The sequence below is a fragment of the Massilia sp. genome, assembly GCF_046293535.1.
Classification (GTDB): domain Bacteria; phylum Pseudomonadota; class Gammaproteobacteria; order Burkholderiales; family Burkholderiaceae_D; genus Telluria.
In genome coordinates this window covers 1-56,152 of record NZ_JBKBOV010000016.1, presented here as the reverse complement: position 1 = coordinate 56,152, position 56,152 = coordinate 1, and the positions used below count along the sequence as shown (strand labels likewise).

Genomic DNA, 56,152 nt, shown 5'->3' with positions numbered 1-56,152 from the left:
GGTCGCCTGCATCCTGGTCGACGAAGCCCAGTTCCTCACCACCGCGCAGGTGCAGCAGCTGCACCAGGTGGCGCAGGTGCGCGGCATCCCGGTGATCTGCTACGGCCTGCGCAGCGACTTTCGCGGCGAGCCTTTCCCCGGTTCGGCCTACCTGCTGGCGCTGGCCGACGACATCGAGGAAATCAAGAACATCTGCAGCTGCGGCAAGAAGGCGACCATGAACATCCGCGTCGACGCCGAAGGCCGCCGCATCCGCGAGGGCGAGCAGGTTTCAATCGGCGGCAACGAAAGCTACCGCCAGGCCTGCGGCCGCTGCTTCTACTCCGGCGCGCACTGAGATGAGCCTGGCGGGTTGCTTCGACCTGCTGCTCTACCTGCTACCTTCGGCCGCGCTGGCGCTGCTGTTGTGGATCGGCTCGGGCGCGCATCCCATCTTCTTCGTGTTCACCGCCGCCGGCACCCTGTGCCACGAACTGGCCCATTTCTCGGTCGGGCTGCTCACCAATGCCGAGCCGATCGGGATGAGCGTGATCCCGAAACGCATCAAGAAGCCGCGCGGTGGGCAAAATTCAGGTCATCACTGGGAACTCGGTTCCGTCACCTTCGCCAACCTGCGCTGGTACAACGCGGCGCCCAGCGCCCTGGCGCCGCTCCTGGTGCTGGCGCTGCCCTTCGCCGTGGCCTGGTGGCGCACCCGGCACGGCCTGGTGTTCGAACCGATCGACCTCGCGCTGGCCTTCCTGCTGGCGCCGCAATTCCTGTCCTTCTGGCCTTCGCCCGTGGACTGGCGGCTGGCGGCGCGCTCCTGGCCCTGGATTCCCATCCTGCTCCTTGCCGGATTGGCCACGCTGTACGGAACCGAGTTGCTCCAGCTTGTCAAAGCATGAATGCCTGGCTTATGCCAGCCTTAATTGTCGGGCGCAAATCAGAAGATGCTGGCTCTGCCTTCTCCCGGCTTCCTGTAGAATGGCCCACAAAGGGCGTATTGACCGGCCTGCCTGTTGCCAACCATCGCCGGTCGCGCCAAGGCATGTAATTTCGTTTCGGAGAGACGACGAATGAAGAAGCACCACCTGTTCATGGCCGCGATGGCCTTTGCGATGTCCGCCCACGTGGTGACTGCCCAGCCGGAAAAGGAAAAGGAAAAGCTCGCGGTCGCGGCTGCCGTTCCGGCCAAGGCTGCAGGCGCCGGCGCCGGGTCGGCCGCTGCCACGCTGCAAATGAAGCCGCTGGCCGAGCAAACCCAGGCGGCGCTGTGGGCCTCGCGCGTGCTCGGCCGCTACCACTACAAGGCGGTGCCGCTCGACGACGCGATGTCGGTCAAGATCTTCGACAACTACTTCGACGGGCTCGACAGCGAGAAGCTGTATTTCATCCAGTCCGACATCGACGGCTTCGCGCCGATGCGCACCAAGCTCGACGACGCCATCAACAACGAGGACCTCAGCGCCCCGTTCGCCATCTACAACCTGTACCAGAAGCGCTTTACCGAGCGCATGACCTACGCGCGCGAACTGCTCAAGACCCGTCCCGACTTCACGCTCGACGAATCGATCGAGCTCGACCGTGAAAAATCGCCCTGGGCCAAGAGCGAGGAGGAAGTGCGCGAACTGTGGCGCAAGCGCGTCAAGAACGACTGGCTGCGCCTGAAGCTGGCTGGCAAGGAAGAAAAAGCCATCCGCGAGACGCTCGACAAACGCTACGAGAACTACATCACCCGCATCCGCAAGCTGAACAACGAGGACGTGTTCCAGATGTTCATGAACGCGTATGCCACCGCGATCGAGCCGCACACCAATTACCTGGGCCCGCGCTCGGCCGACAACTTCGACATCGCCATGCGCCTGTCGCTCGAAGGCATCGGCGCCGTGCTGCAGACGCGCGACGAATACACCATCATCCGCGAGATCGTGCCGGGCAGCCCGGCCGCGCTCTCGGGCAAGCTGAAGGTGGGCGACCGCATCGTCGGCGTGGCCCAGGGCGACAAACCGTTCACCGACGTGCTCGGCTGGCGGATCGACGACGTCGTGCAACTGGTGCGCGGCGAGAAGGGCACCACGGTGCGCCTCGACGTGCTGCCCGGCGACGCCGGCCCGGACGCCAAGCACGTGACCGTGTCGATGGTGCGCAAGAAGATCAGCATGGAAGAGCAGGCCGCCAAGAAATCGATCATCGAGGTCAAGGACGGCGCCTTCAAGCGCCGCATCGGCGTGATCTCGCTGCCGACCTTCTACCTCGACTTCGAGGCGCGCCGCCGCGGCGACAAGGATTACCGCAGCGCCACCCGCGACGTGGCCCGCATCCTGGGCGAACTCAAGAAGGAGAAGGTCGACAACGTCCTGATCGACCTGCGCAACAACGGCGGCGGCTCGCTGACCGAGGCCATCGAACTGACCGGCCTGTTCATCGACAAGGGCCCGGTGGTCCAGCAGCGCGACGCGCAGGGCCGTGTCGAGGTCGAATCCGACCTGCAGCCGGGCCTGGCCTGGGACGGCCCGATGGGCGTCCTGATCAACCGCGGCTCGGCTTCCGCGTCCGAGATCTTCGCCGCCGCGGTGCAGGACTACGGCCGCGGCCTGGTGATCGGCGAACCGAGTTTCGGCAAGGGCACCGTGCAGACCCTGATCGACCTGGACCGTTTCTCGCCGGCCGAGAAGGTGCGGTACGGCGAGCTGAAGATGACGATCGCGCAATTCTTCCGCATCAACGGAGGCACCACCCAGCTGCGCGGCGTGACTCCGGACATCAAGCTGCCGGTGCTGGCCGACCTGGACAGCTTCGGCGAGTCGTCCTATCCGAACGCCTTGCCCTGGGTGGCCATCAAGCCGGCCAACTACACGGCGGCGGGCGACCTCAAGGAGCTGATCGGTCCGCTGCAGAAGCGCCATGAGGCCCGCATCGCGAAGGACAAGGAATTCCAGTTCCTGCAGGAAGATATCGCCGAGGTGCTCAAGATCCGCAAGGAGAATTCGATCTCGCTGAACGAGGCGGTGCGCCGCAAGGAACGCGACGCCCAGGAAGCCCGCGCCAAGCTGCGCGAAGCACGCCTGGCGGGCGCCAGCGGCACCAATACCGACGAGCCGGCAGCTGGCCCGGCGGGCAAGGAGGCACGCGGCAAGGTGCCGGCCCCGACCAAGCCGGCCAAGGCGGTGACGGCCGTGCGCGGCGCGCCGCGCCAGGACGACGGCCTGCAGTACGACGAGCGTGACCTGCAGGCGGAGCTGGCGGCGGAAAAGGCGGCCAAGGACGCCAAGGACATCCTGCTGCAGGAGGCCGCCAACATCCTGGCTGACGAAGTCGGCATGTTGCGTACCGATACGCGCCTGGCGACGCGCGCGATGCCTTACATGACGACGTCGCGCAACGGTAACTGACCGGCGCGGCGCGTCTCCGCAACCGGTGCGATGGCCGGACCTTGCTTGCAGGGTCCGGCCATTTTCTTTGCCCCTCAATCGCTCCGCAATATTGCTGACTAGTCAACGAAAAGCTCGCTCGAACTTGTTTCTAGAGAAACATGAGTGGTGAGTGCATGAACCACGGCTGGTATCGTCAGTAGGATCAATCCTACTTAATTCCGGGTATTTGTCTTGAGTACATACCCTGCGCACTGTTGAGTTGCGCCTAAAGTTGCCTTTTTTTTAGCTGTGGTAGCATAACTCTACGGTTGTAAGAACAACAATTGCATATCAACTAAGGAGTGATCGCTATGTTAATTCGCCGCCTTGTCATCGCAAGTCTCATCGCCGGGGCAGCTTCAGCCCAGGCCGGCACCATTACCACCTCGGCTGCCCAGCCGTCGAATGTCGTCGCCGGCTGGACCGCGGGCAACGGTACCGACGTGCTCAGCTCCGGTGTGCTGCAGAACAACGTGAACCTGGTTGCGGGCGTGGCCCATAACGCCGACGCCAGCCTGTCCGACATCCTGTACGGCAAGGTCGCCGGCAGCGCGCAGCAAATCGGCAACCAGACCCAACTGTTCTTCCAGCGTGGCATCGAGGCGAACTACCTGCTGGCCTCTGGCCACGGCATCCTGGCTGCACTCGCTGGAACGGGCAAGTCGGTGGTCGGTTCCGCAACCGGCGCGACCATTATGGACGCCGTGAAGAAGGCGCCGGGCCTGAGCGGTGGCGGCGCCTCGGGCGGCGGTGCCTCGGGCGGCGGCTCCTCGGGTGGCGGTTCGTCGGGCGGTGGCGCCTCGGGTGGCGGTTCCTCGGGCGGCGACTTCACGAGCATCATCCCGGGCGCGGACCAGGGCAACGGTATCGGCAACGGCGCCCTCAACGGCAACGGCAACGGCATCGGCACCGGCAACGGCGGCGGCCTGGGTAATGTCGCCAACCAGGAAGCCCAGGCGGCCGAAGTCCCCGAACCCTCGAGCATCGCCCTGATGCTGCTGGGCATGATGGGCGCGGGCGCGATCGCGCGCCGCCGCAAGCACTGATCCCTACCATGCAGGGCGGCTGCCCGCCCTGCATGAACCGCATTTTCTTCACTGGGCAGCAAAACTGTCGGGTACAATTCTTGTGAACGACCGTGCTTTTTCGGGCGGCGACAACAAGGAGACGACATGGACCTGCACTACACCGACGAGGACCTGGCCTTTCGCGACCAGGTTCGCGCCTTCCTCGATTCCCACTTGCCCAAGGACCTGCAGGCCAAGGTGCTCAAGCACCTGCGGCTGAGCAAGGACGACTTCGTCCGCTGGCACCGGATCCTGGCCGCACAGGGCTGGGTCGCGCCCGGTTGGCCCGTCGAATTCGGTGGACCCGGCTGGACACCCGTGCAGCGCCATATCTTCGAGGAAGAGTGCGCGCGCGCCGGCACCCCACGCGTGATGCCCTTCGGAATCGACATGGTGGCTCCCGTCATCATGGCCTTCGGCTCCCAGGAGCAGAAGGACTATTTCCTTCCGCGCATCCTGTCCTGCGAGGACTGGTGGTGCCAGGGCTATTCCGAGCCCGGCGCCGGTTCCGACCTGGCCTCGCTCAAGACCACGGCCGTGCGCGGCGTGGATGCGCAGGGCGAGCACTACATCGTCAACGGCCAGAAGACCTGGACCACGCTGGCCCAGCACGCCGACATGATCTTCTGCCTGGTCCGCACCGACCCCGCGGTGCGCAAGCAGGAGGGCATTTCCTTCCTGCTGATCGACATGCATGCGCCGGGCGTCACGGTGCGCCCGATCATCATGCTCGACGAGGACCATGAGGTCAACGAGGTCTTCTTCGACAACGTACGGGTGCCCGCCGCCAACCTGGTGGGCGAGGAAAACCGCGGCTGGACCTACGCCAAGTACCTGCTGGGCCACGAGCGCACCGGCATCGCGGCGGTCGGGCGCAGCAAGCGCGAGCTGGCCTTCCTCAAGCGCCTGGCGCGGCGCGAGCAGAAGAACGGCCGCCCGCTGCTCGAGGACCCGTTGTTCGGAGCCAAGGTCGCGGACCTCGAGATCGAACTGATGGCGCTGGAAATGACCGTGCTGCGCGTGTTGGCCAAGTCCAGCAAGGCGCCGGGACCCGAAGCCTCGGTGCTGAAGGTGCGCGGCACCGACATCCAGCAGGCGCTCACGGAACTGATGCTGGAAGCGGCCGGCCCGCTGGCGCTGCCCTTCGACCCGGCCTACCTGGAGGGGGACACCGAACACAGCGTCGCCGGCGACGACGACGCCGCGCCGCTCGCGTCCTACTACTTCAACTACCGCAAGACCTCCATCTACGGGGGCTCGAACGAAATCCAGCGTAACATCATCTCCCAGATGATCCTGGGGCTGTAAGGAGAAGCACCATGCATTTCGACTTCAAGGAAGAGCAGCTCCAGTTCGCCGATGCGCTCAAGCGCTGGATCGGCCGCGACTACGGCTTCGAGCAGCGCCGCGCCATCGTCGCCTCGCACCAGGGGACATCGGATGCGGCCTGGGCCACGCTGGCCGAACTGGGCATGACGGCGCTGCCGGTGCCGGAGCTGCAGGGCGGCTTCGACGGCACCGCGGTCGACCTGTTCGTGGTGATGCGCGAACTGGGCCGCGGCCTGGTGGTGGAACCGTATTTCGCCACCGTGCTGGGAACCCGTTTCCTGGCGCTGGGCGGCGCCCATGGCGCGCTGCTGGAGCAGGTGGCGCAAGGAAGCCTGAAGCTGGCCTGCGCCCTGGGCGAACGGCAGGCCCGCCACGAACTGTGCGACATCGCCACCCGGGCGCAGCGCGTGGACGGCGGCTGGCGCCTGGATGGCGAGAAGACCGCGGTCGTGCATGGTCCTGGCGCCGGCGTGCTGGTGGTGCCGGCGCGTAGCGGCGGCGGCCAGCGCGACCAGGCCGGCATCACCCTGTTCGCGGTGCCGGCCGATGCGCCGGGCCTGCGACTGGACGGCTACCGCACCCTCGACGGCCAGCGCGCCGCGACCCTGCGCCTGGACGGCGTGCAACTGGGGAGCGAGGCCGTGATCGGCACGCCGGACGCCGGCTGGGACATCCTGGAGGCGGGAGCCGATCATGGCGCCGGCCTCCTGTGCGCGGAGGCGCTGGGCGCGATGGAGGCGCTGTTCGAGGCCACGCTCGATTACCTCAAGACGCGCCAGCAGTTCGGCGTCCCGATCGGCAAGTTCCAGGCGCTGCAGCACCGCATGGCGGATATGGTCATTCACCTGGAGCAGGCGCGCTCGATGGCGCTGCTGGCCGCGGTCACCCTGGACGGCGCCGACCCCGAGGAACGGCGCCGCGTGGTGTCGGCGGCCAAGTACCGGGTCGGCCAGGCCGCCCGCTTCATCGGCCAGCAGGCGGTGCAGCTGCACGGCGGCATGGGCGTGACCGACGAACTGGCGGCCGCGCACTACTTCAAGCGCCTGTCGATGATCGAGCTATGCCTGGGCGACCGCGACCACCACCTGGCGCGCTTCATGGCGCAGCCGGGCTTCCAGCACGCCGCGTAAGGGAGGGCACATGACGCGTCAATGGTATTTCGAGGATTTCTACCCCGGCCAGGAGATCGAGCTCGGCGAGCGCAGCGTCAGCGAGGAGGAGATCGTCGCCTTCGCGCGCGAGTTCGATCCGCAGCCCTTCCACGTCGACCGCGACGCGGCCCAGGCCTCGATCTATGGCGGCGTGATCGCGAGCGGCTGGCACACCTGCAGCCTGATGATGCGCATGGTCGTCGACGGCCTGATGTGTTCGGCCTCGAGCATGGGCTCGCCCGGCCTGGACGGGGTGCGCTGGCTGCGCCCCTTGCACGCGGGCGACACGATCAGGGTGCGCTACCTCACGACCCAGGTGAAGGCGTCGAACTCGAAGCCGGACCGCGGCGTGGTGTGGTCGAAGTGGACCGCGACCAACCAGCACGGCGAGGAGATCTGCACCATCGAGGGCATGGGCATGTTCGGGCGCCGTCCCGGGGGTGGGGCCGATGCCTAGAACGATTGCTTTCGCAGGTCTGCCGCAGCTGGTGGGAAGCGAGGTCGCCGTCTCGAACTGGTTCGAGGTCGGCCAGGAGCGCATCAAGGTCTTTGCCGAGGCCACCGAAGACCGCCAATGGATCCACGTCGATCCCGGGCGCTGCGCCCGCGAGTCGCCCTTCGGCGCGCCGGTGGCGCACGGCTTCCTGACGCTGTCGCTGCTGCCGGCCATGCTGGAAAGCGCGCTGTCGATCGACGGCATGCGCATGGGCCTGAACTACGGGCTCAACCGGGTGCGCTTTCCGGCGCCGCTGCCGAGCGGGAGCCGGGTGCGCGGCCGGTGGCTGCTGGCGGCCTGCGATCCGATCGAGGGTGGGGTGCAGCTGACGTGGAACGTGACGGTCGAACCGGAGGGGGAGGGTGCGAAGCCGGTGTGTGTCGCCGAGTTCCTGGTGCGGGCGTATGCGTGAAACGAGTTGGCGTTTCGGAGTTTCGCTCGCTGGACAGTCGTCACCGTGCAAGCGAACTTGGGTCCCGGCCTGCGCCGGGACGACTTGCTGATTATGTCGCCGGTCCCGCATACTTCGCCAGCTCCAGCTTGGCGATCGCATTGCGGTGCACCTCGTCCGGCCCATCCGCCAGCCGCAGGCTTCGGTTCGCCGCCCACTGGTAGGCCAGCGGGAATTCGTCCGAGACGCCGGCCGCGCCATGGGCCTGGATCGCCCAGTCGAGCACGTCCTGGGCGACGTTCGGCGCCAGCACCTTGATCATCGCGATCTCGGCCTGGGCCACCTTGTTGCCCACCGTGTCCATCATGTAGGCGGCCTTCAGGGTCAGGAGGCGCGCGGTGTCGATGCGGATGCGGCTTTCCGCGATGCGCTCGCGCCAGACCCCCTGGTCGGCGAGCTTGCGCCCGAAGGCCACGCGGGTGTCCAGGCGTTTGCACATCAGTTCGAGCGCGCGCTCGGCCACGCCGATGGCGCGCATGCAATGGTGGATGCGGCCCGGCCCCAGGCGGCCCTGGGCGATCTCGAAGCCGCGCCCTTCGCCCAGCAGCATGTTCGATGCCGGGACGCGCACCTTGTCGAACCGGATCTCGCAGTGGCCGTGCGGCGCGTCGTCGTAGCCGAACACCGGCAGTGGGCGCACGATGGTGATGCCCGGGGTATCGGCCGGCACCAGGATCATCGACTGCTGCCGGTGGCGGCTTGCCTCCGGGTCGGTCTTGCCCATCACGATGAAGACCTTGCAGCGTGGGTCGCCGGCGCCCGAGATCCACCATTTGTGGCCATCGATGAGGTAATCGTCGCCAACGCGTTCGATCCGGGTGGCGATGTTGGTGGCGTCCGACGAGGCCACGCCCGGCTCGGTCATGGCGAAGGCCGAGCGGATCTCGCCGCGCAGCAGCGGCTCCAGCCATTGTTCCTTGATGTGTTCCGGCGCGTAGCGCTCCAGGGTTTCCATGTTGCCGGTGTCGGGCGCCGAGCAGTTGAACACTTCCGGCGCCCAGGGCACCCGGCCCATGATCTCGCACAGCGGCGCGTAATCGAGGTTCGACAGGCCCTCGGGGACGCGCGCCGAGCGCGGCAGGAACAGGTTCCACAGTCCGGCCTCGCGCGCCAGCGGCTTGAGGCGCTCGATCAGCGCCAGCGGTAGCCAGCGCGTGCCGCGTTCGCGTGCATTGGCCGCGATCTCCTCGTTGAAGGCCTGTTCGTTCGGATAGATGTGCTGCTCCATGAAGGCGAGCAGGCGCGCCTGCAGTTCCCTGCAGCGTTCGGAATAGGCGAAGTCCATGGATGTGTCCTTGTAGGGTGGATCAGCGGCTGCGGCTGGCGAACTGCCACGCCATCTCGGCCATCGGGCGGGCGGCCTTGCCGTTCTCGAGGGCCTGCGCGCTGGACGCCGTGCCGTCCACGTAGCGCTTCATGATTCCCTGCATGATGCCGGCCAGGCGGAACATGTTGTAGGCCAGGTAGAAGTCGAAGTCCTCGGCACGCACAGTCTTCTTGGTGCGTTCGCAGTAGCGCGCCACGTAGTCGGACAGCAGGGGAATGCCGAGCGATTCCAGGTCCAGGCCGGCGATGCCGCGAAAGCGCCCCGGCGGAATGTGCCAGCTCATGCAGTGATAGGAAAAATCGGCCAGCGGGTGGCCGAGGGTGGACAGTTCCCAGTCCAGCACCGCCAGGATGCGCGGCTCGGTGGGATGGAAGACCATGTTGTCCAGGCGGTAGTCGCCATGCACGATGCTGGTGTCCTCACCCGGCGGGATGTGCTCCGGCAGCCATTCGATCAGGCGCTCCATGGCCTCGATCGGCTCGGTCGCGGACGCCTGGTACTGCTTGGTCCAGCGCTCGATCTGGCGCGCGAAGTAATTCCCCGGCTTGCCGTAGTCGGCCAGGCCGATGGCGGCGTAGTCGATCGTGTGCAACTGCGCGATCACGCGGTTCTGCTCGTCGTAGATGGCGGCGCGCTCCTGCGGCGACATGCCGGGCAGCGACTGGTCCCACAGCACGCGGCCCTCGACGCATTCCATCACGTAGAAGGCGCGTCCGATGATGCCCTCGTCCAGGCACAGCGCGTACTGGCGCGGTACCGGGAAGCCGGCGCCGTGCAGCGCCCCCATGACGCGGAACTCACGGTCGACCGCATGGGCCGAAGGCAGCAGCTTGGCGGCCGGGCCGGGCTTGGTGCGCAGCACGTAGCGCGCGCAGTTGGCACCGCGCCCCGCGGCGAGCCGGAAGGTGGGATTCGACTGGCCCCCCTTGAACTGTTCGACCTCGGGGGCGCCGCCCGGGTAGCCGTCCACATTCGCCTCGAGCCAGGCGCCGAGGGCCGCGGCGTCGAAGCGCTGGCGTTCGGACACGGGCTTGGTGCCCATCATTTCCTCGTACATCGCGTCTCCGTTGTTGTGTTTTATGGTCCATTCTAGCCGTGAAAGGCACGGGCGTGCTATTTCTTTGCGTGGCAATCGCTTCAGCGGCCCTTGCGGTACTGCTCGAACAGCTGCTCCATGGTGGTGGCGCGCGCGTCCGGGTGCAGCGGCCCAGGGGGCAGGTAGTTGACGAAGCGGACCACCCAGTCGCGCGGTTCGGCGCCCACGTCGAGCGCATTGATGCAGCCGGCCGCCTGCGACAATCCACCCAGGAACAGGCGCTGCCCGGTCAGGGCCAGCGACAGGATGGCGCAATTCACGCCCCCGTGCAGGACCAGCAGCACGGTGTCCCAATCGTCCTGGGCGCGCAGGCGCGCGATGGCCGGGTGGACCCGGTCCATCATGGCGCCGACCGATTCGCCGCCGAGGAAGCGCTGATCTTCGTCCACCAGGCCCTCGAAGGCGCCGGTGAAGGCGCGCCGCAGTTCGCCCGCGGGAATCGCGGCCAGGCGCCCGCCGCGGATTTCAATCAGGTCCGGCCAGGTTTCGGGTGCGATCTGCTGGCCGCTCGCCGCCAGTACCCGGCGCGCGGTCTCCACGGTGCGCGGCAGGCCTGAGGTGATGACGCGGTCGAAGCGCACGCCGGCGTCGCGAAAGGCGATGCCGGCGGCGTCGGCCTGGGCCTGGCCGGCCGGATTCAGGGCCACGGTCTCGGGGAGGAAGGGCTTGCCGGTCTCGTCGAAGTAGGTGACGCTGCCATGCCGCATCAGGTAGACGCGACGGCGCCGGGTGCGTGGGTCTTCCATGGGGCTCCTTGTCGTTTTCCCGGCCATCTTACACGCGATGTCATTTCATTATGGCGAAACGGCGACACTTTGCCCCGTATTGGCCAATTCCGTAGGTCAACTCCTACACGTTCTGGCATAAAATGTTCATTGCAAGCAATAACTAAAAGGGATGTTCATGGCAAGGCCGGAAAAAATTCGCCTCGGCGAGGTGCTGATCCAGCAGAAGCTGCTGTCGGAAGAGCAGCTCAACCAGGCGCTCGCGGACCAGAAACGCACCGGGCGCAAGCTCGGTCGCGTGTTCGTCGAGAGCGGCTTCGTCACCGAAGACCAGATTTCGGGCGCGCTGGCGCGCCAGCTGAACATCCCCTACATCAACCTCAAGTTCTACAACATCAACGCCGAACTGGTGCGGCTGTTGCCGGAAACGGCCGCGCGGCGCTTTCGCGCGCTGGTGCTGGAAGACCGCCGCGAGACCCTGCTGGTGGGCGTCTCCGACCCCACCGACCTGTTCGCCTACGACGAGATCGCGCGCCTGCTGAAGAAGACCGTCGAGCTGGCGGTCGTCAACGAGACCGAGGTGCTGGGCGCGATCGACCGCATCTATCGCCGCACCGAGCAGATCACCGACTTCGCGCGCGAGGTCGAGCAGGACCTGGGCGACACCTCGATCGACTTCGGTGCGCTGGCCGCCAACCCGGGGCTGGAAGAAGCGCCGATCGTCAAGCTGCTGCAGTCGGTGTTCGACGACGCGGCCCAGGTGCGCGCTTCCGACATCCACATCGAGCCGCAGGACGGCCGCCTGCAGATCCGCTTCCGCATCGACGGCGTGCTGCACCTGCAGACCGAGGCCGACATCAAGGTGGCCACCCCGCTGGCCCTGCGCCTCAAGCTCATGGCCGACCTCGACATCTCGGAAAAGCGCCTGCCGCAGGACGGCCGCTTCGCGGTCAAGGTGCGCAACCAGCGCATCGACGTGCGTATCTCGACCATGCCGACCCAGTACGGCGAGTCGGTCGTCATGCGTCTGTTGAACCAGGGCGGCACCACGCTGCGCCTGGATGCGATCGGCATGCCGACGCGCATCGTCGAGCGCTTCCGCGCGCTGGTGCAGCGCCCCAACGGCCTGGTCCTGGTGACCGGCCCCACCGGCAGTGGCAAGACCACCACCCTGTACAGCGCCTTGTCCGAGCTGAACTCGGTGGAGAAGAAGCTCATCACGGTCGAGGACCCGGTCGAATACCGCCTCAAGGGCGTGAACCAGGTGCAGGTCAACGACAAGATCGAACTCTCCTTCGCGCGCGTGCTGCGCTCGGCGCTGCGCCAGGACCCGGACATCGTGCTGGTCGGCGAGATGCGCGACCAGGAGACCGCCCAGATCGGCCTGCGCGCCGCCATGACCGGCCACCTGGTGCTCTCGACCCTGCACACCAACGACGCCGCCTCGACCCCGCTGCGCCTGATGGACATGGGCGTGCCGCGCTACATGGTGGGCGGCTCCCTGCAGGCGGTGCTGGCCCAGCGCCTGGTGCGCGTGATCTGCGAGAGCTGCTCCACCTCCTACCAGCCGACGCCGGGCGAGGTGAACTGGCTGCGCGCGGAACTGGGCGAGCGCGCCGGGACAACGCCCTTCTTCCACGGCAAGGGCTGCTCGCACTGCAACGGCACGGGTTTCCGCGGCCGTACCGGGGTCTATGAGCTGCTCGAGATGACCCGCGCCGTCACCGAGGCGGCCAACCATCCGGACCCCTCGCATTTCCTGAAGGTGGCGCATGCCGAGATGGGAGGCGAGACCCTGCGCCGGCATGGCGTGAGCCTGGCGGTGCAGGGCAGGACCACCATCGCCGAAGCGATGCGCATCAGTAACCAGTACGACGACTGATGCCCTATTTTTCCTACAAGGCGCGCAACGCCGCCGGCGAACTGCTGCAGGGCGTCCTCGAGGGCGCCGACAGCGGCGCCGTGGCCGACCAGCTGTTCGGCAGCGGCGCCACGCCCATCGAGATCAGCCCCAGCCGCAAGGGACCGGCGTCGAAGGACGGCGGCGAAGGCCTGCTGGCGCGCCTGTCCGAGAAAAAGATCACCTCGATGGACGTGCAGCTGTTCAGCCGCCAGCTCTACACGCTGCTGAAATCTGGCGTGCCGATCATGCGCGGCCTGGCCGGACTGCAGGAATCGGCCATCAACAAGTCCTTCGGCCGGGTCATCAAGGACCTGCGCGAGTCGCTCGACGCGGGGCGCGAACTGTCGGCCGCGATGACGCGCCACCCGAAGGTCTTCAATACTTTCTACCTGTCGATGGTGAGGGTGGGCGAGATGACCGGCCGCCTGGAAGAAGTCTTCCTGCGCCTGTTCGACCACCTGGAGTTCGACCGCGACATGCGCGAGCGGGTCAAGACCGCGATGCGCTACCCGACGTTCGTCGTGATCGCCATGGCGATCGCGATGGTGATCGTCAACGTGTTCGTCATTCCGCAGTTCGCCGCGGTGTTCAAGTCCTTCAACGCCGAGCTGCCCTTGATGACGCGGATCCTGCTGTCGACCTCGAATTTCACGGTGGCCTATTGGCCCGCGATGGCGGCGATGGCGGCCGGCGCGGTGTTCGGCTTTCGCGCCTGGGTCGGCACCGCCAAGGGCAGGCTGGCCTGGGACAAGCACAAGCTGCGCCTGCCGATCGCGGGCAAGATCATCCACAAGGCGACCATGGCGCGCTTCGCCCGCAGTTTCGCGCTGTCGACCCGCAGCGGGGTGCCGATCGTGCAGGCCCTGACGGTGGTGGCCCAGACCGCCGACAACGCCTACCTGAGCGCGCGCATCGAGGGCATGCGCGACGGCGTCGAACGCGGCGAGAGCATCCTGCGCACCTCGATCGCGGCGGGCGTGTTCACCCCGATCGTGCTGCAGATGATCGCGGTGGGCGAGGAGTCCGGCTCGCTCGACGACCTGATGGACGAGATCGCCCAGATGTACGAGCGCGAGGTGGACTACGAACTGAAGACCCTGTCGAGCCAGATCGAGCCGATCCTGATCACCTTCCTGGGCGCGATGGTGCTGGTGCTGGCGCTCGGCATCTTCCTGCCGATCTGGGACCTCGGCAAGGCGGCGCTACACGGAGGCAAGTGATGCTACCCGCCCGCCAGCGCGGGGCGACCCGCTTCGAGTTCGTGGTGTGCGTCATCGTCATGGGCTTGCTGGCGGGGATGCTGCTGGGGCGCCTGCTCGAGTGGCGTGCGCAATCGGAGCGTACCGCCGTCTACCACGTGGTGGGTGCGCTGCGCACCGCGCTGGCAGCGCGTGAAACGCAACTGGTCGCGGCCGCGGGCCGGAATGCTGCATTTTCATTATTGCAAGAAAATCCGATGGGCTGGCTCCTCAGGCAGCCTGCGAACTACCTCGGTGAGTACTACGCGCCCGACCCGGACATGCTACGGCGGGGTGCCTGGTTTTTCGATCGCACTGATCGTACTGTCAACTATGTGCTAAGTAGCGACACTTTTTCTTTTCAGACATCTAAATTGCTTAAATTCAAGGTAGAATTGTCTAGTTCGTACCATCAGGCCGGGAGCGGCCACGGGACACTGGTCATCGACGAGGTCGGGACCGGATCCAGATAATTTCAAGACCGCGGGCTCACCCGCAAACTTCAACGGAGAGAATTACATGAACAAGTTTTCCAGCAAGAGCGCACAGGGTGGTTTCACCCTGATCGAACTGATCGTCGTGATCGTGATCCTGGGCATTCTGGCCGCCACCGCGCTGCCGAAGTTTGCCAGCCTGGGCGGCGACGCGCGCGCCGCTTCGCTGAGAGCGGCCCAGGGCTCGATCAATTCGTCGGCATCCATCTTCCACGCCAAGTGGCTGATGGATGCGAGCGCGACCACCCTCAACGTCGAAGGCACCAATGTCGGCATCGTCAACGGCTATCCGGCCGCGTCGACCGCATTTGCCAACGCAGCCGGCCTGACCAGCGCCGACTACACCATCACCGCAGCCAACGGCGTGCTGACGATTTCGCCAGCCAAGATCTCGGCCGCTACCCGCACCACCTGCCAGCTGACCTACACCCAGGCAACCACCGCTACCGCTACTGGCGGCGGGACCAGGAATGTCGCTCCGGTTGTCGCGCTGAACGTGGCCGATTGCGAATAAGTTCGCCTGGCGACCTTGTGACCGGCATGGCCTTCGTTGATGGCCATGCCTTTTTCACGTGGACGGAGCCCGCTTGATCGCCCCCAGCAACTGGAACGGTTCCCGTGCCGCGCGCCGGGAGCAGGGTTTCACGATGGTCGAACTGATCATCGTGATGGTCCTCATCGGCATCCTGGGCGCGATCGCCGCCGGCCGCTTCTTCGAGCGCAGCGGCTTCGATGCCGAGGCTTTCGCCGACCAGGCCCGGGCGCTGCTGCGCTACGCCCAGAAGACCGCGATCGCCCGCAATACTCCCGTTTTCGTGCAGCTCGACGACAAGCGCATCGCCCTGTGCGCCGACGCACCGAAGGGCAATTGTGCGCCGGCCGACCGGATCGCCGCCCCGGCGTCCGGTGTCGGCGGGGAAGCCTCCACGACCCATTGCCAGGACGAGGGCTGGTACTGCCTTGGCGTGCCCGAAGGCGTGCAGGTGTCGCTCTCGACGGCGCTGACCGAATTTTCCTTCGATGCGCTGGGCCGCCCGAGCATGCCCGGCAGCCTGGTCCTGACCATCGCCAGCCCGGGCGAAAGCCGCAGCGTGACGGTGCACCGGGAGACCGGCTATGTCCAGTAAGCTGAAGCGTCGCCGCGCCCAGGCGGGCCTGACCATGATCGAGCTGATCATGTTCATCCTGATCGTCGGCGTGGCGCTGGCCGCCATCATCGGCGTGCTGAACCTCACCACCAAGGGCAGCGCCGATCCGCTGCGCCGCAAGCAGGCCCTGATGATCGCCGAAGGCCTGCTGGAGGAAGTGCAACTGGCGCGCTTTTCCTTCTGCGACCCGGGCGCGGACAAGGCAGGCGACGAGAACGTCAAGAGCAGCCTCGAGTGCGACATCCCCGAGAACTGGGGCCCGGAAGCGGGCGGCACGCGCCCCTTCGACAACATCAACGACTACGTCGGCGCGGCGAATGTCGCCCAGGGCGCCTTCAACGACGAGGCAGGGCAGCTCGTGGACGCCAACGGCCAGGCGATGAACGTGGCGGGCTACAGCGCCACGCTGACGATCACGCCGGAATCGATCGGCGGCATCCCTGTCGCCGGCGCCGCCTCGGCCGACGTCGACGTGCTGCGCATCCGCGTGGAGGTGCGCTACGACGGCCAGACCCTGGTCCTGGACGGCTATCGCACGCGCTACGCGCCGAATTTCCTGTGAATCCCATGCGCGCGCCACACCAAGCCTGCCGCGCCCGCGGCTTCACCCTGATCGAGGCGATCCTGGTGATCGTCATCATCGGCATCATCGGCGCCATCGTCGCCGTGTTCATCCGCGCCCCGGTGCAGGGCTATGTCGATACCCGCGTGCGCGCCGCCGCGACCGACGAAGCCGACCTGGCGCTGCGCCGCATCGCGCGCGACCTGCGCCTGGCGCTGCCCAACAGCGTGCGCGTCAACAAGGATGGCAGCGCGGTCGAATTCCTGCTGACCCGCGCCGGCGGGCGCTACCTGACCCTGGACGACGACGTTGAGGATTTCCCGGTGCTCGATTTCGACGAGCCGGGCAAGGTCAGCTTCACCGCCGTGGGCGGCACCAGGCCGCGCATCGAGGCGGGCGACTTCATCGTCGTCTACAACCTCGGCAACCCGGAAGACAGCGAGTCCGACGCCTACCGCTATGTCCCGCTGGGCACGGGGATCAATATCGCGCGGGTCGCCTCGGTCGACCGCAGCTCGGAGAACAACCCGATCGTGACGCTGCAGAACAATCCCTTCGCCACCCAGGCCACGCCGATGCGTTCGCCCAGCAACCGCTTCCAGGTGGTCACCGGTCCCGTTACTTACGCCTGCGAAACGCGCCCGGACGGCGGCAGGGAGCTGGTGCGCTACTGGGGCTATGCGATCTCGCCCACCCAGCAGGCGGCGCCGGAAAACGCGCAGCGCGCCGTGATCGCGGCGCGCGTGGCCGACTGCGAGCACGTGTTCCGCTACGGCAGCGAAGCCCTGCGCCGCAGCGCGCTGGTGGTGCTGAACCTGGCCCTGTTTGCCGGCAACGGCAAGGGCGACGATGCGCTGGTGCGGCTCGCCAGCCAGGTCCACGTGGACAATACGCCATGAAACGACGCGAGTATCTCCTCCGCAAGCGCGGCGTCCGGCGCCAGGCCGGCGTCGGCCTGGTCACGGCGATCTTCCTGCTGGTGGTGCTGGCCGGCCTGGGCGTGGCGTCGGTGACGCTATTCACCTCGCAGCAGGCCAGCAGCAACCTGGACCTGGAGGGCGCCAGGGCCTACCAGGCCGCGCGCGCCGGGCTCGAGTGGGGCCTGTACGAGCAGCTGCGCCATCAACGCTGCGCGGACCGTTCTTTCGGCTTCCCGGCCGCGAGCGTGCTGGCGAGCTTTCGCGTGACGGTGCAGTGCCAGGCTATTACCGACCTGAGAAACCTCGACGAGGAGCCGGTCATGCGCTGGCGCATCGCCGCCGTCGCCTGCAACCAGCCGGTCGACGGCGTCTGCGGCGGCAAAGTTCCGAACCATCCCGATTTCGTCCAACGCAGGCTCGAAGTGGAAATATGAAGACACCGCTGACCCTACCCTGTCTCGCCCTGTGCGCCGGCCTCGCCGCCTGGGCTCATCCTGCCGCCGCCACCCCGCTGGCCCTGGCCAAGACCTTCGAAGGCAACATCAATTTTGCCGGCACCCAGGCCAGTCTGCAGAGCAGGGCGGGCGGCGCCAAGGTCTGCGACCTTGTCTCCAGCGCGCAGGCTGGCCTCTCCCTGCCCAGCGAGGCCAGCATCGTGTCGGCCACCCTGTACTGGGCCGGCACCGGCGCCATCGACGCCGAGGTCAGCATGAACGGCACGGCGGTCAGGGCCGCCGCCGACCGCCGCTACAGTTCCTCGATCGACGGCTTCACCTACTTTGCCGCGGCGGCGGATGTGACCAGCCTGGCGCAAGGCAAGACCAGTTTTAGCTTTGCTGGCCTGACGGTGGATACCTCGGACACCTACTGCTCGAAGAAGCAGAAGGAGAACAGCATGGTGGCCGGCTTCGCGCTGGCGGTGGTCTACGCCCACAAGAACGAGCGCTACCGCACCGTCAACGTGTACGAAGGCCTGCAGGCGATCAAGTACAACAGCGTCACGGTGAAGATGCCCGACTACACGCCGCCCGCCGGCAATACGGGATCCGGCCGCTTCGGCTACATCGTCTGGGAAGGCGACAAGACCGGCAACCAGAAGGGCGACGAAGTGCGCTTCGCCGGCGAGCTGCTGCGCGGGGAGCCCTTCATCCAGAAGCAGAACGCCTTCAATTCCAAGAGCGGCGCGAATGCCGACGAAAACTCGCTCGGCATCGACTTCGACGTGGTCAATCTGCCTGCGCCGCCGGCCAGGCCGATCGATGCGAATGCGGTGTTCACCACCGAGTCCGACCGGGTCCTGCTCGGCGCGGCGATCGTGGCGCTGCCGTCCAAACCCGCCGACCTGTCGATCAGAAAGACCCAGGCGGGCGAATTCAAGCTTGGCAACGAGATCACCTATACCTTGACCGTGAGCAACGAGGGCGCGCGCGCCGACGCCCAGGTCCAGGTCACCGACACGCTGCCGGCGGCGCTCGCCTACGTATCGGCCGGCGGCGTGGACTGGACCTGCACGGCAGCCGGCCAGACCGTCACCTGCAAGTACGACAAGGCGCTGGCCCCCGGCGCCAGCGCGAGCCTCCAGGTCAAGGGGAAGATCACCGCCGAGGGCAGGATCGTCAACACCGCCGAAGTGAGCGGAACCGGGGACGGCGTACCCGGCAATAACAAGTCGACGGTCGAAGGCGACACCGGCGGCGAGCCGGTCAACAAGGATCCTTATGTATTCACGGTCGGCGCGTGCAAGCCGGGTGATAAGATCCAGGCTTCGGGCGGCGGCTGCGCGCTGTTTGCCGGGCCGGTGGTGGCGGGCAGCAAGCAGCTGATCTACCTGACCCGTGCCGACAACGGCGTCGCCAAGCCCTTGAGCACGACCGCCTCGACCGTTGCAAACCTGCGTTACAGCCTCGAGTGCAACAATCCGGCGCGGACCGCCAACACCACCGGCAGCTATGGCGTGCCGCTGTCGACCTGCGTCCCGAACGGCACCCCGCTGGCCGCCGGCAGCGGCGCCGGGGCCACACCGACATTCCCCGCCAACACGCCGTCGACACCCGCCGAGTTCCATTATCCGGACGTGGGCCTGGTGACGCTGCGCGTGCGCGACGACGCCGGCAACACCGGCAAGGTCAGCTTCGCCTCGGTGCCGCAGTATCTCGAGGCGCGTTTCCAGCGCCCCGACGGGGTCGCCAATCCGCGCACCACGACACTAGGCGAGCCCGGCTTTGCCGAAGCGGGCGAGCCCTTCCAGGTGGTGGTGAGCGCGCGCGGGCATGACGACATCGGCCCCTTGAAGAACTTCGGCAACGAGTCCGGCGAGTTCGCCTTGGCCGAGCGCTTGAAGGTCGTGGCCGATGGCGAAGATCAGGCTGAGAAGCCCCTGGTCCCGCAAACTGCCTGGGAAGGCAACGCTTCCGTGCAGCGCAGCTTTGCCTGGAACGAGGCGGGTGTCGCCATGCTCGGCATCAACCTCGAAAATTACCTGGGCGTCAAATCGCTGAGTCTCGATCCGGTCGGCGTCGGGCGCTTCTATCCGCATTACTTCAAGACCCAGACCGAGAAGGGTTTCGGCTGCCTGAAGCGGATGAGCTGCCCGGGAGCCGCGCCGCAGCTGATCTCGCGCGCGGTATATTCGGGGCAGCCGTTCACGGTGACCGTCACGGCTTATGGCCGCAACGGGAACGTGCTGCGGGGCTTCGATGGAGCGCTGGTGCCCGCCATCAAGTTGACTGCCGTGAGTGCGCCGGGCACGGACGACAAGCCTCCCGGAACTTTCGTGAGCGGAGAGGACAAGCCGGTTACTGCGCGCGACGACGTCAGCTTCCGGCTCGAAGTCGGCTACCACGCCGAGACGGCAACGCGCGGCTGGACCCCGCCCAGCGCCGTGCACGTGCGCGCCACCGCCCGGGATCGGCGCAAGACCGCCGGGGAGGACAAGGAAGTGACCATCAGTTCGCTGCGCCTGCAAAAGGCCGACTCCGTGGAAGGCGGCATCATGGTGGTGAACGGCCGCCTGCTGGTGAACAACGTGATCGGCACGCCCCTTGCCAGGACGGCGGTGCCGCTGCACGCCCAGTTCTGGAGCGGCCATGCCTGGGAGCACAACACCGGCGTCACGCAAACCGAGGCGGTGCAAGGCAAGGTCCGGTTTTCGGCCTGCCGGCGCAGCCTGCGCACCGATAGCGCCGGCGCCTGCGACCCCGCCATCAAGGTATTCGGGAGCAGCGGCGACACCATCACGCTGCCGTTGCTGGATCAGGGCAAGGCCAGCCTGATCCTGGCGCCGCTCACGGCCGACAAGAGCGGCACCGTCGACCTGTTTATCGATGCCCAGGAGGCGCTGCCTTACCTGCCCAGCACGAAAGGCCGCATCAGCTTTGGGCAGTTCAAGAGCCCCGTGATCTACGTGCGCGAGATGTATTGACAACGAAACGTGGCAAAGCAGCCCAAAAACTGCCAGTTTTGAGGGCTGGGTCCACTTTTTGTGATCGCTTTCGGCGCGGCTTGAATATAATCAAGCCTTTGCCGTAATGAATTATTTCCGCGATCCAACGCATGCGTTTCTTTAAAAGAAATAAGAAAAAAGATGGCTGGCTGAGCATCGCCGTCCAGGCGGACGGCGTGGTCGCCGCCAGCGTCAAGCCGGTCGCGGAAGGTCTGCCTTGCCTGCGCTTTGCTCACTTTTTCCCGGGCAAGCCGGATGCGGCTTTGCTCGACAAGGCCGCACGCGAGATCCAGGCCCATGCCTACCGCTGCGCGACCCTGCTCGCGCCGGGCGAGTACCAGGTGATCAACCTGGAAGCGCCGAACGTGCCGCGCGAGGAGATGAAGACGGCGGTGCGCTGGCGCCTGAAGGACATCCTCGATTTCCCGATCCTTGAGGCCACCGTCGACGTGCTCGACATTCCCACGGATGCCGGCCAGGTGCGCGCCCAGCAGTCGGTGTTCGCGGTGGCGGCGCGCAATAGCGTCATCAAGCCGCGCCAGCAATTGTTCCTGGATGCGAAGCTGGGGCTGGAAGTCATCGACATCCCGGAAACGGCGCAGCGCAACGTCTCGGCACTGATCGCGCCCGAAAACCGCGGCGTGGCCATGCTCTCGTTCGGCCTTGAGGGCGGCCTGCTGACCGTGACCTGGCGTGGCGAACTCTACCTGTCGCGCCGGATCGACGTCACGCTCGAGCAATTGCTCGAGCCCGATCACGAGCGCAAGCACGCCAGCTTCGACCGCATCACCCTCGAGCTGCAGCGTTCGCTCGACAACTTCGAGCGGCAGTATTCCTTCATCAGCATTGCCAAGCTGGTGCTCGGGCCGTCTGCCGTCACCGGCCTGGACGAATACCTGTCGAGCAACCTGTACACGCCGGTCGAGACCCTCGACCTGGCCACGGTGTTCGACCTGGCGCGCACCCCCGAACTGCAGGACCGGGCGCTGCAGGGGCGCTTCTTCATCCCGCTGGGCGCCGCCCTGCGCACGGAGGCGGCGCCATGAGCCAGCAGATCAACCTGTTCAACCCGGCCTTCCAGCCGCAGAAGAAGGTGTTGACCGCGGCCACGATGGCGCTGTCGCTGCTGGTGCTGATGGGCGGCATCGCCGCGCTGGCCGGCTATGGCCGGCTGCAGAGCGCCAGCCTGCAGGCGCAGGCGCAGGCGGGCGCCGTCCGGCTGGAGCGCAAGGAGGCGCGCCTGGCCAGCGTGAACCTCGACTTCGCGCCGCGCCAGAAAAGCAAGGAACTGGACGCCGAGATCGCCGAGGCCCAGGCCCAGCTGGCCGCGCTGCGCGACATCGCGCGCGTGATCGAGCGTGGCGAGCTGGGCGACACCGCCGGCTACGCGGGCTACTTCAAGGCCCTGGCGCGCCAGAGCGTGAGCGGCCTGTGGCTGACCGGCGTGAACGTGTCCGGCGGCGGCAGGGACATCGGCATCCGCGGCCGCACCCTCGACCCGGCCACGGTGCCGGGCTACCTGGCGCGCCTGACCGGCGAGCCGCTGATGCAGGGCAAATCCTTTGCCAGCCTGTCGATCAGCCAGCCGGCGCCGCCGAGCGGCGCCGGGACCGAGGCTGCCGCGGCCGCGGCCGCTGCTCCGGCGCCCTGGGTCGAGTTCAGCCTGGAGTCCAGGCCCGAGGAGCCGCGCAAATGAAGGCGCGCATCCTCGAACTGATGGCGCGCATCGACGCGCTCACGCTGCGCGAGCGCGGCCTGCTGTTCGCGGCCGCCGCCGCGGTGATCCTGTTCATCGGCCACAGCGCCGTGCTCGGACCGCTCTACCGCGAGCAGGACGCCTTGCGCGAGCAGATCGACCAGCAGCAGAACAAGCTGATCGGCATCGACGGCGAGATCGCCGCCCGGGTGCAGGCCTACCGGGTCGATCCGGATGCGCCGGCGCGCGAGAAGCTGCAGGCCATCCGGCAGGAAACCGCCGCGTTGGGTGACTCGCTGCTGGCGATGGAACATGGCCTGGTGCCGCCCGAGCGCATGGCGCCTCTGGTCGACACCATCCTGCGCGCCAACACGCGCCTGAAACTGGTGTCGATGCGCACGCTGCCGGTCGAGTCGATGTCCTCGCTCGGCGCGCAGGGCGCTGCGGTGGCCCCGACCGGCGCCGCGCCTGCGGCCCTTGATGCCCCGGCCGCCGCGGGACAGGCGCCTGTTCCCGTCCTGCTGTACCGCCACGGGGTCGAAGTCACCGTGCGCGGCAATTATCTCGACATGGTCGATTACATGAGCGCGCTCGAAGCGATGCCCACCCGTCTGTTCTGGGGCCGCGCCCAGCTCGACGTGGAAGCCTACCCGGCCGCGCGGCTGACGCTCACGCTGTACACCCTGAGTCTGGACCGCAAATGGATGAAGCTGTGAAAAAACTGATCCTCGCCCCGAGTGTGGCAATCCTGCTGGCAAGCCTCCCGGCCGCCGCGCAAAGCCTGGCCGACCCGACCCGCCCGCCCGCGGCCTTCGACACCAGCCGTGCCGAGGGTGCCGGCGACGGCCTGCCGCGCCTGCAGTCGGTGCTGATCTCGCCGCGCGCCGGCGGGCGCCACGTGGCCGTGATCGACGGCGAGACCGTGCGCCTGGGCGGCAGTTTCCGCGGCGCGCGCGTGGCGCGCATGACCGAGAACCAGGTCGAGCTGGTGCGCGGCCGCGAGCGCCAGGTGCTGCGCCTGGAGCCGCTCGACCCCACCATCGCCGGCATGACGCCCGCCGCCCAATGACGAATCGCTCCAAGCCACGGACCATGATGAACAAGCTTTCCCTCCCGGCCGCCGCCGTCGCCGGCGCGCTGCTGCTCGCCGGCTGCCAGAGCGCCGCGCAGCACGAGACCTATGATGCGATCGGCAAGGAGATGGCCAAGGCCCAGGCCAAACCGGCGCAAGCGCCAGCGGTCGAGGCCGCCGTCGCCGACGCGCTGCTGCCGCCGGCAAGCGCGCTGGCCAGCCAGCTGCCCAAGGCCAGGCCGGCCCTGGAAGAGCGCTTCAACGTCTCGTTCAACAACGTGCCGGCGCAGCAGTTCTTCCGTTCGATCGTTGCCGGCACGCGCTACAACATGCTGGTCCATCCCGACGTGTCGGGCAACATCAGCGCCAACCTGAAGGACGTGACCATCGCCGAGACCCTGGAGGCGATCCGCGAGATGTACGGCTACGACTACAGGATCGACGGCACCCGCATCACTATTCGTCCGCTGACGATGCAGACCCGGATGTTCCAGGTGAACTACCTGACCGCCAAGCGGCGCGGCACCTCGAACCTGCGGGTCAGTTCGACCTCGGTGGCCGACGCCGGCCGCGACGGCACCGGCACCCGCAACAGCGCGAGCGGCCAGGGCAACCAGGGCAGCGATGGCGGCTCGAATCCGCTCGGCGGCGGCAACGTGCAGATCGACAGCACCGACATCCGCACCACGTCCGACAACGACTTCTGGAGCGAGCTGAAGGCCGCGCTGGAAGCCATCGTCGGCTCCAAGGAAGGCGGGCGCAGCGTGGTGATCAGTCCGCAGTCGGGGGTGCTGGTGATCCGCGCCATGCCGGAAGAACTGCGCAGCGTCGACGCCTATCTCAAGGCCACCCAGCTGGCGGTCGACCGCCAGGTGATCCTGGAAGCCAAGATACTGGAAGTGGAATTGAACGACAGCTTCCAGAGCGGCATCAACTGGGCCTCGTTCGCGTCCATCAAGAGTTCGCACCCGAACCGGGTGTCGGGCGGCATGATCGCCCCGGGCGCCAACCTGGCGCCGTTGCCGTATACCGGCGGCCAGCCGCCCCCGATCAACAACGGCCAGGGCCTCGCCGCCAGCACCGGCTTCTCGCTGTCGAACGCCGCCACCGCGGCCGGGTCGCTGTTCGGCTTTGCCTTCCAGACCAATAACTTCGCGGCCTTGATTTCCTTCCTGGAGTCGCAGGGCCAGGTGCACGTGCTGTCCAGTCCGCGCGTGGCGGCGATGAACAACCAGAAGGCGGTGCTCAAGATCGGCACCGACGAGTTCTTCGTCACCGGCGTGACCAACACCATCAACACCACCGACAGCGGCACCACCAACACGCCGAGCGTGACCCTGCAGCCCTTCTTCTCGGGCGTGGTGCTGGACGTGACGCCGCAGATCGACGACAAGGGCAACATCCTGCTGCACGTGCACCCTTCGGTGAGCCAGGTTTCCACGGTGACGAAGAACGTCGACCTCGGTTCGGCCGGCACCTTGACCCTGCCGCTGGCGGCCTCGGCCACCTCGGAACTGGACAGCTACGTGCGCGGCCAGAGCGGGCAGGTGGTCGCGATCGGCGGCCTGATGCGCCAGGTGTCGAGCGGCGACGTCGACCAGTTGCCGGGCGCGAGCAAGGTGCCGGTGCTGGGCGCGCTGTTCCGCAACAAGACGCGCGTGAACCAGAAGCGCGAACTGGTGGTCCTGATCAAGCCGACCATCGTCGAGGGCGCCAACGACTGGAGCCAGGACCTGATGGACGCGTCGCGCCGCATCGAGGCGCTCGATCCGCGCACCCGGGAGCGCCGCTGATGTACGCGGCCCACTTCGGCCTGCGCGAGCTGCCCTTCGGGATCACGCCGGACACCAGCTTCTTCTTCGGCAGCGCGCGTTCGCAGGAAGCGCTGAACACCCTGCTGGTGGCGGCGCGCGGCGGCGAAGGCTTCATCAAGATCACGGGCGAGGTCGGCACCGGCAAGACCCTGCTGTGCCGCAAGTTCATGGCCACCCTGGGCGAAGGCTTCGTCACCGCCTACATCCCCAACCCCTACCTCGAGCCGCGCACCCTGATGCTGGCGCTGGCCGACGAACTGGAACTCAAGCTCGAGCGCGACGCCGACCAGCACCAGGTGCTCAAGGCCATCAACCTGCGCCTGCTCGAGCTGGCGGGCCAGGACCTGCGCGTGGTGCTGTGCCTGGACGAGGCGCAGGCCATTCCCGTGGAGAGCCTGGAAGCCCTGCGCCTGCTCACCAACCTGGAAACCGAGAAGCGCAAGCTGCTGCAGATCGTGCTGTTCGGCCAGCCGGAACTGAACCGCAAGCTGGAACTCGAATCGATCCGCCAACTGGCCCAGCGCATCACCTTCCACTACCACCTGGGCGCGCTCAGCCGCGACGACCTCGATTACTACGTGGCGCACCGCCTGCGCGTGGCCGGCTTTTCCGGCGCGCGCCTGTTCTCGCGCGCGGCGATCCGCGGCCTGTACCGCGCCAGCGGCGGCGTGCCGCGCCTGGTGAACATCATGGCGCACAAGGCCTTGATGCTCAGCTACGGCGAGGGCAAGCGCGAGGTGGCCGGCAGCCACGTGGCCACGGCGGCGCGCGATACGATCGGCGTGCAGCGCACCATCCGGACCTGGCTGCTCGGTGGCGCCGCGGCGTTCTCGGCGGCCGCCGGCCTGGCATGGATGTTCGCACGATGAGCCTCATTAACAGGATGCTGCAGGACCTGGACGCGCGCGCCGGGCAAGCCGGAGCGGCGCCGCTGCCGTCGGACGTGCGGCCGGTGCCGCCGCCCGAGCGCGCCTGGCCCTTGACGCGGGCCGCCGTCGTGGCGGCCGTAGCGGCGGTCGTGACGGCCGCCGGCTTCGCCGGCTGGCGCTTGCTCGGACCGAAGCCGGAGCCGGTGTCGATCCCGGCGCCGGCCGCGGTGCCCGTGCCTGCGCCTGCGGCCGCGGCGCCCGCCGTGGCCTTCGAGGTGCCGGTGCCGCCGCGCCAGGATGCGGCTGCCGCTGCGCAGCCCGTGGTCGAGAAGGCAGCCAAGCCAACGATTGAAGAGACGCCCGAACCGGTGACGAAAGCCGTCTCGCCCGCACCGGCGCACGCTGCGGCGAAGCCGCCCCGGGCGGCCGCGTCAAAGCCGGGGGCTGCTGCTGCCAAACCCGTCGCCACGCCGCCGGCGCCGGAGAAGGGCGGCAGGATGGAGACCCCGGCGCAGCGCGCCGAGAATGCCTACCGGCGCGCCCTGGCCGCGCTGGAAGACGGCCGGCTTACCGAGGCCGTCGCGGGACTGCGGGCGGCGCTGAAGATCGATCCCCGCCATGAAGCCGCACGCCAGACCCTGGTCGGCCTCTTGATCGAGGCCAAGCGTCCGGACGAAGCGATCCGCGAACTCGGCGCCGCCCTGGCGCTCGATCCGCGCCAGCCGGCCATGGCCATGCTGATGGCGCGCCTGCAACTGGAACGCGGCGGCCCCGGCATCGAGACCTTGCTGCGCACCTTGCCTTACGCGGCGGGCAATGGCGAATACCATGCCTTCCTGGCGGGCGCACTGCAGCGCGCGCAGCGCCACCGCGAGGCGGTCGCGCATTACGAGGCCGCCTTGCGCAGCACGCCGCAGAACGGGGTGTGGTGGATGGGGATGGGCATCTCCCTGGAGGCCGAACAACGCGACCTGGAAGCGGCGGTGGCCTACCGGAGAGCCCTCGACAGCGCGGCCTTGTCGGAGCCCTTGCGCGAGTTCGTGGAGCGCAAGCTTAGGCAGCTCGGCCGCTAGCGTCTATCGGGCTATATTCAGGCACGCGGTGACTCTGCGTAGGGTGGTCGGCAAAGCCGACCACCCTACGGTTAACAGGCGGCTCAGCGCCGCGAGCGCCTTTTAGAGCGTCTAGTCCATCATCGCAAAGCAGAAGCGGACGAAGCCCGATTCGAGCGGCCGGCTGTAGAAGGCCGAGACCGGAATCGCCGCCACTTTTGCCTCCACCGTCAGCCACCTGGCGAACTGTGCTTCCGGCAGATCGGAAATGGCGCCGTAACGCACGCACTGGAAATAGGTTCCGTTCGAGGGCAGCAGTTCGAAGCGCGAGCCGGCCAGGCCGGCGCGGAACAGGTCGCGCTTCTTCTGGTAGAAAGCCGGCAGCTCCAGGTAGGGGGCCGGGTCGGCCATGTAGGCGGCGATCCCGTGCTGCATCGGCGTGTTCACGCTGAACACGTTGTACTGGTGGACCTTGCGGAACTCCAGCATGAGCGAGGCCGGGGCGGCCACGTAGCCCACTTTCCAGCCCGTGACGTGATAGGTCTTGCCGAAGCTCGAGACCACGAAGGCGCGCTCGGCCAATACCGGGTGGCGCGACACCGAGGCGTGTTCTTCGCCGTCGTAGACCATGTGCTCGTAGACTTCGTCGGACAGGACCAGGATGCCGGTGCCGGCAACGATGGCGGCCAGCGCGTCCAGGTCGGCGGCGCGCAGGATCGACCCGGTCGGGTTGTGCGGCGAGTTCACGACGATCATGCGGGTGCGCGGCGTGACCGCCGCGGCAACCAGTTCCCAGGGCACGCCGTAGCCCGCGCCGTCGAGGCGCATCGCCACCGGCACCGCCACGCCGCCGGCGAGCGCGATGGCAGGAAGGTAGCAGTCGTAGGCGGGCTCGATGACGATCACTTCGTCGCCCGGATGCACGCTGCACAGGATCGCCGACTGGATCGCCTGCGAGGCGCCGTTGGTCACCGTGATCTCGCTGGCATCCATGTAGCGGCGGCCGTACAGGCGCTCGAGCTTGGCGGCGATGGCCGCGCGCAAGGCGGGGATGCCGGTCATCGGCGCGTACTGGTTGTGGCCCGCGCGCATGGCCTCGCTCACGCGCTCGAGGAGTTCGGGGTCGCAGCCGAAGTCGGGGAAACCCTGGCCGAGGTTGATCGCGCCGGCCTCCTGTGCCAGCTGCGACATCTGGGTAAAGACGGTGGTGCCCACGGCGGGCAGGCGGGACGGCAATGCGGGAGTGCTCATGATGGCGCGAAAAATGGCGATGCCCTTATTCTAGCGTGCCTGCCAGCCAGGCCTTGAGCCAGGCCTCGGGCTGCATGATCTTGAACAGGCCTTCGCGCGCGGTGCGCCGGCCCAGCTTGAGCAGGGCCTTGTCCTTGGTGACCAGCACCGCGGCGTCGGCGTCGCGCGCGATCTCCAGGAATTTCTGGTCGTCGCGGTCGGTGCAGACCGGCAGGCGCACGTGTTTCGCATCGGGCGCCACTACCCGCAGCAGGGCGTCGAAGCGCTGCGCCGCCTGCGCGCGGCTGGTCTCGTCGAGCGGCAGGTGCGGGTAGTTCAGCACGGCGCGGTATTCGTCGCGGCAGTCGGCGCGGGTGACGGCGACCAGTCCGCCCGACTCCAGCGCCGCCAGCAGGGGCAGGAAGCGCGGGTCATGGAACACGAACAGGTCGAGGCAGACATTGGTGTCGATGACGATGGGTTTGCTTGAAACAGGTATCATGTGGGAAATTTTTTTAGTGAAGCAGTTTGAACCGATGCTGATTGTCCTGTCGCCCGCCAAATCCCTCGACCTCGAATCCCCAAGCACCACCCAGGAATACACCACCCCGGATTTCATCCCCCAGGCCGCCGAACTGATCGAGGTGCTGCGCGCTTATTCGCCCGCCGGCATCGCCGAGCTGATGGACCTGTCGGACAGCCTGGCCATGCTCAACGTGTCGCGCTATGCGCACTGGAGCGAAGACCATCGAGATGCGCGCCAGGCCCTCATGTCCTTCAATGGCGACGTCTATGCGGGGCTGGACGCGCGCACGCTGCAGCCCGGCGAAATCGCCTACGCCCAGCGCCACCTGCGCATCCTGTCGGGGCTGTATGGCCTGCTGCGCCCGCTGGACCGCATGCATCCCTATCGCCTGGAGATGGGCACGCGCCTGAAGAACCCGCGCGGCAACAATCTCTACGCGTTCTGGGGTGAGCGCGTCACGCAGGCGCTCAACGCCCGGCTTGCGCAAACGAAGTCGACCGCGCTGGTCAACCTGGCGTCGGAAGAGTACTTCAAGTCGGTCAAGCCCAAGCTCCTGGACGTGCCGGTGATCACCCCGGTGTTCGAGGACTGGAAGAACGGCAAGTACAAGATCATCTCGTTCTTCGCCAAGCGCGCCCGCGGCCTGATGGCGCGTTACGCGGCCCAGCGCGGCATTACCGATCCCCAGCAGCTCAAGGACTTCGACGTCGACGGCTATGCCTTCGATGCCGCGGCCTCCGGCGACGCCACCTGGGTGTTCCGCCGCAAAGAAGCGGCATGACGGGAAGGGCGCGGCAGGAACAAGCGGCCGCGCCCGGGTTCCTTACTGTACCGCGTCCTTGGGTGCGGCCTTCGGGCCCGACTTGGACCAGAAGCGCCACCAGGGCGCGTCGGCCACGGCCTTCGGGTTCAGGAAGCGGCTGTTCGGGTAGTTCAGCACCAGCACGCGCTGGGTGTCGTCGCGCAGCACCGGCATGCCGAGCTTGTCGTAGCTGCGCATCATGAGGAACAGGGCTTCCTCGCGGGCCGGCGCGTCGCTGTATTCCTGCACGGCGAGCTGGGCGCGGTTGAGCGCGGCCAGGAAGGCGCCGCGGCGGAAATAGTAGTTCGCCACGTGCACTTCGTACTGGGCCATGGCGTTGACCAGATAGTTCATGCGCGCGATCGAATCGTCGCGATACTTACTGTTCGGGAATTTGTCGACCAGGGCCTTGAAGGCGGCGAAGGCTTCGCGCGTGGCTTTCGGGTCGCGTTCGGTCGGATCCTGCTCGTAGATGAAGCTCAGGAAGCCGATCTGGTCGTTGAAGTTGATCAGGCCGCGCAGGTAATACATATAGTCGACCTGGGCATGGTTCGGGTGCAGCTTGATGAAGCGCTCGACCGCGGCCAGGGCCTCGGCCTGGTCGCCAGCCTTGTAATGAGCGTAAGCAATTTCCATCTGTGCTTGCGCGGCATAGGTGCCGAAGGGGTAGTTCGATTCGAGCTGCTGGAACAGCCTGATCGCCGCTTCATAGTGGCCACCGTTCATCTCATCGCGTGCCTCAGCGTATAATTTCTCCGCTGTCAGATTTTTAGCCTTGTCATCCGCCTTTGGCAAGATGTTGCATGCGGACAGGCTGAGGGCGAAAGCGACGACCAACACAGACAATTTTTTTTGCATAGCTCTTTGCAAGAAAGTTTTACCTAGATTCAACGAACGGCTGATTATAGCCGATGGGACTCACGTGATATTAACTCCTACGCCGAATTCGGCGGAAATGCCTTTGGACTCTGACCTCGACGATGAGATCGGGTTCGAACTGCCCGCCGGACCGGACCTTTCCCCGATCACCCTGCAGCTTACCCCCGAGGCCTGCGGCCAGCGCCTCGACAAGGTGGTGGCCGGCCTGGTGCCGCAGTTCTCGCGCAGCCGCCTGCAGCTCTGGTTCGACGGCGGCTTCGTCCGGGTCGACGGCAAGCCGGCGCGCGGCAAGGACACCGCCTACGGCGACGAAACCGTCGTCATCGAACCGCAGGCGGCGCCGGAAGACACGGCCTTCGCGCCCGAGCCCATCGCCTTGGACATCGTCCACGAGGACGAGGACATCATCGTCATCAACAAACCGGCCGGCCTGGTCGTGCATCCGGGCGCCGGCAACTGGTCGGGCACCCTGCTCAACGGTCTGCTGCACCATTGCCCGCAACTGGTGGGCGTGCCGCGCGCCGGCATCGTGCACCGCCTCGACAAGGACACCAGCGGCCTGATGGTGGTCGGCAAGACCCTGGCCGCCCAGACCGACCTGGTGCGCCAGTTGCAGGCGCGCAGCGTCAAGCGCGAATATTTCGCGCTGGTGTGGGGCACGCCGCAACTGTCCGGCACGGTCAACGCGTCGATGGGCCGCCATCCGCGCGACCGCGTCAAGATGGCGGTGTCGACCGGCATGTTCGGTAAACCCGCGATCACCCATTACCAGCGTGTCGCGGTGGGCGATCTCGACCGCCGCCCGGTCAGCCTGGTGCGCTGCAGCCTGGAGACCGGCCGCACCCACCAGATCCGCGTCCACATGCAGCACCTGGGCTTCGCGCTGGTCGGCGACGCGGTGTACGGCAAGCAGCACCTGGTGCCGGTATTCCACCGCCAGGCGCTGCAGGCGCGCCGCCTCGGCCTGGTGCACCCTGGAACGGGCGAGCCCTGCGAATGGACCGTGCCGCTGGCGGCCGACTTCGCCGAGCTGATCGCCAGGGCCGGCATCGAGGAGCCCGCCGACGAGGACGGCGAAGAGTGATGGACCGCTCGGCTCTGGTGTGGCCCCACTGGCCCGACCTGCCGCCGAACGTCGGCGCACTGGCCACCAGCCGCGACGGCGGCACGAGCCAGGGGCCCTATGGCGACGGCAAGGGCGGCGGCGGCCTGAATCTGGGCATGCATTGCGGCGACGACCCGGAGGCCGTGCGCGCCAACCGCGAGCGCCTGCAGGCCTGGCTGCCGGGCCGCCCGGCCTGGATCGCCCAGGTGCATGGCGCCGAGGTGGTCGATGCCTGCACGGTGGGGCCGGACCTGCCGGTGCGTACCGGCGACGCCAGCGTCGCGCGCGCGCCGGGCGTGGTGTGCGCGATCCTGACCGCCGACTGCCTGCCGGTGCTGTTTGCCGACCTCGAGGGCAAGGTGGTGGGCGCCGCCCATGCCGGCTGGCGCGGGCTGGCCGCTGGGGTGCTGGGCGAAACGGTGCGCGCGATGCGCGCCGCCGGGGCAGGGGAGATCACTGCCTGGATGGGGCCGGCGATCGGCCCGGAAGCCTTCGAGGTGGGCGAGGACGTGCGCGACGCCTTCCTTGCCGCCCTGCCGGGCGCGGCGGCCCTGGCCGCCTTCCGGCCGAAATTTGACCAACCGGTAAAATTTTTGGCCGACATGTTCACGCTGGCGCGCCTGATGCTGACGCGCGACGGCGTGGCCCGCGTCCATGGCGGGGGCATGTGCACCTTCAGTGCGCCGGAACGTTTTTATTCCTACCGCCGCGATCGCGTCACCGGCCGTCAAGCCAGCTTGATCTGGATCAAATGAATGTGCGGGCTCAGGGAGAGAATGTTCAGTCGCCTGCGCCGCTACCGTCACACGCACCCGCGTCCGGACCGCACTTGTCGGCTGCCATGGCCGGCAGCGCGGCCGCCGAGGCGTCGCCCGCAGGCGTTGCCGCCTCCCTGCGCGCCTGCGCTTCGCGCCGCGCGCGCCGCCGTTTTGACCCTGTAAGATAGAAAAGAATGGATAATGGCAGGGCGCAATAGAACAGGAACGTCATCACGCCGTGCACCACGGTCGGTTCGGTCGCCGCCATGAGGGCGACGACATAAATCCAGGCAACCGCGACGATCCACATGAGCTTTCTCCAAGGTTTTTATTCTGTACCCCGATTCTAAACAACGGACGCTGACATGAACATGCCTGACCCCCAAGCTTTCGCCGCCTCCTGGATGAGCCAGTTCACCGACCCGAGCGTCTGGCAGGGCTGGATGACGATGCCGGCCATGACCCCGCCTGCCGCCGGCGCCAACCCGCTGGCCGGCGTGCTGAAGGATTTCGGCGCCGGCATCGCGCCGGCGAAGCTGGAAAGCATCCGCGACGACTACCTGAAAAAGGCCGGCCAACTGTGGCAGGACTTCGTCGGCGGCAAGACCCCCGAGATCCATGACAAGCGCTTTTCCAGTTCCGAATGGCGCGAGAACCCGCTCTCGAGCTTCTCGGCCGCGTCCTACCTGTTGAACTCGGAATTCATGCTGGCCCTGGCCGACGCCGTCGAGGCCGGCCCGCGCGAGCGCCAGAAGATCCGGTTCGCGGTCCAGCAGATGGTCGATGCCATGTCGCCGGCTAACTTCTTCGCCACCAATCCGGAAGCGCAGAAGAAGCTGATCGAGACCAAGGGCGAGAGTCTCACCAAGGGCCTGGCGAATATGCTGGCCGACCTGCAGAAGGGCCGCATCTCGCAGTCCGACGAATCGGCCTTCGAAGTCGGCCGCAACGTCGGCACGACGCCCGGCCAGGTGGTGTTCGAGAACGAGCTGTTCCAGCTGATCCAGTACACCCCGACGACGCCGAGCGTGAAGGCGGTGCCGCTCCTGATGATCCCGCCCTGCATCAACAAGTTCTACATCCTCGACCTGCAGCCGGAAAATTCGCTGGTGCGCTACGTGGTGGAGCAGGGCAACACGGTGTTCATGGTGTCGTGGCGCAATCCGGACCGCGATCTTGCCAAGCTGCGCTGGGACGACTACGTCGAAACTGGCGCCATCAAGGCGATCGAGGTGGTGCGCGAGATCACCGGTCAGGACAAGACCCATGTGTTCGGCTTCTGCGTGGGCGGCACCATTGCCGCCACCGCCTTGGCCGTGCTGGCGGCGCGCGGACAGCAACCGGCTGCCAGCCTGTCGCTGCTCACCACGTTGCTCGACTTCCAGGACACCGGTGTGCTGGAAGTCTTCGTCGACGAGGCCCAGGTGGCCTTGCGCGAGCAGACCCTGGGCGGCGGCGGCCTGATGCCGGGGCGCGACCTGGCCACCACCTTCTCGGCCCTGCGTCCGAACGACCTGGTGTGGAACTACGTGCAGCAGAACTACCTCAAGGGCAAGGAGCCGCCGGCCTTCGACCTGCTGTACTGGAATGCCGACAGCACCAACCTGCCGGGCCCGATGTTCTGCTGGTACCTGCGCAACACCTACCTCGAGAACAAGCTGAAGGTGCCGGGCGCGCTCAGCGTATGCGGCGTGCCGGTCGACCTGGGCAGGATCGACTGCCCGGTCTTCGTGTACGGCTCCAAGGAAGACCACATCGTGCCCTGGGAAGCGGCCTTCGCTTCGATGGATTTGCTCAACCCCAAGAATCCGAAGGCCAACCGCTACGTGCTGGGCGCCTCCGGCCACATCGCCGGGGTGATCAACCCGGCCTCGAAGAACAAGCGCAGCTACTGGGTCAACGACAAGGGCGGCAAGACGCGCCCGAAGACGGCCGAGGCCTGGTTCGCCGGCGCCACCGAGCACAAGGGCAGCTGGTGGCCGGAGTGGGCCAGGTTCCTGGCCCAGAACGGCGGGGCGGACGTACCGGCCCCAAGCGTGTTCGGCAACGAGAGGTATCCTGCGACCGAGCCGGCGCCGGGCCGCTACGTCAAGGCGCGCGCGGATTGAGCGCTTGCGTGCGGCGCAATAGCTGTTCGTGATCCGGTCCACCGGACCGGATCACCCCGCCGTCCATATCAAAATCATCACGTTCGTTTGTAGTCTAATAATTGCTGCACCTGCGCGCAGGTCGTGGTATGGTGTGGGCTTGTCCGTCCGTAAGGCAATAAAATTGCCGCGCGGCGCGGCCCACGGGCCGGGTTTTCTGGTGACCAATCAAGAAAAACAGCGTGCGGTCGAAGCTCGGGCCCGTACCGTAACGCACAACGATGAGACATGAAATGAGCAGTGTGAAAAAGAGTGCTGAACGCCTGATCAAGAAATACCCGAACCGCCGTCTGTACGATACCCAGACCAGTTCCTACATCACCCTGACCGACGTGAAGCAGTTGGTGCTCGAGGCCGACGAATTCACCGTCGTCGACGCCAAGACCAACGAGGACCTGACCCGCAGCATCCTGCTCCAGATCATCCTGGAAGAGGAAGCCAATGGCATCCCGATGTTCTCCAGTTCGGTGCTGGCCCAGATCATCCGCTACTACGGCCACGCGATGCAGGGCATGATGGGTTCCTATCTGGAAAAGAACGTGCAGGCATTCACCGACATCCAGAACAAGTTCACCAGCAATGCCGCCGGCGCCCTCGAAGGCAAGCCCTTCAGCCCGGAAATGTGGACCCAGTTCATGAACGTGCAGGGCCCGATGATGCAGGGCATGATGAACAACTACATCGACCAGTCGAAGAACCTGTTCCTGCAGATGCAGGAGCAGATGCAGAACCAGAGCAAGGCCATGTTCGGCGCCTTTCCGTTCCCGGGCATGACGCCGCCGAACGACAAGAAGTAAATCAGGCGATAAGCAAGGCGTCGCTGTTTCGACACATCTGCCGGCCCTGGCCCGGGCCGGCAAACCCTGCCCCGGGTAGCACCGAGCTACCCGCTTACGGTACAATCGCGGATTGCCCAGATTCCTTGTCGTCCGCCCATGACCGAACTCCGCCGTATTCCTGTTGCCTCCGCCAACACCGCTGTCGCCGAAGCGCCCGCGCCGTCGCTCGTCATCCCGAGCCCGGCCGCGGGCGTGGCCGCGCCCAAGGTCGGCTTCGTGTCGCTCGGCTGCCCGAAGGCGCTGGTCGACTCCGAGCAGATCCTGACCCAGCTGCGCGCGGAAGGCTACCAGACCGCCAAGTCCTACGACGGCGCCGACCTCGTGATCGTCAACACCTGCGGCTTCATCGACGCCGCGGTGCAGGAGTCGCTGGACGCGATCGGCGAAGCCCTGGCCGAGAACGGCAAGGTGATCGTCACCGGCTGCCTGGGCGCCAAGAAGGATGCGGCGGGAGACGACATCATCACCAAGGTGCACCCGAAGGTGCTGGCCGTGACCGGCCCGCACGCGGTGGCCGAGGTGATGGAGTCGGTCCACCTGCACCTGCCCAAGCCGCATGATCCGTTTGTGGACCTGGTGCCGGACCACGGCGTCAAGCTGACCCCGAAGCACTACGCCTACCTGAAGATCTCGGAAGGCTGCAACCACCGCTGCAGCTTCTGCATCATTCCGTCGATGCGCGGCGACCTGGTCTCGCGTCCGATCCATGAGGTGCTCCAGGAAGCCGAGAACCTGTTCAAGGCCGGCGTCAAGGAACTCTTGATCATTTCGCAGGACACCAGCGCCTACGGCGTCGATGTGAAATTCCGCCTCGGCTTCTGGAACGGCCGTCCGGTCAGGACCCACATGACCCAGCTCACCGAGGAACTGGGCAAGATGGCGCGGCAGTACGACGCCTGGGTGCGCATGCACTACGTCTACCCGTATCCGCACGTCGACCAGGTCATCCCCCTGATGGGCGACGGCCACGTACTGCCTTACCTCGACATCCCGATGCAGCACGCGCACCCGGAAGTGCTCAAGCGCATGAAGCGCCCGGCCAGCGGCGAGAAGAACCTCGACCGCATCCTGGCATGGCGCAAGATGAATCCGGACCTGACCATCCGCTCCACGTTCATCGCCGGCTTCCCGGGCGAGACCGAAGAAGAGTTCGAATACCTGCTGGACTTCCTGCGCGAAGCGCAGATCGACCGCCTGGGCTGCTTCGCCTATTCGCCGGTGGAGGGCGCGACCGCCAACGAGCTGGCCAACCCGGTGCCGGAAAGCGTGCGCGAGGAGCGCCGCGCGCGCGTCATGCTGCTGCAGGAAGAGATTTCGCTGGGGCGCATGCAGGCCAAGGTGGGCAAGACCATGCGCGTGCTGGTCGACGAGGTCGGCGCCCGCGAAGCCATTGGCCGCACCGCCGCCGACGCGCCGGAGATCGACGGCGTGGTCCACATCAAGCGCGCCCTGCAGCCCGGCAAGGCCAAGCCGCAAGTGGGCCAGTTCATCGACGTGATCATCACCAAGGCCGACGCGCACGACCTGTGGGCCACCGTGGCATGAACAAGAAAACCGTGCAGACCGCGCTGATCCACAGCGACTACGAGGCCCCGGGCGGTTTCGCCGCCTTCCCTCCCGGCGTGCACCGCGCCTCCACGGTCCTGTTCGAGAACGTGGCGGCGATGCGGTCAGGCCAGTGGAAGGACAAGACCGCCTACACCTACGGCCTGCACGGCACGCCGACCACCTTCACGCTGGAAGCGCGCCTGGCGCAGATCGAGGGCGGCGAGCACTGCCTGCTGGCGCCGTCCGGCCTGGCGGCGATCGCGATGATCAACTTCGCCCTGCTGAGAAGCGGCGACGACGTGCTGCTGCCCGAGAACGTCTACAACCCGAACCGCGAGCTGGGACGCTGGCTGTCCCAGGACTTCGGCGTCAGCGCGCGCTTCTACGATCCGATGATCGGTTCCGGCATCGCCGACCTGATCCAGCCGAACACCAGGCTGGTCTGGACCGAGGCGCCGGGTTCGGTCTCGATGGAAGTGCCCGACCTGCCGGCCATCTGCAAGGCCGCCAGGGGAAAGGGCGTGCCGGTCGCGCTCGACAACACCTGGTCCGCCGGCCTGGCCCTGCGCGGTTTCGACGTCGGCGCCGACATCGTCATGCATGCGCTGACCAAGTACCAGTCGGGCGGCGCCGACCTCCTGATGGGCGCCGTGATCACGCGCGATCGCCTGCTGAACGACAAACTGGCGCAGGCCCACATGCGGCTGGGCCTGGGCGTCGGCGCCGACGACGCCTACCTGGTGATGCGCGGCCTGCCGAGCATGAAGCTGCGCTTCGAGGCCCACGACCAGGGCGCGCGCAAGGTGGCGGCGTGGCTGAAAGCCCGTCCGGAAGTCGCCAGGGTGCTGCACCCGGCTTTTGACGACTGCCCGGGCCACGCCAACTGGACGCGCGACTTCCAGGGCGCGGGCGGCCTGTTCTCGGTGTTGTTCGACGCGCGCTATTCTGAAGAACAGACCGACCGTTTCGTCGACGCCTTGACGCTGTTCGGCCTCGGCTACAGCTGGGGCGGCCCGAACAGCCTGGTGATGCCCTACCGGATCCGGGCGATCCGCAGCCACTGGCAGGAGCAGGGCGTGCTGGTGCGCTTCAACATCGGCCTGGAAGATACCGACGACCTGATCGCCGACATCGAACAGGCGCTGGCCAGCCTGTAAGCAGCTGCCGGGCGCCCTCGAGCGCGTCCGGCAAGACCATCCCGCGCATTTCTGCGCGATCCGGCACATTTCCCGCTACCTGACGGGTGGCCATGCGTCCTGCGCGCGAGTCGCCGCACGACTTGTGCATCATCATTTCCACACGGCAACTTTCGTGATAAACTTTCCCGCGAGTAAGTTATGTTGCGTGTCGGAAATCCTTCCGGCCCCATACAAGGATAAATGATGACCACGACCACCTCGTCCGTTAGTACCACGCTGAATTCGACCACCGACGACCTCGTCCTGACCGGCACCGCCGATATCGACGGCACCGGCAATTCCCGCAACAATGTCATTACCGGCAATGGCGGAGCGAACGTGCTGAACGGCATGGCGGGTGCGGACAGGCTGATCGGCGGCGCGGGCAACGACACCTATGTGGTGGACAATCCCGGTGACGTCGTGGTCGAGCAGGCGGGCGAGGGCGTGGACACCGTGCTGGCGGGCGTCGGCTACAGCCTGTCGGACCATGTCGAGAACCTGACGCTGACGGGGAACGCCTCCATCGCCGGCACTGGCAACGCGCTCGACAATACCATCACCGGCAATGGCGGCAGCAACACGCTCAGCGGCGGCGCGGGCAACGACCTGCTGGTCGGCAATGCAGGCAACGACGTGCTCGATGGCGGCCTGGGCGCCGATACCATGCAGGGCGGGGTGGGCGACGACACCTACATCGTCGACGAGGCCGGCGACGTGGTCAGCGAGGCGGGCGGCGGCGGGATCGATACCGTCAAGTCCAGCATCAGCTACACCCTGCAGGACGGGTTCGAACACCTGAGCCTGCTGGGCGAGGCCGCCATCGACGGGACCGGCAACGGCGCGGACAACATCATCATCGGCAACAGCGCCGCCAACACCCTGAGCGGCGGCGCCGGCAACGATACCCTCAATGGCGGCCTGGGGGCGGACCGGATGCAAGGCGGCAGCGGCAACGACACCTACGTCGTCGACGATGCGGGCGACCTGGTGATCGAAGCGGCGGGCGAAGGCCTGGATACGGTCCAGTCCAGCATCAGCTATACGCTGACCGACAACGTCGAGAACCTGGCCCTGCTAGGAGCGGCCGCCAGCGGCACCGGCAACGAACTCGACAACAATATCGTCGGCAACGGCGCCGCCAACACCTTGTTCGGCCTGGCGGGCAACGACAGCATCGATGGCGGGCTCGGGGCCGACGAGATGCATGGCGGCACCGGCGACGACACCTATTACGTCGACAACCTGGGCGATACCATCGTCGAACTCGACGGCGAAGGGCGCGACCGGGTGTTCTCGAGCGTCAACCATGCGCTGGCCGCCGCGGTCGAGGAGCTGACCTTGACGGGGAGCCAGAACACCGTGGGCACCGGCAATGAGCTCGACAATACCATCACCGGCGGCAACGGCAGCAATACGCTCATCGGCGGCGCCGGCAACGATACGCTGACCGACAACCTGGGCAACGATGTCCTCGACGGCGGCCTGGGGGCCGACACCATGGCCGGCGGCGCCGGCAACGATACCTATGTGGTCGACGATGCCGGCGACCTGGTCATCGAGAGCGCGGGCGCGGGCAGCGACACCGTGCGTTCCAGCATCGACTACACGCTGACCGACAACGTCGAGCACCTCGAGCTGAGCGGCGAGCAGGACCTCAAGGGCACTGGCAACGCGCTGCACAACACGATCACCGGCAACGCCGGCAACAACGTGATCGATGGGCGCGCCGGCAACGATACCGTGAAGGCGGGCGCCGGCGACGACCTGGTGCACGGCGGCGACGGCGACGACCTGCTGCTGGGCGAAGCGGGCCAGGACACCCTGTACGGCGACGCCGGCAACGACCGCCTGGATGGCGGCACCGGCGCCGACCGCATGGCCGGCGGCAGCGGCAACGACGTCTACGTGGTCGACGACGATGGCGACCTGGTGATCGAGGAAGCGGGCGCCGGCACCGACCTGGTGGAATCGAGCATCACCTACACCTTGACCGCGCAGGTGGAAAACCTGACCCAGACCGGCACCGCCGCCATCGATGGCAGCGGCAACGAACTCGACAACATCGTCAACGGCAACAGCGGCGCCAACACCCTGCACGGCCTGGCCGGCAACGACACGCTGTACGGCAACGCCGGCAAGGACCTGCTGCTGGGTGGCGACGGCAACGACTGGCTCGACGGCGGTCTCGACGCCGACAGCATGCAGGGCGGCAGCGGCGACGACGTCTACATCGTCGACAATGCCGGCGACCTGGTCGTGGAGAACGCCGGCGAGGGGCTGGACCTGGTGCGCGCGAGCGTCGACTACGTCCTGACGGCCGAAGTCGAGAACCTGACCCTGACCGGCGGCGGCGCCATCAGCGGCACCGGCAACGAGCTCGACAACAAAATCATCGGCAACAACGCCGCCAATGCGCTGTACGGCGGGGCGGGCAACGATATCCTGGAAGACAACGGCGGCAACGACAGGCTGGACGGCGGCGTGGGCGCCGACACCATGTCGGGCGGCGCCGGGAACGACGTCTACGTGGTCGACGACGCGGGCGACCTCGTGATCGAAGCCGCCGGCGCCGGCACCGACACGGTCGAATCGAGCATCGACTACACCCTGGTGGCGAACGTGGAAAACCTGGTGCTGACCGGTTCGGACAACCTGGTCGGCAACGGCAACGCCCTGCACAACCGGATCACCGGCAACGCAGGCAACAATACGACCGATGCCGGCGCCGGCAACGACACCGTCAACGCCGGCGACGGCAGCGACCTGGTGCGCGGCGGCGACGGCAACGACTTCCTGTATGGCGAGGGGGGCGACGACCAGCTGTACGGCGACGCGGGCAACGACATGATCGACGGCGGCCTCGGCGCCGACCGCATGGCCGGCGGCCTCGGCGACGATACCTTCGTGGTCGACGACATCGGCGACCTGGTCGTCGAGGACGCCGCGGCCGGCACCGACATCGTGCAGTCCAGCATCACCTACACCCTGACCGCGAACGTCGAGAACCTGAGCTTGACCGGCACTGCCGCCATCGACGGCACGGGTAATGAGCTGAACAACATCATCACCGGCAATAGCGGCGACAACCTGCTCGACGGCCTGGCCGGCAACGACACCATCCACGCCGGCGCCGGCAACGACACCGTGGTCGGCGGCGAGGGCGACGACACCCTGAACGGCGAGGCCGGCGACGACCAGTTGCGCGGCGACGCCGGCAACGACCTGCTCAACGGCGGACTGGGCAGCGACAGCATGCGCGGCGGCAGCGGCAACGACACCTACATCGTCGACAACGCCGGCGACCTGACCATCGAAGAGGCCGGCGAAGGCACCGACCTGGTGCAGGCCAGCGTCAGCCATACGCTGGCGGCGAACGTGGAAAACCTGACCCTGACCGGCTCGGCCGCCATCAACGGCACCGGCAACGAACTCGACAACGTCATCACCGGCAACAACGGCGCCAACACGCTCAGCGGCGGCGCCGGCAACGACACCTTGACCGCCAACGGCGGCAACGACATCCTGGACGGCGGCCTGGGCGCCGACACCATGCAGGGCGGGGCCGGCAACGATACCTACGTGGTCGACGACATCGGCGACGTGGTGGTCGAAGCCGCCGGCGGCGGCAACGACACGGTCGAGTCCAGCATCGACTACGTGCTCGGCGCCAACATCGAGAACCTGGTGCTGACTGGCGGCGCCCTGAACGGCACCGGCAATGCGCTGGCCAATACCATCACCGGCAACGACCTTGATAACCTGATCGATGGCGGCGCGGGCATCGATACGATGATCGGTGGCGCCGGCGACGACACCTATATCGTCGACCAGACCGGCGACCTCGTGGTCGAGGCGGCGGGCGGCGGCACCGATACCGTGCGCGCCAGCGCCAGCCATACCCTGTCCGCCAACGTCGAGCACCTGGTGCTGCTTGGCAACGCCGCGATCAACGGCACCGGCAACGCCCTGGACAACACGATCACCGGCAACGACGCCGCCAACGTCCTGTCCGGCGGGGCCGGCAACGACAGCATCGCCGCCGGCGGCGGCAACGACAGCATCGACGGCGGCCTTGGCGCCGACCTCATGCGCGGCGGCAGCGGCAACGACAGCTACGTGGTGGACGACGCCGGCGACCAGGTCCTGGAAAACGCCGACGAGGGCGTGGACACGGTGCAAGCGAGCATCGGCTATCGCCTGGCGGACAATGTCGAGAACCTCACCCTGACCGGCACTGGAGCGATCTCCGGCAGCGGCAACGAACTGGACAACGTCATCACCGGCAATGCCGGCAACAACCTGCTCGAAGGCGGGGCCGGCAACGACGTCCTGGCGGGCGGCGCGGGCGCCGACCTGCTCCAGGGTGGCGCAGGCGACGATACCTATCGCTTCCGCCGCGGCGACGGCGCCGACCGCATCGAGGACGCGCAAGGCAGCGACACCCTGCACATGACTGGCGGCTTGAGCCGGGCCGACCTGACGGCGAGCATCTCGGGCAATGACCTGGTGATCGGCATCAAGGGCAGCGCCGACAGCGTGCTGCTGGCCGGCTGGCTGGACGGCGCCACGGAAGGCGTGAACCGCGTGGTCTTCGACAATGGCAGCGTGCTCGATCGTGCCGGCATGATCGGCCTGCTGGGCAACGTGCCGGTCGCGAACGCCGACAAGCTGGCGGTGCGCGAGGACGGCGGCCCGGTACAGGTCGCGACCAGCGTGCTGCTGGCAAACGACCTGAACGGTGCCGCGAGCGTGGTGGCGACCGGCGCATCCAGCCTGGGCGCCCAGGTCAGCCTGAACGGCGACACGGTGCAGTACGATATCGGCAGCCGCTTCCAGGAGTTGGCCCAGGGTGAAGTGCTCAAGGATAGCTTCAGCTACACCGTCCAGGATATCCTTGGCCGCACGTCCACCGGCGTCGTCAACGTCGAGATCACGGGCGTGAACGACGGCCCGGTCGCGACGGCTGACAGCGCCGCCTTCAAGGAGGGCGAAGCGGCCGGCGTGAACGGCAACGTGCTCGCCAACGACAGCGACATCGACCGCGGCACCGTGCTGCAGGTGGTCGCGCCCGGCACCATCGCCGGCAGCCACGGCACCCTGGTGCTCGACAAGGACGGCAACTACGGCTATACCCTGAACCCGGCCGGCGCCTACGATGCATCGAAGGCGGTGGACGGCGTGCTGACCGAGCGCTTCGACTATGCCGTCACCGACGGCATCGCCAGCGCCGGCGCCAGCCTCGAGATCCGCGTGACCCTGTCGAACCTGGCGCCGGTCGCCGCCGAGGATGTGGCGCAGGTGCTGGAAGACGGTGCGGCCGCCAGCGGCAACGTGCTCGCCAACGACCGCGATCCGAACGCCGGCACGGTGTTGAAGGTCGCCGCCCCGGGCAGCTACGCCGGCAGCTACGGCACCCTGGCGCTGGCGCACGACGGCAGCTACACCTATACCCTGTACGCCGGCGACGCCCGCGTACAGGCGCTGGCCGAGGGCCAGACCCTGCTCGAGCAGTTCGCCTATGTCGTCACGGACGGCATCGCCACGGACGCGTCGACGCTGGCGATCACCATCACCGGCAGCAACGACGCCCCGCTGGTGGCCGCGGACAGCGCCGCGGTGTCCGAGGACGGCGTCGTCAGCGCCAGCGGCAACGTGCTCGCCAACGACAGCGACATCGATGCCGGCGCGCTGCTGGCGGTGTCCGCGCCCGGCACCTATGCCGGCGCCTATGGCACACTGGTCATCGCGCAGGACGGCAACTACACCTACCGCCTCGACAACGACGCCAGGGCGGTGCAGTCGCTGGCGCAGGGCGCTACCGTGGTCGACAGCTTCAGCTACGCCGCCACCGACGGCATCGCGACCACGACCGGCAGCCTGGCCATCGCCATCACCGGCAGCAACGACAAGCCAGTGCTGCGGCCCGACAGCGCCTCGATGCTGGCCAGCCAGGCCACGCTCGCCGGCAACGTGCTGGCCAACGACAGCGACATCGACGCCGGCACCCAGCTGACGGTGACGGCGGGCAGCTTTGCCGGCAAGTACGGCACCCTGGTGCTGCAGGGCGACGGCAGCTACGTCTACCAGCTCGACGCTTCGGCCGGCATCGCGGCGCTGGGCCGCGGCGCGAGCGTGGCCGAGCGCTTCGACTACACCGGCAGCGACGGTTTCGCTTCGCTCCTGTCCTCGCTCGACATCACCATCGCCGGCACCAACGACGCGCCGGTGCTGGCCAAGGCGCTGGCCGACATGCACGTCAACTTCAACAAGGCCTTCTGGTTCCAGCTCCCGGCCGGCAGCTTCACCGACGTCGACCGGGGCGACACCCTGGTCTACTCGGCGACCCTCGCGGACGGCTCGGCCCTGCCTTCCTGGCTGAAGTTCGACGGCGCCACCGGCACCTTCTCGGGCACCGCGCCGAAGCAGGTCACGTCCTTCGACGTGCGCCTGAGCGCGACCGACAAGGCAAGCGGCGCCGGCGCCAACCTGTCGGCGTCGGACGTGTTCAAGCTGCACGTCAACCACGGCAACAACGGCGGCGGCAACGGCGTCGACGCGGCGCCCAACGGCCAGCAGACCGACAAGGACAGCCCGCCGGTCGACAACCCGTGGGTGCTGCAGGGCGGCCAGAAGGGCAGCGGCAAGATGGTGATGCCGCAGGCGGTCGACAACGGCTACCGGTATGGCGCTGACGATGGCGGCCATGCCGAGCTGGTCGGCGTCCACGGCGGCCATGTCGCCGACCTGTTCATCGCTTGACAAGCCCAGGCGCGGGGATGTAGGAAAGGGACGTTCGCTTGCGCGAACGTCCCTTTTTTTCGGGCCGGACAGGGCGGCGGCGCCGCCCTGTTTGCCTCAGACCGGCATCGGGCGGTTGCTGTTCAGGTCCAGGAAGCCGCGGATGATGCGGTAGGCCGCCCACAGCCAGGCCGCGCCCCAGACGATCAGGGCGATCGGGATGCCGATGATGGTGGCCGCCAGCACCCAGGCCAGCACCGACCACACCAGGTACCACCAGAAGGCGCGGATCATCCAGGTATGGTGCGAATACACGATGGTGCCCTGGGTTTCCGGACGCTTCACGTAGTTGACGATCAGCACCAGGAGCGAGAGCAGGCCGGCCGAGAACAGGAAGGTCAGGGCGTGGGCGATGTACAGGATGCGCGCGAACTGCTTGGCGTCCTCGGTTCCGCGATCCATTACCAGGTCTTGCGACATCAGTTTTCTCCTTTAGGGGAACACGGGAACGCCCCGCACGCGACGATTGTAGCAGGCAGTGCTGCCGTTTTGCCAACATGAGGGCCGAAGCCGGCTTCTTCAAGACCGGCCCTGCGCGCTCACCCCAGCTGCGATTCGACCCAGGCCACCAGCCGGCCCGCATCCATGGCCCCGGACTGGCGCGCCACTTCGCGTCCGCCGCGCAGCAGCGCCAGGGTCGGGATGCTGCGGATCGCGTAGCGGGCCGCCAGGTCCTGGTTGCGTTCGGTATCGACCTTGAGCAGGCGCACCGCCGGCTCGAGCCGCTGGGCCGCCTGGGCGAAGTGCGGCGCCATCATCTTGCAGGGGCCGCACCATTCGGCCCAGAAATCGACCAGCACCGGGATGTCGCTGCGCCCCGCGTGCCTGGTAAAGCGCGCGCTGTCGACCTCGAGGGGACGCCCGGTAAACAAGGCCTGGGCGCACTTGCCGCAGACGGGCGCGTCGCGCAGGCGTTCGCTCGCCAGCCGGTTCACCGCATCGCAGTGCGGGCAGACGATATGGATGGGTTCGCTCATCAAGTTCTCCTCCGTTCACACAAGGGCGTATTGTAAGCCGAACATCATGCGCCGCCTTCCCGGCGCGTTTCGTAGAATAGCCTCATTGCCATCACTGCCGGACTTATGCCAGAACACGAAAATCTGCCTGGCCGCCTGCTGGTCGGATGCGCGGGCTGGAGCCTGCCAAAGGCCGAGGCCGCTTCGTTTCCCGCCGCGGGCAGCCATCTCGAACGCTATGCCGCCGTGTTTCCCATGGTCGAAATCAATTCGTCCTTCTACCGCCCGCACCGTCCGGCGACCTACGCCAAGTGGGCCGCCTGCGTGCCCGACGACTTCCGCTTCGCCGTGAAGGTGCCGCGCGCGATCACGCACGACGCGCGCATGCAGGACGTCGAGCCGCTGCTGGTGCAGTTCGCGGCCGAGGCGGGCGAGCTGGGCGACAAGCTGGGCTGCCTGCTGGTGCAGCTGCCGCCGAAGTTCGGCTTCGTCGACGAGACCGCCCGCATCTTCTTCCGCCAGCTGCACGCCATCTTCGGCCGCACCGTGGCCTTCGAGGCGCGCCATCCCGGCTGGTTCTCGGACGCCGCGACCGAGCTCCTGACCGAGAGCCGCGTGACCCGCGTGATCGCCGACCCGGCGGCCGGCCAGCCCGGCCCGCACGTGCCGACCAGCAGCGACTCGGTCTACGTCCGGCTGCACGGCACGCCGCGCATCTACTATTCGCGCTACTCCCCGGAATACGTCGAGTCGGTGCGGCGCGAACTGGCGCGCCAGACGGCGGCGGGACGCACCGCTTGGTGCGTCTTCGACAACACCGCGGCCTTCGAAGCGGTGCCGAACGCGCTGCAGCTGCTGCGCGGCCCGGACGGCCAGCGCTTCGACGAAGCCGCGGTGCCTCCGCTGCCATGGTAAACGCCAGCTTCCGCTTCTACGGCTGCCTGGGCGACTTCCTGCCGCGCGCGCGGCGCGGACGCGAATTTCGCGTTCCTTGCGCGCGCGATGCCACGGCCAAGCACATGATCGAGGCGCTGGGCGTACCGCATACCGAGGTCGAGCTGCTCTTGGTGAACGGCGAGCCGGATGGCTTCGGGCACCTGCTGCGCGAAGGCGACCGGGTGGCGGCCTATCCGGCCTTCGGGCAGCTCGACGTCGGTTCGCTGCAGCGCCTGCGCAGCCGGCCGGAAGGGCGCCCGCGCTTCGTCGCGGACGCCCACCTGGGCGCGCTGGCGCGCTTGCTGCGCATGGCCGGCTACGACGCCCTGTACGACAACCACTACCAGGACGAGCAGATCGAGCGCATCGCGCACGAGGAAGGGCGCATCCTGCTCACGCGCGACCGCGAACTGCTCAAGCGGCGCAGCGTGGAACTCGGTTGCTACCTGCATGCCCTGGCGCCGCAGGCGCAGCTGCGCGAGCTGTTTGCGCGCCTGCGCCTGGAACCGGGCATGCGGCCGTTTTCCTTGTGCCTGCATTGCAACCTGCCCTTGCGCCCGGTAGCGGTGGAGGAGGTGCAGGACCGCCTGCCGCCGCGGGTCGCCGAGCTGCACCAGGCATTCACGACCTGCGCGCATTGCGGGAGGGTGTACTGGCGCGGTTCGCACCATGCGCGCATGCAAGCGCTCCTGCGCGGCGTGGCGGCGTATTCGGCTGATGTAGAATTGCCGCCAACCCCTGACTCCCATCCATGACAGCGTGAGCGAGCACCTTTCGCCGTTTCCTTTTCCTGTGCGCACCGAGTGCCCGCCGGGCGCCTGCGTGTGCGAGCGCGAGCGTGTCATGGCCGACCCGCAGGCCGACCACCGGCCGCTGGCGCTGACCCGCCAGCAGGAGCTCAAACTGCTCGAACGCATCGAGCGCATCGACAGCTACGCGGACCTCCAGCACGTGCAGGAGCTGATCCGCAAGAACCTCGGCGCCGAACTGCGCATCGAACCGGGCCCGAACGAGGTGCGCACCGTACGCGGCATCATCGTCGTGCTCGAGGAGAAGCCGGGCCTGTGCAAGAAGGCGCGGCAGTCGGTGCCGGCGGCGGTGCGGCGGCGCCTGGGCGAGCGTCCGGAAATCGCCTATGCGCTGCTCGACGCCCACGACCTGTTCGGCTCGCCTTGACGCCGCACGCGTTCTCCTTGGCTCTTATACAATGTGGACGAGGCGGCAACAGCCGCACGCATTCATCAGGAGAAGAGCAATGTCGGGCTACAGCATCAACATCGAAGAGAAAACCCTCGCCGGAAACAACTTCCGCGAAGTGCTTTACACCACCAAGCGCAGCCAACTGGTCATCATGACCCTGCAGCCGGGCGAGGAAATCGGCCTCGAGCGGCACGAAGGCCACGACCAGTTCATCCGCGTCGAAGCGGGCCAGGGCGTCGCCATCCTGGACGGCGAAGAACACCAACTGGAAGACGGCGTCGCCGTGGTGATCCCGGCCGGCGCCGAGCACAACGTCATCAACACCTCGCAGAGCGAGCCGATGCGCCTGTATACGCTGTACACCCCGCCGGAGCATCCGGATGGCATCGTGCACGCCACCAAGGCGCAAGCCGACGAATACGAGCGCCAGCACCACGGCCACTGATCCTGCAGCAGGCAAAAAAAGGCCGGCATTCCTGCCGGCCTCATGAGCGGTAAACGCGCCGCAGGCTTCAGCGGCGCCAATGGTAGGGGAAGCGCGTCCCGATGTGGCCGCCCCAGCCGCGGTGGTGGCCCCAGCCGCGACCGAAATTGAAGCCGAGGCCGATCGAGACCGGCGGGTAATAGTAGCGCGGCTGGTACACCGGTTCCGGCACGTAGACCGGCTGAGGCACGTAGACCGGCGCCGGCTGCACGTACACCGGGCTCTGGTGCACGACGATCGGCTGTTGCGGCGCCGCGCCGTAGGTGCTCGTGCCGTAGGTGGTCGCGCCGGTCTCGCCGGCAGCCGCCGCACGGGCGCCCGTGCCCAGCGGCACCGGCGTCACCGACACGACTTGCCACTGGCTCGGGTCGCCCGAGCGCGAATAAGCCTGGCTGCCGTAGTAATTCGGGCCGGGGGCGGCGCAACCGGCCAGCACCGCCAGCGACGCGCTAAGGATGATGAGTTTCTTCATGACGGTCCTCCTGATGCCAACATGATAGGAAAACTCGTGCACTGTACCGCGCGAAATTACACCCTGTTACACACCCGGCGGCCCGGCATCCTTCCCCTTTCAGGCCGAGTCGACGAGCAGCGCGCTGAACTCCCGCAGGGGCACGGCGGCGGCCAGGGCCTGGTAGCCGGCGTCGTTCGGGTGCAGGCCGTCGCCGCTGTTGTAGGCGGCGCGCAGGTAGGCCGGCGCTTGCGGGTCGCGCAGCACGCTGTCCCAGTCGACCAGCGCGTCGAATGCGTTCGATGAGCGCAGCCAGCCGTTGACCTGCTGGCGTACGGTCTCGCGCGCTTCCGAGTTGCGCCCGGAGCCCTGGATCGGGGGCAGTGTCGCCCCGAGGATCGTGATGCCCCGTGCGCGCGAGCGCATGATCAGCTGGCGGTATCCGGCAATCAGGTTGTCGCGCATCTGGCTCAGGGACGAACTCGATGCCAGGATGATGTCGTTGATGCCGCTCGCCACGATCACGCCTTGCACGCCGGGCGTGGCCAGCACGTCGCGATCGAAGCGCTCGAGCACGTCGTGGCCGGCCAGCAGCGCGTTCGGGTCGTCCACCAGCAGCCGGTTGCCGGCAATCCCGCGGTTCACCACGCCGATGCGCCCCGCCGTGCCCAGTTCCGCCTGCAGGCGCCGCGCCAGGTAGTCCGGCCAGCGCCGGTTCTGGTTCACGGTGCTGCCCTGGCCGTCGGTGAGCGAGTCGCCGATCGCCACGATGCAGGGCGCGCCGACGTCGACGTCCACTTCGGTGAGGAAGGGCCAGGAAGCGAAGCTGCGCGTGTAGCTGAAGGTGGTGCTGGCCGCGGCATTGCCCGAAGCGACGTAGGTCGACGACCAGGAGTCGCGGTGCAGCGTGCTGGCCCTGGCGGCTGCGCTCGCAGGAAAATACAGGCTGACGGCGAGGTCGGCAAAGGGCGCGACCTGGAAGAACAGGGGATCCGACAGCACGTAGGAGCCGGGCTGGATGCTCACCGTGCTCCTGCCGCCGAACGTCAGGGGATGGTTGGATCCGGCCAGCACGGCCTGGGCGTTGCTGCGCAGGCCGATCCAGGCCGCGTCGATGGCGAGCGGCGCGCTGCCCATCTGGTTCGACAGGCGCACGCGCACGCGCTTGCCGCCGATGCTTGCGCGTATGAACATGCGGATCGTTTGCCCGCTGAAATTGTAGTCGTAGTAGCTGCCGGCCGGGGCCGGCCCGGCCGGCGCACATCCCCAGGTGGCGCACCAGCCGGGCAGCGATTGCGCCGACACGCCGTAGGGCGCGACGGCAAGGCTGCCTGCGAGGGCCGGGGCAGCGAGCACGAAGCGCCGTCGGCCATGGTTTCGGGGCGCGCCCGGGTGGGCGGCATGGTTGGATTTAGGAGGGGAAAGGAGTGGAAACGACGTGCGGAAGGCCGGAATGGACATGGCATGCTCCTGACTAGTAAGGCGCAGCCGCGGCGCGGCCGCCCCATTAACATAGACCAGCGGTGCTGCTCATCCAATCGTGCGCGTCACATCTTTTGCGCTAGCTCGTGCTTGAGCGTTGAACTTACGGAACAGAGGAAACTTATTCGATTCGCGACGGTTCGTCAGCGCATGAAATTTCGTGCGAACATTGAATAGCGCCCGCCAATCCAGGCGCTATTCCTTGCAACACTATTTTCGACGCACGGCAAGGGGCTGTCACTGCAGGATCGTCAAGAGGCCGTCCAGGCCCGAGAAGTTGAGGGCCACCGAAGCCTGCGCGCGCACCACCGGCTTGGCGCGGAAGGCCACGGACAGGCCGGCGATGCCCATCATTTTCAGGTCGTTGGCGCCGTCGCCCATGACGATGGCCTGGCGCGGCTCGCATCCGTACTGCGCGCAGACGCGCTGGACGGTGCGCATCTTTTCCTCGGCGTCGACGATGCCACCGAGCACGCGGCCGGTGAGCTTGCCGTTCGCCACTTCCAGCACGTTGGCATGGGTGACGTCGAGCCCCAGGCGCCGCTGCAGGCGCTCGGTGAAGAAGGTGAAGCCGCCCGATACCAGCAGGGTCTTCAGGCCGGCCGCCTGCACGGCCTGCAGCATCGCTTCGCCGCCCATCGAGATGCGCAGGCGCTCGTCGTAGACGCGCTCGAGCGCGGCCGCATCCAGCCCTTCGAGCAGGGCCACGCGGCGCGTCAGGCTGGCCGCGAAATCGAGCTCGCCGCGCATGGCGGCCTCGGTGATCTCGGCCACCTGGGCTTTCAGGCCCTGCATGTCGGCGATCTCGTCGATGCACTCGATGGTGATCAGGGTCGAGTCCATGTCCATGGCCACCAGCCTGAAGTCGGCCAGGGTGCGGCCGGCCTCGATGAAGCAGGCGTCGACCCCGGCGTCGAACGCCGCGGCGTCGACGCGCCCCTTCAGTTCCGCCGAAAAAGCCACGTCCTCGCAGCGCAGGGCATGCTCGCCGAGGCGGGTCACGCGGGTTGGGTTGGCCAGCGCGGCCAGGCGGTCGAGCGATTCGTGCGAGGCCTGCGGCCCCTGGAGCACCAGGTTCATCGTCATTGTGTTTCTCAAGCGAGCAGTTGTTTGATGGTCTGTTTTACCTGCGTCACGCGCGCCGCCAGGTCGGGCATGCTGGCGCTGATGCGCAGCTTGTCCTGGCCGGCCAGCTTGATGTGGCGGTTCTTCTGGATCAGCGTGATGATCTTGACCGGATCGATCGGCGGCTGTTCCATGAATTGCAGGTTGGCGGCCTCGCCGTGGACGTCGATCTTGACGATGCCCACGGTTTTCGCCGCGATGCGCAGGCGGTGGGTCTCGATCAGGGCCTTGACCTGGTCCGGCATCTTGCCGAAGCGGTCGATCAGCTCTTCCTGCATGGCGTCGATCTTGTCCTGGCTTTCGCAGTTGGCCAGGCGCTTGTAGATCGAGAGGCGCTCGTGCACGTCGCCGCAGTAGCTCGATGGCAGCAGGGCCGGTACGTGCAGGTTGATCTCGGTGGTCGAGGACAGCGGCGCGGCCAGGTCGGGCTCCTTGCCCGCCTTGAGCGACTTGACCGCGGCATTGAGCATGTCGGAGTACAGCTGGAAGCCGACTTCCAGCATCTCGCCCGACTGGTTCTCGCCCAGCACCTCGCCGGCGCCGCGGATCTCCAGGTCGTGCATGGCGAGATAGAAGCCGCTGCCCAGTTCCTCCATCGCCTGGATCGCGTCCAGGCGGCGCTGCGCCTGCTTGGTCAGGGAGCTAGCGTCGCTCACCAGGAGGTAGGCATAGGCCTGGTGATGCGAGCGGCCCACGCGGCCGCGCAGCTGGTGCAGCTGGGCCAGACCGAAGCGGTCGGCGCGGTGCATGATGATGGTGTTCGCGGTCGGCACGTCGATGCCGGTCTCGATGATGGTGGTGCACAGCAGGATGTTGAAGCGCTGCGAAACGAAGTCGCGCATCACCTTTTCCAGGTCGCGTTCGTGCATCTGGCCGTGGGCCACGCCGATGCGCGCTTCCGGCAGCAGCTCTTGCAGCATCGCGCGGCGGTTCTCGATGGTCTCGACCTCGTTGTGCAGGAAGTAGATCTGGCCGCCGCGCTTCAGTTCACGCAGGCAGGCTTCGCGGATGATCGAACCGTCCTCGCTGCGCACGAACGTCTTGATCGCCAGGCGCTTCTGCGGCGCGGTGGCGATGATGGAGAAGTCGCGCAGGCCTTCCAGCGCCATGCCGAGGGTGCGCGGGATCGGGGTCGCGGTCAGCGTCAAGACGTCGACCTCGGCGCGCAAGGCTTTCAAGGCCTCTTTCTGGCGCACGCCGAAGCGGTGTTCCTCGTCGATGATCACCAGCCCCAGGCGCGTGAACTTGACGTCCGGCGAAAGCAGTTTATGCGTGCCGATCACGATGTCGAGCGTGCCGTCGGCCATGCCCTTGATCGCGTTGTTGATTTCCTTGCCGGTACGGAAGCGCGACAGCTCGGCGATTTTCACGGGCCAGTCGGCGAAGCGGTCGGCGAAGGTCTGGGCGTGCTGCTCGGCCAGCAGGGTGGTCGGGGCCAGGATCGCGACCTGCTTGCCGCCCATGACGGCGATGAAGGCGGCGCGCAGGGCCACCTCGGTCTTGCCGAAGCCGACGTCGCCGCACACCAGGCGGTCCATCGGGCGGCCCGAGGTCATGTCCTTGATGACGTTGTGGATGGCTTCAGCCTGGTCCGGGGTCTCGTCGAAGCCGAAGCTGGCGGCGAAGTTCTCGTAGTCGGTGCTGGAGTACTCGAAGGCGTGGCCCTGGCGCGCGGCGCGGCGCGCATACAGGTTGAGCAGCTCGGCGGCGGTGTCGCGCACCTGCTCGGCGGCCTTGCGCTTGGCCTTTTCCCACTGGCCGGAGCCGAGGCTGTGCAGCGGCGCGTCTTCCGGCGAAGTGCCCGAGTAGCGCGAAATGACGTGCAACTGAGACACTGGAACGTAGAGCTTGGTCTCCTTGGCGTACTCCAGGTGCAGGAACTCGGTCTCGCCTTCGCCCAGGTCCATGCTCATCAAGCCCATGTAGCGGCCGATGCCGTGGTTGATGTGCACCACCGGGTCGCCGATCTTGAGCTCCGACAGGTCGCGCACCATCGATTCGACCTCGCTGGTCGCTTCCTGCTTCTTCTTGCCGGCGCGCCGGCCCGAGCCCGCATACAGTTCGGTCTCGGTGATGAAGACCAGGCGACCGGCATGGTCTTCGCTCAGCTCGAAGCCGGCCTGCAGCGGCGCGACGCCGAGCGCGAGTTTCGCACTCGTGGCGCGAAAACCCTCGAAGCCTTCGACCGGCGCCAGTTCCAGCCCGTATTCGTGGAAGTACTGCTGCAGGGTTTCGCGGCGCCCGGCCGAATCGGCGACGATCATCACGCGCGCATCCTGGCGCAGCAGATAAGCGCGCAGGTTGGTCAGCGGATCGTCCAGGCGGCGGTTGACCGAGATATCCGGGATCGGCGCCGACAGCTCGGAGCTTGGGGCGGACGGGTCACGGCCGACAGTCCAGCGGGCGTGCGGCTTGGCGCAGGTGAAGAATTGCTCGGCCCCCAGGAACAGCTCGCGCGGTTCCAGGATCGGCCGTTCGCGGTCGCTTTTGAGGAACTTGTAGCGCGATTCGGTATCGAGCCAGAAGCGCTGGATCGCGGCCTCGATGTCGCCCACCAGGGCCAGGGTGGCGTCCTGGGGGAGGTAGTCGAACAGGGTCGCAGTTTCTTCGAAAAACAGCGGCAGGTAGTATTCGATGCCGGCCGAGGCGATGCCGTTGCCGATGTCGCGGTAGATCGGCGAGCGCGAAGGATCGCCCTCGAAGCGCTCGCGCCAGCGCCCGCGAAAGGCGCTGCGCGCCGCTTCGTCCATCGGGAATTCGCGCCCCGGCAGCAGCCGCACTTCCTTGACGGGGTACAGCGAGCGCTGGGTGTCGGCGTCAAAAGTACGGATCGATTCGATCTCGTCGCCGAACAGGTCGAGCCGGTAGGGCAGGGCGGAGCCCATCGGGAACAGGTCGATCAGGCCGCCGCGCACCGAGTACTCCCCGGGCGACATCACCTGCGAAACATGGGTATAACCAGCCAGTGTCAGCTGCGCCTTCAGCCTGGCCTCGTCCAGGCGTTCGCCCTGGCGGAAGAAGAAGGTGTAGGCTGCCAGGAAGGACGGCGGGGCCAGCCGCACCAGGGCGGTGGTGGCCGGCACCACCAGCACGTCGCACTGGCCGTTGCGGATCTCGTGCAGCGTGGCCAGGCGCTCCGAGACCAGGTCCTGGTGCGGCGAGAACGCGTCGTAGGGCAGGGTTTCCCAGTCGGGCAGCAGGTGGCAGGCCAGGCGTTCGCCGGCGAACCAGGGTATCTCGTCGAGCAGGCGCTGGCCGTCGCTGGCATTGGCCACGATCACGGTCAGTATCCGATTGTCGGCTTTCAAGGCCAGCGCGGCGGTGGCGAGCGCATAGGCGTCGCTCGAGCCGTGCAGGGCGGGCAGGGCGAAACGGGCGCCTGGCTTGGGAAGGTTTTTCTTGAGATCGAAAGGCATTGAGCGCGCAGTGACGTTCGCAACAGTGGTTGGCCATTATAGACGAATGGCTCTGGCGACGCCGGGCAGGACGCCCTGGCGAAACGCGTTCCCGGCCGCGATGCCGCGCTCCAGCGAGGTGAACGATGAGAAGTGCAATGAAACATTTTTCCGACCCGGGCGCGGTCGCGCATTACCACCAGGGGCCACCGCGCCTGGTGCCGGGATTTTGCGACCTGCAGCGCATGGCGCAGGTCTTGCTGGCCGAACGGGCGCCATTCGATGCCCGGGTGCTGGTGCTGGGCGCCGGCGGCGGGCTGGAGCTGAAGGCCTTCGCCGATGCCCAGCCGGGATGGAGCTTCGACGGGGTCGATCCGTCGCCCGAGATGCTGGCGCTGGCCCTGGATACCGTCGGCGAGCATGCCGGCCGCGTCAAGCTGCATGAAGGCTACGTGGACGCCGCGCCGCCGGGGCCCTTCGACGCCGCGGCCTGCCTGCTGACCATGCACTTCATGCCTCTGTGCGAACGCCGCCACGCGGTGCGCGCGATCCGGCGGCGCCTGCGGCGCGGCGCGCCTTTCGTGGCGGCCCACATGAGCGTCGCCGGGGACGAGATCGAACGCGCGCTCTGGTTGGCGCGCGACGAGGCCTATGCGGTGGCGACCGGGGCGCCGCCCGAGGAAGCGCGCCAGCGGCGCGCGCTGATCGAGCGGGTCCTGCCGGTGCTGGCGCCGGAGCAGGACGAGGCGCTGCTGCGCGAAGAAGGCTTCAAGGAGGTGAGCATGTTCTACGCGGCCGGCGTGTTCCGCGGCTGGATCGGCTACGCCTGATGTCGTTTTGCTTGTCGTGGGGTGGACGGCTTTGCCGTCGCTGCTGCCATTTCGCCTGCCTCGTCGATGCCCGCATCGGCCGGCACGCGGTAAAAGGCCAGGTCGATCGATGGTGGCGGATTTTCAGCGCCGGCGCTTGCGGGGGCGGTCGGATCCGGCCCCGCCCTCGGCTCCGGTGGCGAGGCGGGCCGGCCAGGCGCGCGGGCCGGTGATGCGTCGTGGGAACAACGCGG

The 56,152-nt window shown here is 67.2% G+C and carries 50 protein-coding genes (1 of these 50 cut by a window edge); 37 read left to right on the top strand and 13 right to left on the bottom strand.

What is annotated here, in order from left to right:
- The 8 genes from ACK4S9_RS11060 to ACK4S9_RS11025 all read left to right on the top strand — a co-directional run.
- Window positions 1–337, top strand: partial view of a thymidine kinase gene (locus tag ACK4S9_RS11060; protein ID WP_409725535.1) — the 3' portion only. It extends 191 nt beyond the left edge of the window; 337 of the gene's 528 nt are visible here — the last part of the coding sequence; its start codon lies off the left edge, out of view; it ends in the stop codon at window positions 335–337.
- Window position 338: 1 nt separating this feature from the next.
- Window positions 339–887, top strand: a complete 549-nt coding sequence (locus ACK4S9_RS11055) for a hypothetical protein (RefSeq protein ID WP_409725445.1) — start codon at window positions 339–341, stop codon at window positions 885–887.
- A 213-nt stretch (window positions 888–1,100) separates the two neighbouring features.
- Window positions 1,101–3,374, top strand: coding sequence for a carboxy terminal-processing peptidase (locus ACK4S9_RS11050; RefSeq protein ID WP_409725532.1), 2,274 nt, complete (start codon window positions 1,101–1,103; stop codon window positions 3,372–3,374).
- Window positions 3,375–3,706: 332 nt separating this feature from the next.
- Entirely contained in the window at window positions 3,707–4,441 is a 735-nt protein-coding gene (locus ACK4S9_RS11045) for a PEP-CTERM sorting domain-containing protein (RefSeq protein ID WP_409725442.1), read from the top strand.
- A 126-nt stretch (window positions 4,442–4,567) separates the two neighbouring features.
- Entirely contained in the window at window positions 4,568–5,770 is a 1,203-nt protein-coding gene (locus tag ACK4S9_RS11040) for an acyl-CoA dehydrogenase family protein (protein WP_409725440.1), read from the top strand.
- Window positions 5,771–5,781: 11 nt separating this feature from the next.
- Complete coding sequence (locus ACK4S9_RS11035; RefSeq protein WP_409725437.1) at window positions 5,782–6,921, top strand: acyl-CoA dehydrogenase family protein; 1,140 nt, start codon at window positions 5,782–5,784, stop codon at window positions 6,919–6,921.
- Window positions 6,922–6,931: 10 nt separating this feature from the next.
- On the top strand, window positions 6,932–7,399 hold the full coding sequence (locus tag ACK4S9_RS11030; protein WP_409725434.1) for a MaoC family dehydratase: 468 nt from the start codon (window positions 6,932–6,934) through the stop codon (window positions 7,397–7,399).
- On the top strand, window positions 7,392–7,850 hold the full coding sequence (locus ACK4S9_RS11025; protein WP_409725431.1) for a MaoC family dehydratase: 459 nt from the start codon (window positions 7,392–7,394) through the stop codon (window positions 7,848–7,850). Before ACK4S9_RS11030 ends, ACK4S9_RS11025 begins: the two co-directional genes overlap by 8 nt.
- Window positions 7,851–7,941: 91 nt before the next feature.
- Here the strand turns inward: ACK4S9_RS11025 and ACK4S9_RS11020 are convergent, their stop codons facing one another.
- From ACK4S9_RS11020 to ACK4S9_RS11010, 3 genes are all read right to left on the bottom strand, one after another.
- Window positions 7,942–9,174, bottom strand: a complete 1,233-nt coding sequence (locus ACK4S9_RS11020; RefSeq protein ID WP_409725429.1) for an acyl-CoA dehydrogenase family protein — start codon at window positions 9,172–9,174, stop codon at window positions 7,942–7,944.
- A 22-nt stretch (window positions 9,175–9,196) separates the two neighbouring features.
- Window positions 9,197–10,273 carry a phosphotransferase gene (locus tag ACK4S9_RS11015; protein WP_409725426.1) on the bottom strand — a complete coding sequence of 359 codons (1,077 nt, stop codon included), beginning with the start codon at window positions 10,271–10,273 and terminating at the stop codon, window positions 9,197–9,199.
- A gap of 80 nt (window positions 10,274–10,353) precedes the next feature.
- On the bottom strand, window positions 10,354–11,058 hold the full coding sequence (locus tag ACK4S9_RS11010) for a histidine phosphatase family protein (RefSeq protein ID WP_409725423.1): 705 nt from the start codon (window positions 11,056–11,058) through the stop codon (window positions 10,354–10,356).
- A 157-nt stretch (window positions 11,059–11,215) separates the two neighbouring features.
- On the opposite strand from ACK4S9_RS11010, the gene ACK4S9_RS11005 reads away from it, so the two are divergent.
- The 16 genes from ACK4S9_RS11005 (at window position 11,216) to ACK4S9_RS10930 (ending at window position 27,268) form a co-directional block, all read left to right on the top strand.
- Window positions 11,216–12,919, top strand: a complete 1,704-nt coding sequence (locus ACK4S9_RS11005) for a GspE/PulE family protein (RefSeq protein ID WP_409725421.1) — start codon at window positions 11,216–11,218, stop codon at window positions 12,917–12,919.
- The gene (locus ACK4S9_RS11000) at window positions 12,919–14,160 is read left to right on the top strand and encodes a type II secretion system F family protein (RefSeq protein WP_409725419.1); all 1,242 of its coding nucleotides are present in this window, start codon (window positions 12,919–12,921) and stop codon (window positions 14,158–14,160) included. Before ACK4S9_RS11005 ends, ACK4S9_RS11000 begins: the two co-directional genes overlap by 1 nt.
- Window positions 14,160–14,651 (top strand): hypothetical protein, encoded by a 492-nt coding sequence (locus ACK4S9_RS10995; protein WP_409725417.1) that lies wholly within the window; start codon window positions 14,160–14,162, stop codon window positions 14,649–14,651. The genes ACK4S9_RS11000 and ACK4S9_RS10995 overlap by 1 nt, the downstream gene beginning before the upstream one ends.
- A 46-nt stretch (window positions 14,652–14,697) precedes the next feature.
- Entirely contained in the window at window positions 14,698–15,186 is a 489-nt protein-coding gene (locus ACK4S9_RS10990) for a type II secretion system protein (RefSeq protein WP_409725414.1), read from the top strand.
- A 73-nt stretch (window positions 15,187–15,259) separates the two neighbouring features.
- Complete coding sequence (locus ACK4S9_RS10985) at window positions 15,260–15,799, top strand: GspH/FimT family pseudopilin (protein ID WP_409725411.1); 540 nt, start codon at window positions 15,260–15,262, stop codon at window positions 15,797–15,799.
- A complete protein-coding gene (locus ACK4S9_RS10980) occupies window positions 15,789–16,382 on the top strand; it encodes a type II secretion system protein (protein WP_409725409.1) in 594 nt (197 codons plus the stop codon). Before ACK4S9_RS10985 ends, ACK4S9_RS10980 begins: the two co-directional genes overlap by 11 nt.
- 5 nt (window positions 16,383–16,387) lie before the next feature.
- The gene (locus ACK4S9_RS10975; RefSeq protein ID WP_409725406.1) at window positions 16,388–17,281 is read left to right on the top strand and encodes a prepilin-type N-terminal cleavage/methylation domain-containing protein; all 894 of its coding nucleotides are present in this window, start codon (window positions 16,388–16,390) and stop codon (window positions 17,279–17,281) included.
- On the top strand, window positions 17,278–17,736 hold the full coding sequence (locus ACK4S9_RS10970; protein WP_409725403.1) for an agglutinin biogenesis protein MshP: 459 nt from the start codon (window positions 17,278–17,280) through the stop codon (window positions 17,734–17,736). The genes ACK4S9_RS10975 and ACK4S9_RS10970 overlap by 4 nt, the downstream gene beginning before the upstream one ends.
- Window positions 17,733–20,723: a DUF6701 domain-containing protein gene (locus ACK4S9_RS10965; protein WP_409725400.1), complete on the top strand. Its 2,991-nt coding sequence runs from the start codon at window positions 17,733–17,735 to the stop codon at window positions 20,721–20,723. Before ACK4S9_RS10970 ends, ACK4S9_RS10965 begins: the two co-directional genes overlap by 4 nt.
- A 131-nt stretch (window positions 20,724–20,854) precedes the next feature.
- A complete protein-coding gene (gene pilM, locus ACK4S9_RS10960; protein WP_409725398.1) occupies window positions 20,855–21,790 on the top strand; it encodes a type IV pilus biogenesis protein PilM in 936 nt (311 codons plus the stop codon).
- The gene (locus tag ACK4S9_RS10955) at window positions 21,787–22,440 is read left to right on the top strand and encodes a hypothetical protein (RefSeq protein ID WP_409725396.1); all 654 of its coding nucleotides are present in this window, start codon (window positions 21,787–21,789) and stop codon (window positions 22,438–22,440) included. Before pilM ends, ACK4S9_RS10955 begins: the two co-directional genes overlap by 4 nt.
- Window positions 22,437–23,156, top strand: a complete 720-nt coding sequence (gspM, locus tag ACK4S9_RS10950) for a type II secretion system protein GspM (protein WP_409725393.1) — start codon at window positions 22,437–22,439, stop codon at window positions 23,154–23,156. Before ACK4S9_RS10955 ends, gspM begins: the two co-directional genes overlap by 4 nt.
- Window positions 23,153–23,509, top strand: coding sequence for a hypothetical protein (locus ACK4S9_RS10945; RefSeq protein ID WP_409725391.1), 357 nt, complete (start codon window positions 23,153–23,155; stop codon window positions 23,507–23,509). Before gspM ends, ACK4S9_RS10945 begins: the two co-directional genes overlap by 4 nt.
- A 26-nt stretch (window positions 23,510–23,535) precedes the next feature.
- Window positions 23,536–25,305, top strand: coding sequence for a pilus (MSHA type) biogenesis protein MshL (gene mshL, locus ACK4S9_RS10940; RefSeq protein ID WP_409725530.1), 1,770 nt, complete (start codon window positions 23,536–23,538; stop codon window positions 25,303–25,305).
- Complete coding sequence (locus tag ACK4S9_RS10935; protein WP_409725389.1) at window positions 25,305–26,195, top strand: ExeA family protein; 891 nt, start codon at window positions 25,305–25,307, stop codon at window positions 26,193–26,195. Before mshL ends, ACK4S9_RS10935 begins: the two co-directional genes overlap by 1 nt.
- Entirely contained in the window at window positions 26,192–27,268 is a 1,077-nt protein-coding gene (locus ACK4S9_RS10930) for a tetratricopeptide repeat protein (RefSeq protein WP_409725386.1), read from the top strand. Before ACK4S9_RS10935 ends, ACK4S9_RS10930 begins: the two co-directional genes overlap by 4 nt.
- A gap of 111 nt (window positions 27,269–27,379) precedes the next feature.
- Here the strand turns inward: ACK4S9_RS10930 and ACK4S9_RS10925 are convergent, their stop codons facing one another.
- Both ACK4S9_RS10925 and ACK4S9_RS10920 read right to left on the bottom strand, forming a co-directional pair.
- Window positions 27,380–28,498, bottom strand: coding sequence for a methionine aminotransferase (locus ACK4S9_RS10925; RefSeq protein ID WP_409725384.1), 1,119 nt, complete (start codon window positions 28,496–28,498; stop codon window positions 27,380–27,382).
- A gap of 25 nt (window positions 28,499–28,523) precedes the next feature.
- Window positions 28,524–28,979: a putative toxin-antitoxin system toxin component, PIN family gene (locus ACK4S9_RS10920; protein ID WP_409725381.1), complete on the bottom strand. Its 456-nt coding sequence runs from the start codon at window positions 28,977–28,979 to the stop codon at window positions 28,524–28,526.
- Window positions 28,980–29,013: 34 nt separating this feature from the next.
- On the opposite strand from ACK4S9_RS10920, the gene yaaA reads away from it, so the two are divergent.
- The gene (gene yaaA / locus ACK4S9_RS10915) at window positions 29,014–29,784 is read left to right on the top strand and encodes a peroxide stress protein YaaA (RefSeq protein ID WP_409725527.1); all 771 of its coding nucleotides are present in this window, start codon (window positions 29,014–29,016) and stop codon (window positions 29,782–29,784) included.
- 42 nt (window positions 29,785–29,826) lie between these two features.
- On the opposite strand, the gene ACK4S9_RS10910 is transcribed toward yaaA, so the two are convergent.
- Window positions 29,827–30,663, bottom strand: a complete 837-nt coding sequence (locus ACK4S9_RS10910) for an outer membrane protein assembly factor BamD (RefSeq protein ID WP_409725378.1) — start codon at window positions 30,661–30,663, stop codon at window positions 29,827–29,829.
- A gap of 97 nt (window positions 30,664–30,760) precedes the next feature.
- Between ACK4S9_RS10910 and ACK4S9_RS10905 the strand changes: the two genes are divergently transcribed.
- Window positions 30,761–31,768 (top strand): RluA family pseudouridine synthase, encoded by a 1,008-nt coding sequence (locus ACK4S9_RS10905; protein WP_409725376.1) that lies wholly within the window; start codon window positions 30,761–30,763, stop codon window positions 31,766–31,768.
- On the top strand, window positions 31,768–32,544 hold the full coding sequence (gene pgeF / locus ACK4S9_RS10900; RefSeq protein ID WP_409725373.1) for a peptidoglycan editing factor PgeF: 777 nt from the start codon (window positions 31,768–31,770) through the stop codon (window positions 32,542–32,544). The genes ACK4S9_RS10905 and pgeF overlap by 1 nt, the downstream gene beginning before the upstream one ends.
- A 25-nt stretch (window positions 32,545–32,569) precedes the next feature.
- Here the strand turns inward: pgeF and ACK4S9_RS10895 are convergent, their stop codons facing one another.
- The gene (locus ACK4S9_RS10895; RefSeq protein WP_409725370.1) at window positions 32,570–32,857 is read right to left on the bottom strand and encodes a hypothetical protein; all 288 of its coding nucleotides are present in this window, start codon (window positions 32,855–32,857) and stop codon (window positions 32,570–32,572) included.
- A gap of 55 nt (window positions 32,858–32,912) precedes the next feature.
- Between ACK4S9_RS10895 and phaC the strand changes: the two genes are divergently transcribed.
- From phaC to ACK4S9_RS10870, 5 genes are all read left to right on the top strand, one after another.
- A complete protein-coding gene (gene phaC / locus ACK4S9_RS10890; RefSeq protein ID WP_409725367.1) occupies window positions 32,913–34,655 on the top strand; it encodes a class I poly(R)-hydroxyalkanoic acid synthase in 1,743 nt (580 codons plus the stop codon).
- A 272-nt stretch (window positions 34,656–34,927) separates the two neighbouring features.
- Window positions 34,928–35,491 (top strand): polyhydroxyalkanoate synthesis repressor PhaR, encoded by a 564-nt coding sequence (gene phaR, locus ACK4S9_RS10885; protein ID WP_409725364.1) that lies wholly within the window; start codon window positions 34,928–34,930, stop codon window positions 35,489–35,491.
- 138 nt (window positions 35,492–35,629) lie between these two features.
- Window positions 35,630–37,078 (top strand): 30S ribosomal protein S12 methylthiotransferase RimO, encoded by a 1,449-nt coding sequence (gene rimO, locus ACK4S9_RS10880; protein ID WP_409725361.1) that lies wholly within the window; start codon window positions 35,630–35,632, stop codon window positions 37,076–37,078.
- Window positions 37,075–38,238, top strand: a complete 1,164-nt coding sequence (locus tag ACK4S9_RS10875; protein ID WP_409725358.1) for a cystathionine beta-lyase — start codon at window positions 37,075–37,077, stop codon at window positions 38,236–38,238. The genes rimO and ACK4S9_RS10875 overlap by 4 nt, the downstream gene beginning before the upstream one ends.
- A 222-nt stretch (window positions 38,239–38,460) precedes the next feature.
- Complete coding sequence (locus ACK4S9_RS10870; RefSeq protein WP_409725355.1) at window positions 38,461–45,021, top strand: VCBS domain-containing protein; 6,561 nt, start codon at window positions 38,461–38,463, stop codon at window positions 45,019–45,021.
- Window positions 45,022–45,117: 96 nt separating this feature from the next.
- On the opposite strand, the gene ACK4S9_RS10865 is transcribed toward ACK4S9_RS10870, so the two are convergent.
- On the bottom strand, window positions 45,118–45,480 hold the full coding sequence (locus ACK4S9_RS10865; RefSeq protein ID WP_409725353.1) for a DUF4870 family protein: 363 nt from the start codon (window positions 45,478–45,480) through the stop codon (window positions 45,118–45,120).
- Between the two features lie 119 nt (window positions 45,481–45,599).
- Complete coding sequence (gene trxC, locus ACK4S9_RS10860) at window positions 45,600–46,037, bottom strand: thioredoxin TrxC (protein ID WP_409725350.1); 438 nt, start codon at window positions 46,035–46,037, stop codon at window positions 45,600–45,602.
- Between the two features lie 105 nt (window positions 46,038–46,142).
- On the opposite strand from trxC, the gene ACK4S9_RS10855 reads away from it, so the two are divergent.
- From ACK4S9_RS10855 to ACK4S9_RS10840, 4 genes are all read left to right on the top strand, one after another.
- Window positions 46,143–46,931, top strand: a complete 789-nt coding sequence (locus ACK4S9_RS10855) for a DUF72 domain-containing protein (RefSeq protein ID WP_409725347.1) — start codon at window positions 46,143–46,145, stop codon at window positions 46,929–46,931.
- Window positions 46,925–47,707, top strand: a complete 783-nt coding sequence (locus tag ACK4S9_RS10850) for a Mut7-C RNAse domain-containing protein (protein WP_409725344.1) — start codon at window positions 46,925–46,927, stop codon at window positions 47,705–47,707. Before ACK4S9_RS10855 ends, ACK4S9_RS10850 begins: the two co-directional genes overlap by 7 nt.
- A 4-nt stretch (window positions 47,708–47,711) precedes the next feature.
- Window positions 47,712–48,128, top strand: a complete 417-nt coding sequence (locus ACK4S9_RS10845) for a hypothetical protein (protein WP_409725341.1) — start codon at window positions 47,712–47,714, stop codon at window positions 48,126–48,128.
- A gap of 79 nt (window positions 48,129–48,207) precedes the next feature.
- Window positions 48,208–48,597, top strand: coding sequence for a cupin domain-containing protein (locus ACK4S9_RS10840; RefSeq protein ID WP_409725339.1), 390 nt, complete (start codon window positions 48,208–48,210; stop codon window positions 48,595–48,597).
- A 67-nt stretch (window positions 48,598–48,664) separates the two neighbouring features.
- On the opposite strand, the gene ACK4S9_RS10835 is transcribed toward ACK4S9_RS10840, so the two are convergent.
- The 4 genes from ACK4S9_RS10835 to mfd form a co-directional block, all read right to left on the bottom strand.
- Window positions 48,665–49,108 (bottom strand): hypothetical protein, encoded by a 444-nt coding sequence (locus ACK4S9_RS10835; RefSeq protein ID WP_409725336.1) that lies wholly within the window; start codon window positions 49,106–49,108, stop codon window positions 48,665–48,667.
- A gap of 99 nt (window positions 49,109–49,207) precedes the next feature.
- The gene (locus tag ACK4S9_RS10830) at window positions 49,208–50,443 is read right to left on the bottom strand and encodes an SGNH/GDSL hydrolase family protein (RefSeq protein WP_409725334.1); all 1,236 of its coding nucleotides are present in this window, start codon (window positions 50,441–50,443) and stop codon (window positions 49,208–49,210) included.
- A 363-nt stretch (window positions 50,444–50,806) separates the two neighbouring features.
- The gene (gene serB, locus ACK4S9_RS10825) at window positions 50,807–51,649 is read right to left on the bottom strand and encodes a phosphoserine phosphatase SerB (protein ID WP_409725524.1); all 843 of its coding nucleotides are present in this window, start codon (window positions 51,647–51,649) and stop codon (window positions 50,807–50,809) included.
- 14 nt (window positions 51,650–51,663) lie between these two features.
- Complete coding sequence (mfd, locus tag ACK4S9_RS10820) at window positions 51,664–55,110, bottom strand: transcription-repair coupling factor (RefSeq protein ID WP_409725332.1); 3,447 nt, start codon at window positions 55,108–55,110, stop codon at window positions 51,664–51,666.
- A gap of 137 nt (window positions 55,111–55,247) precedes the next feature.
- Between mfd and ACK4S9_RS10815 the strand changes: the two genes are divergently transcribed.
- Window positions 55,248–55,919 (top strand): class I SAM-dependent methyltransferase, encoded by a 672-nt coding sequence (locus ACK4S9_RS10815; RefSeq protein ID WP_409725330.1) that lies wholly within the window; start codon window positions 55,248–55,250, stop codon window positions 55,917–55,919.
- The last annotated feature ends 233 nt before the right edge of the window (window positions 55,920–56,152 follow it).

What these genes read in the sequence shown, in the direction of transcription:
- ACK4S9_RS11055 (WP_409725445.1), top strand. Translation starts at nt 339, where the DNA reads ATGAGCCTGGCGGGTTGCTTCGACCTGCTGCTCTACCTGCTACCTTCG.
- ACK4S9_RS11050 (WP_409725532.1), top strand. Translation starts at nt 1,101, where the DNA reads ATGTCCGCCCACGTGGTGACTGCCCAGCCGGAAAAGGAAAAGGAAAAG.
- ACK4S9_RS11045 (WP_409725442.1), top strand. Translation starts at nt 3,707, where the DNA reads ATGTTAATTCGCCGCCTTGTCATCGCAAGTCTCATCGCCGGGGCAGCT.
- ACK4S9_RS11040 (WP_409725440.1), top strand. Translation starts at nt 4,568, where the DNA reads ATGGACCTGCACTACACCGACGAGGACCTGGCCTTTCGCGACCAGGTT.
- ACK4S9_RS11035 (WP_409725437.1), top strand. Translation starts at nt 5,782, where the DNA reads ATGCATTTCGACTTCAAGGAAGAGCAGCTCCAGTTCGCCGATGCGCTC.
- ACK4S9_RS11030 (WP_409725434.1), top strand. Translation starts at nt 6,932, where the DNA reads ATGACGCGTCAATGGTATTTCGAGGATTTCTACCCCGGCCAGGAGATC.
- ACK4S9_RS11025 (WP_409725431.1), top strand. Translation starts at nt 7,392, where the DNA reads ATGCCTAGAACGATTGCTTTCGCAGGTCTGCCGCAGCTGGTGGGAAGC.
- ACK4S9_RS11020 (WP_409725429.1), bottom strand. Translation starts at nt 9,174, where the DNA reads ATGGACTTCGCCTATTCCGAACGCTGCAGGGAACTGCAGGCGCGCCTG.
- ACK4S9_RS11015 (WP_409725426.1), bottom strand. Translation starts at nt 10,273, where the DNA reads ATGTACGAGGAAATGATGGGCACCAAGCCCGTGTCCGAACGCCAGCGC.
- ACK4S9_RS11010 (WP_409725423.1), bottom strand. Translation starts at nt 11,058, where the DNA reads ATGGAAGACCCACGCACCCGGCGCCGTCGCGTCTACCTGATGCGGCAT.
- ACK4S9_RS11005 (WP_409725421.1), top strand. Translation starts at nt 11,216, where the DNA reads ATGGCAAGGCCGGAAAAAATTCGCCTCGGCGAGGTGCTGATCCAGCAG.
- ACK4S9_RS11000 (WP_409725419.1), top strand. Translation starts at nt 12,919, where the DNA reads ATGCCCTATTTTTCCTACAAGGCGCGCAACGCCGCCGGCGAACTGCTG.
- ACK4S9_RS10995 (WP_409725417.1), top strand. Translation starts at nt 14,160, where the DNA reads ATGCTACCCGCCCGCCAGCGCGGGGCGACCCGCTTCGAGTTCGTGGTG.
- ACK4S9_RS10990 (WP_409725414.1), top strand. Translation starts at nt 14,698, where the DNA reads ATGAACAAGTTTTCCAGCAAGAGCGCACAGGGTGGTTTCACCCTGATC.
- ACK4S9_RS10980 (WP_409725409.1), top strand. Translation starts at nt 15,789, where the DNA reads ATGTCCAGTAAGCTGAAGCGTCGCCGCGCCCAGGCGGGCCTGACCATG.
- ACK4S9_RS10975 (WP_409725406.1), top strand. Translation starts at nt 16,388, where the DNA reads ATGCGCGCGCCACACCAAGCCTGCCGCGCCCGCGGCTTCACCCTGATC.
- ACK4S9_RS10970 (WP_409725403.1), top strand. Translation starts at nt 17,278, where the DNA reads ATGAAACGACGCGAGTATCTCCTCCGCAAGCGCGGCGTCCGGCGCCAG.
- ACK4S9_RS10965 (WP_409725400.1), top strand. Translation starts at nt 17,733, where the DNA reads ATGAAGACACCGCTGACCCTACCCTGTCTCGCCCTGTGCGCCGGCCTC.
- pilM (WP_409725398.1), top strand. Translation starts at nt 20,855, where the DNA reads ATGCGTTTCTTTAAAAGAAATAAGAAAAAAGATGGCTGGCTGAGCATC.
- ACK4S9_RS10955 (WP_409725396.1), top strand. Translation starts at nt 21,787, where the DNA reads ATGAGCCAGCAGATCAACCTGTTCAACCCGGCCTTCCAGCCGCAGAAG.
- gspM (WP_409725393.1), top strand. Translation starts at nt 22,437, where the DNA reads ATGAAGGCGCGCATCCTCGAACTGATGGCGCGCATCGACGCGCTCACG.
- mshL (WP_409725530.1), top strand. Translation starts at nt 23,536, where the DNA reads ATGAACAAGCTTTCCCTCCCGGCCGCCGCCGTCGCCGGCGCGCTGCTG.
- ACK4S9_RS10935 (WP_409725389.1), top strand. Translation starts at nt 25,305, where the DNA reads ATGTACGCGGCCCACTTCGGCCTGCGCGAGCTGCCCTTCGGGATCACG.
- ACK4S9_RS10930 (WP_409725386.1), top strand. Translation starts at nt 26,192, where the DNA reads ATGAGCCTCATTAACAGGATGCTGCAGGACCTGGACGCGCGCGCCGGG.
- ACK4S9_RS10925 (WP_409725384.1), bottom strand. Translation starts at nt 28,498, where the DNA reads ATGAGCACTCCCGCATTGCCGTCCCGCCTGCCCGCCGTGGGCACCACC.
- ACK4S9_RS10920 (WP_409725381.1), bottom strand. Translation starts at nt 28,979, where the DNA reads ATGATACCTGTTTCAAGCAAACCCATCGTCATCGACACCAATGTCTGC.
- yaaA (WP_409725527.1), top strand. Translation starts at nt 29,014, where the DNA reads ATGCTGATTGTCCTGTCGCCCGCCAAATCCCTCGACCTCGAATCCCCA.
- ACK4S9_RS10910 (WP_409725378.1), bottom strand. Translation starts at nt 30,663, where the DNA reads ATGCAAAAAAAATTGTCTGTGTTGGTCGTCGCTTTCGCCCTCAGCCTG.
- ACK4S9_RS10905 (WP_409725376.1), top strand. Translation starts at nt 30,761, where the DNA reads ATGCCTTTGGACTCTGACCTCGACGATGAGATCGGGTTCGAACTGCCC.
- pgeF (WP_409725373.1), top strand. Translation starts at nt 31,768, where the DNA reads ATGGACCGCTCGGCTCTGGTGTGGCCCCACTGGCCCGACCTGCCGCCG.
- ACK4S9_RS10895 (WP_409725370.1), bottom strand. Translation starts at nt 32,857, where the DNA reads ATGTGGATCGTCGCGGTTGCCTGGATTTATGTCGTCGCCCTCATGGCG.
- phaC (WP_409725367.1), top strand. Translation starts at nt 32,913, where the DNA reads ATGAACATGCCTGACCCCCAAGCTTTCGCCGCCTCCTGGATGAGCCAG.
- phaR (WP_409725364.1), top strand. Translation starts at nt 34,928, where the DNA reads ATGAGCAGTGTGAAAAAGAGTGCTGAACGCCTGATCAAGAAATACCCG.
- rimO (WP_409725361.1), top strand. Translation starts at nt 35,630, where the DNA reads ATGACCGAACTCCGCCGTATTCCTGTTGCCTCCGCCAACACCGCTGTC.
- ACK4S9_RS10875 (WP_409725358.1), top strand. Translation starts at nt 37,075, where the DNA reads ATGAACAAGAAAACCGTGCAGACCGCGCTGATCCACAGCGACTACGAG.
- ACK4S9_RS10870 (WP_409725355.1), top strand. Translation starts at nt 38,461, where the DNA reads ATGATGACCACGACCACCTCGTCCGTTAGTACCACGCTGAATTCGACC.
- ACK4S9_RS10865 (WP_409725353.1), bottom strand. Translation starts at nt 45,480, where the DNA reads ATGTCGCAAGACCTGGTAATGGATCGCGGAACCGAGGACGCCAAGCAG.
- trxC (WP_409725350.1), bottom strand. Translation starts at nt 46,037, where the DNA reads ATGAGCGAACCCATCCATATCGTCTGCCCGCACTGCGATGCGGTGAAC.
- ACK4S9_RS10855 (WP_409725347.1), top strand. Translation starts at nt 46,143, where the DNA reads ATGCCAGAACACGAAAATCTGCCTGGCCGCCTGCTGGTCGGATGCGCG.
- ACK4S9_RS10850 (WP_409725344.1), top strand. Translation starts at nt 46,925, where the DNA reads ATGGTAAACGCCAGCTTCCGCTTCTACGGCTGCCTGGGCGACTTCCTG.
- ACK4S9_RS10840 (WP_409725339.1), top strand. Translation starts at nt 48,208, where the DNA reads ATGTCGGGCTACAGCATCAACATCGAAGAGAAAACCCTCGCCGGAAAC.
- ACK4S9_RS10835 (WP_409725336.1), bottom strand. Translation starts at nt 49,108, where the DNA reads ATGAAGAAACTCATCATCCTTAGCGCGTCGCTGGCGGTGCTGGCCGGT.
- serB (WP_409725524.1), bottom strand. Translation starts at nt 51,649, where the DNA reads ATGAACCTGGTGCTCCAGGGGCCGCAGGCCTCGCACGAATCGCTCGAC.
- mfd (WP_409725332.1), bottom strand. Translation starts at nt 55,110, where the DNA reads ATGCCTTTCGATCTCAAGAAAAACCTTCCCAAGCCAGGCGCCCGTTTC.
- ACK4S9_RS10815 (WP_409725330.1), top strand. Translation starts at nt 55,248, where the DNA reads ATGAAACATTTTTCCGACCCGGGCGCGGTCGCGCATTACCACCAGGGG.